The sequence below is a fragment of the Methylobacterium sp. genome, assembly GCF_019745455.1.
In the GTDB taxonomy this organism is placed as follows: Bacteria; Pseudomonadota; Alphaproteobacteria; order Rhizobiales; family Beijerinckiaceae; genus Methylobacterium.
The window spans coordinates 1-57,671 of record NZ_JAIETD010000054.1; the positions used below are offsets into that span (position 1 = coordinate 1).

47 protein-coding genes, 1 pseudogene and 1 riboswitch (1 of these 49 running past the window's edge) are annotated in these 57,671 nt (G+C 66.7%); of the genes and pseudogenes, 23 read left to right on the top strand and 25 right to left on the bottom strand.

Translation table 11 applies throughout. The features are described from left to right. Positions 1-442: 442 nt before the first annotated feature. Both pgeF and K2Y56_RS13415 read right to left on the bottom strand, forming a co-directional pair. Positions 443-1,201, bottom strand: a complete 759-nt coding sequence (gene pgeF / locus K2Y56_RS13410) for a peptidoglycan editing factor PgeF (protein ID WP_292508108.1) — start codon at positions 1,199-1,201, stop codon at positions 443-445. A 138-nt stretch (positions 1,202-1,339) separates the two neighbouring features. After that, positions 1,340-3,541 carry a 3-hydroxyacyl-CoA dehydrogenase NAD-binding domain-containing protein gene (locus K2Y56_RS13415; RefSeq protein ID WP_292508111.1) on the bottom strand — a complete coding sequence of 734 codons (2,202 nt, stop codon included), beginning with the start codon at positions 3,539-3,541 and terminating at the stop codon, positions 1,340-1,342. A 110-nt stretch (positions 3,542-3,651) separates the two neighbouring features. Here K2Y56_RS13415 and K2Y56_RS13420 point away from each other — a divergent pair, with 110 nt between their 5' ends. Continuing rightward, a complete protein-coding gene (locus K2Y56_RS13420) occupies positions 3,652-4,434 on the top strand; it encodes an EAL domain-containing protein (RefSeq protein ID WP_292508114.1) in 783 nt (260 codons plus the stop codon). Positions 4,435-4,469: 35 nt separating this feature from the next. Here K2Y56_RS13420 and K2Y56_RS13425 read toward each other — a convergent pair whose 3' ends face one another. The 3 genes from K2Y56_RS13425 to K2Y56_RS13435 all read right to left on the bottom strand — a co-directional run bounded on the left by K2Y56_RS13425 (position 4,470) and on the right by K2Y56_RS13435 (position 8,302). After that, a complete protein-coding gene (locus K2Y56_RS13425; RefSeq protein WP_292508117.1) occupies positions 4,470-4,955 on the bottom strand; it encodes a hypothetical protein in 486 nt (161 codons plus the stop codon). A gap of 135 nt (positions 4,956-5,090) precedes the next feature. After that, positions 5,091-6,299, bottom strand: coding sequence for an acetyl-CoA C-acetyltransferase (locus K2Y56_RS13430; RefSeq protein WP_292508120.1), 1,209 nt, complete (start codon positions 6,297-6,299; stop codon positions 5,091-5,093). Positions 6,300-6,508: 209 nt separating this feature from the next. Next, entirely contained in the window at positions 6,509-8,302 is a 1,794-nt protein-coding gene (locus K2Y56_RS13435; protein ID WP_292508122.1) for an acyl-CoA dehydrogenase C-terminal domain-containing protein, read from the bottom strand. A 279-nt stretch (positions 8,303-8,581) separates the two neighbouring features. On the opposite strand from K2Y56_RS13435, the gene K2Y56_RS13440 reads away from it, so the two are divergent. After that, entirely contained in the window at positions 8,582-11,881 is a 3,300-nt protein-coding gene (locus tag K2Y56_RS13440; protein ID WP_292508125.1) for a hypothetical protein, read from the top strand. Positions 11,882-12,054: 173 nt separating this feature from the next. Beyond that, a complete protein-coding gene (locus tag K2Y56_RS13445) occupies positions 12,055-12,492 on the top strand; it encodes a DUF3429 domain-containing protein (RefSeq protein WP_292508128.1) in 438 nt (145 codons plus the stop codon). 3 nt (positions 12,493-12,495) lie between these two features. Here K2Y56_RS13445 and pdeM read toward each other — a convergent pair whose 3' ends face one another. From pdeM to K2Y56_RS13460, 3 genes are read right to left on the bottom strand one after another with little or no spacing between them, the layout of a single operon-like run. Next, entirely contained in the window at positions 12,496-13,209 is a 714-nt protein-coding gene (gene pdeM / locus K2Y56_RS13450) for a ligase-associated DNA damage response endonuclease PdeM (protein WP_292508131.1), read from the bottom strand. 32 nt (positions 13,210-13,241) lie between these two features. Next, positions 13,242-15,899, bottom strand: coding sequence for a ligase-associated DNA damage response DEXH box helicase (locus K2Y56_RS13455; protein WP_292508134.1), 2,658 nt, complete (start codon positions 15,897-15,899; stop codon positions 13,242-13,244). Next, positions 15,892-16,854 (bottom strand): alpha/beta hydrolase, encoded by a 963-nt coding sequence (locus tag K2Y56_RS13460; protein ID WP_292508137.1) that lies wholly within the window; start codon positions 16,852-16,854, stop codon positions 15,892-15,894. Before K2Y56_RS13460 ends, K2Y56_RS13455 begins: the two co-directional genes overlap by 8 nt. A gap of 250 nt (positions 16,855-17,104) precedes the next feature. Here K2Y56_RS13460 and K2Y56_RS13465 point away from each other — a divergent pair, with 250 nt between their 5' ends. Further along, positions 17,105-17,458 carry a DUF6460 domain-containing protein gene (locus K2Y56_RS13465; protein ID WP_292508140.1) on the top strand — a complete coding sequence of 118 codons (354 nt, stop codon included), beginning with the start codon at positions 17,105-17,107 and terminating at the stop codon, positions 17,456-17,458. Between the two features lie 63 nt (positions 17,459-17,521). After that, positions 17,522-18,850: an MATE family efflux transporter gene (locus K2Y56_RS13470; RefSeq protein ID WP_292508262.1), complete on the top strand. Its 1,329-nt coding sequence runs from the start codon at positions 17,522-17,524 to the stop codon at positions 18,848-18,850. On the opposite strand, the gene K2Y56_RS13475 is transcribed toward K2Y56_RS13470, so the two are convergent. Both K2Y56_RS13475 and K2Y56_RS13480 read right to left on the bottom strand, forming a co-directional pair. After that, positions 18,788-19,810: a DUF2336 domain-containing protein gene (locus K2Y56_RS13475; protein WP_292508143.1), complete on the bottom strand. Its 1,023-nt coding sequence runs from the start codon at positions 19,808-19,810 to the stop codon at positions 18,788-18,790. The two genes, K2Y56_RS13470 and K2Y56_RS13475, sit on opposite strands and share 63 nt — an antisense overlap. A gap of 155 nt (positions 19,811-19,965) precedes the next feature. Further along, complete coding sequence (locus K2Y56_RS13480; protein ID WP_292508146.1) at positions 19,966-20,259, bottom strand: hypothetical protein; 294 nt, start codon at positions 20,257-20,259, stop codon at positions 19,966-19,968. Positions 20,260-20,595: 336 nt separating this feature from the next. Here K2Y56_RS13480 and K2Y56_RS13485 point away from each other — a divergent pair, with 336 nt between their 5' ends. Together K2Y56_RS13485 and K2Y56_RS13490 are read left to right on the top strand one after the other, a co-directional pair. Then, positions 20,596-21,480, top strand: a complete 885-nt coding sequence (locus K2Y56_RS13485; RefSeq protein WP_292508149.1) for a CoA ester lyase — start codon at positions 20,596-20,598, stop codon at positions 21,478-21,480. 38 nt (positions 21,481-21,518) lie between these two features. Beyond that, positions 21,519-21,968: pseudogene (locus K2Y56_RS13490) on the top strand (AAC(3)-I family aminoglycoside N-acetyltransferase); the annotation flags it as partial. A gap of 95 nt (positions 21,969-22,063) precedes the next feature. On the opposite strand, the gene K2Y56_RS13495 reads toward K2Y56_RS13490, so the two are convergent. After that, on the bottom strand, positions 22,064-23,143 hold the full coding sequence (locus K2Y56_RS13495) for a quinone-dependent dihydroorotate dehydrogenase (RefSeq protein WP_292508151.1): 1,080 nt from the start codon (positions 23,141-23,143) through the stop codon (positions 22,064-22,066). After that, positions 23,140-23,514, bottom strand: a complete 375-nt coding sequence (locus K2Y56_RS13500) for a DUF952 domain-containing protein (RefSeq protein WP_292508154.1) — start codon at positions 23,512-23,514, stop codon at positions 23,140-23,142. The genes K2Y56_RS13495 and K2Y56_RS13500 overlap by 4 nt, the downstream gene beginning before the upstream one ends. A 181-nt stretch (positions 23,515-23,695) precedes the next feature. Here K2Y56_RS13500 and K2Y56_RS13505 point away from each other — a divergent pair, with 181 nt between their 5' ends. From K2Y56_RS13505 to K2Y56_RS13515, 3 genes are all read left to right on the top strand, one after another. Beyond that, positions 23,696-24,328 carry a helix-turn-helix transcriptional regulator gene (locus K2Y56_RS13505; protein WP_292508157.1) on the top strand — a complete coding sequence of 211 codons (633 nt, stop codon included), beginning with the start codon at positions 23,696-23,698 and terminating at the stop codon, positions 24,326-24,328. A 73-nt stretch (positions 24,329-24,401) separates the two neighbouring features. Further along, complete coding sequence (locus K2Y56_RS13510) at positions 24,402-25,529, top strand: ATP-binding protein (protein ID WP_366848775.1); 1,128 nt, start codon at positions 24,402-24,404, stop codon at positions 25,527-25,529. Between the two features lie 129 nt (positions 25,530-25,658). Continuing rightward, a complete protein-coding gene (locus K2Y56_RS13515) occupies positions 25,659-26,663 on the top strand; it encodes a TIM44-like domain-containing protein (protein ID WP_292508160.1) in 1,005 nt (334 codons plus the stop codon). Positions 26,664-26,744: 81 nt separating this feature from the next. Here K2Y56_RS13515 and rsmA read toward each other — a convergent pair whose 3' ends face one another. The 5 genes from rsmA to lptF all read right to left on the bottom strand — a co-directional run bounded on the left by rsmA (position 26,745) and on the right by lptF (position 33,591). Further along, entirely contained in the window at positions 26,745-27,602 is an 858-nt protein-coding gene (rsmA, locus tag K2Y56_RS13520) for a 16S rRNA (adenine(1518)-N(6)/adenine(1519)-N(6))-dimethyltransferase RsmA (protein ID WP_292508164.1), read from the bottom strand. Continuing rightward, complete coding sequence (gene pdxA / locus K2Y56_RS13525; protein WP_292508167.1) at positions 27,599-28,618, bottom strand: 4-hydroxythreonine-4-phosphate dehydrogenase PdxA; 1,020 nt, start codon at positions 28,616-28,618, stop codon at positions 27,599-27,601. Before pdxA ends, rsmA begins: the two co-directional genes overlap by 4 nt. 41 nt (positions 28,619-28,659) lie before the next feature. Continuing rightward, positions 28,660-31,245: an LPS-assembly protein LptD gene (locus tag K2Y56_RS13530; RefSeq protein ID WP_292508170.1), complete on the bottom strand. Its 2,586-nt coding sequence runs from the start codon at positions 31,243-31,245 to the stop codon at positions 28,660-28,662. Positions 31,246-31,331: 86 nt separating this feature from the next. Then, positions 31,332-32,420, bottom strand: a complete 1,089-nt coding sequence (gene lptG / locus K2Y56_RS13535; protein WP_292508173.1) for an LPS export ABC transporter permease LptG — start codon at positions 32,418-32,420, stop codon at positions 31,332-31,334. Positions 32,421-32,433: 13 nt separating this feature from the next. After that, entirely contained in the window at positions 32,434-33,591 is a 1,158-nt protein-coding gene (gene lptF / locus K2Y56_RS13540; protein ID WP_292508176.1) for an LPS export ABC transporter permease LptF, read from the bottom strand. A 203-nt stretch (positions 33,592-33,794) separates the two neighbouring features. Between lptF and K2Y56_RS13545 the strand changes: the two genes are divergently transcribed. The 4 genes from K2Y56_RS13545 (at position 33,795) to msrP (ending at position 38,887) form a co-directional block, all read left to right on the top strand. Beyond that, positions 33,795-35,285, top strand: a complete 1,491-nt coding sequence (locus K2Y56_RS13545) for a leucyl aminopeptidase (RefSeq protein WP_292508178.1) — start codon at positions 33,795-33,797, stop codon at positions 35,283-35,285. Beyond that, positions 35,282-35,977 (top strand): hypothetical protein, encoded by a 696-nt coding sequence (locus K2Y56_RS13550; protein ID WP_292508181.1) that lies wholly within the window; start codon positions 35,282-35,284, stop codon positions 35,975-35,977. The genes K2Y56_RS13545 and K2Y56_RS13550 overlap by 4 nt, the downstream gene beginning before the upstream one ends. Positions 35,978-36,100: 123 nt before the next feature. After that, positions 36,101-37,795, top strand: coding sequence for an AMP-binding protein (locus K2Y56_RS13555; RefSeq protein ID WP_292508184.1), 1,695 nt, complete (start codon positions 36,101-36,103; stop codon positions 37,793-37,795). Between the two features lie 147 nt (positions 37,796-37,942). Then, the gene (gene msrP, locus K2Y56_RS13560; RefSeq protein WP_292508186.1) at positions 37,943-38,887 is read left to right on the top strand and encodes a protein-methionine-sulfoxide reductase catalytic subunit MsrP; all 945 of its coding nucleotides are present in this window, start codon (positions 37,943-37,945) and stop codon (positions 38,885-38,887) included. Between the two features lie 33 nt (positions 38,888-38,920). Here the strand turns inward: msrP and K2Y56_RS13565 are convergent, their stop codons facing one another. From K2Y56_RS13565 to carA, 8 genes are all read right to left on the bottom strand, one after another. Beyond that, positions 38,921-39,811 (bottom strand): LysR family transcriptional regulator, encoded by an 891-nt coding sequence (locus K2Y56_RS13565; protein WP_292508189.1) that lies wholly within the window; start codon positions 39,809-39,811, stop codon positions 38,921-38,923. Positions 39,812-39,985: 174 nt separating this feature from the next. Next, the gene (gene trxB / locus K2Y56_RS13570; protein WP_292508192.1) at positions 39,986-40,960 is read right to left on the bottom strand and encodes a thioredoxin-disulfide reductase; all 975 of its coding nucleotides are present in this window, start codon (positions 40,958-40,960) and stop codon (positions 39,986-39,988) included. A 22-nt stretch (positions 40,961-40,982) separates the two neighbouring features. After that, positions 40,983-42,017, bottom strand: coding sequence for a mitochondrial fission ELM1 family protein (locus K2Y56_RS13575; RefSeq protein ID WP_292508194.1), 1,035 nt, complete (start codon positions 42,015-42,017; stop codon positions 40,983-40,985). Then, positions 41,987-42,487, bottom strand: coding sequence for a hypothetical protein (locus K2Y56_RS13580; protein ID WP_292508197.1), 501 nt, complete (start codon positions 42,485-42,487; stop codon positions 41,987-41,989). The genes K2Y56_RS13575 and K2Y56_RS13580 overlap by 31 nt, the downstream gene beginning before the upstream one ends. A 13-nt stretch (positions 42,488-42,500) precedes the next feature. Beyond that, positions 42,501-42,977, bottom strand: a complete 477-nt coding sequence (greA, locus tag K2Y56_RS13585; protein ID WP_200938171.1) for a transcription elongation factor GreA — start codon at positions 42,975-42,977, stop codon at positions 42,501-42,503. Positions 42,978-43,104: 127 nt separating this feature from the next. Then, a complete protein-coding gene (gene carB / locus K2Y56_RS13590) occupies positions 43,105-46,590 on the bottom strand; it encodes a carbamoyl-phosphate synthase large subunit (RefSeq protein WP_292508200.1) in 3,486 nt (1,161 codons plus the stop codon). Between the two features lie 252 nt (positions 46,591-46,842). Next, positions 46,843-47,220, bottom strand: coding sequence for a hypothetical protein (locus tag K2Y56_RS13595; protein ID WP_292508203.1), 378 nt, complete (start codon positions 47,218-47,220; stop codon positions 46,843-46,845). Positions 47,221-47,343: 123 nt separating this feature from the next. After that, positions 47,344-48,576 carry a glutamine-hydrolyzing carbamoyl-phosphate synthase small subunit gene (gene carA / locus K2Y56_RS13600; RefSeq protein ID WP_292508205.1) on the bottom strand — a complete coding sequence of 411 codons (1,233 nt, stop codon included), beginning with the start codon at positions 48,574-48,576 and terminating at the stop codon, positions 47,344-47,346. 178 nt (positions 48,577-48,754) lie between these two features. Between carA and K2Y56_RS13605 the strand changes: the two genes are divergently transcribed. From K2Y56_RS13605 to K2Y56_RS13645, 9 genes are all read left to right on the top strand, one after another. Then, complete coding sequence (locus K2Y56_RS13605) at positions 48,755-49,216, top strand: GatB/YqeY domain-containing protein (RefSeq protein ID WP_292508208.1); 462 nt, start codon at positions 48,755-48,757, stop codon at positions 49,214-49,216. Between the two features lie 93 nt (positions 49,217-49,309). After that, on the top strand, positions 49,310-49,567 hold the full coding sequence (locus tag K2Y56_RS13610) for a type II toxin-antitoxin system Phd/YefM family antitoxin (protein ID WP_292508211.1): 258 nt from the start codon (positions 49,310-49,312) through the stop codon (positions 49,565-49,567). Then, positions 49,564-49,986, top strand: coding sequence for a type II toxin-antitoxin system VapC family toxin (locus tag K2Y56_RS13615; protein WP_292508213.1), 423 nt, complete (start codon positions 49,564-49,566; stop codon positions 49,984-49,986). The genes K2Y56_RS13610 and K2Y56_RS13615 overlap by 4 nt, the downstream gene beginning before the upstream one ends. A gap of 97 nt (positions 49,987-50,083) precedes the next feature. After that, on the top strand, positions 50,084-51,997 hold the full coding sequence (gene dnaG / locus K2Y56_RS13620; RefSeq protein WP_292508216.1) for a DNA primase: 1,914 nt from the start codon (positions 50,084-50,086) through the stop codon (positions 51,995-51,997). Between the two features lie 184 nt (positions 51,998-52,181). Further along, positions 52,182-54,182, top strand: coding sequence for an RNA polymerase sigma factor RpoD (gene rpoD / locus K2Y56_RS13625; RefSeq protein WP_292508219.1), 2,001 nt, complete (start codon positions 52,182-52,184; stop codon positions 54,180-54,182). A gap of 124 nt (positions 54,183-54,306) precedes the next feature. After that, the gene (locus tag K2Y56_RS13630) at positions 54,307-55,548 is read left to right on the top strand and encodes an adenylate/guanylate cyclase domain-containing protein (RefSeq protein WP_292508222.1); all 1,242 of its coding nucleotides are present in this window, start codon (positions 54,307-54,309) and stop codon (positions 55,546-55,548) included. 39 nt (positions 55,549-55,587) lie between these two features. Beyond that, positions 55,588-55,719, top strand: a riboswitch (TPP riboswitch). Positions 55,720-55,790: 71 nt separating this feature from the next. Continuing rightward, on the top strand, positions 55,791-57,008 hold the full coding sequence (gene thiO / locus K2Y56_RS13635; protein WP_292508224.1) for a glycine oxidase ThiO: 1,218 nt from the start codon (positions 55,791-55,793) through the stop codon (positions 57,006-57,008). Further along, positions 57,005-57,217 carry a sulfur carrier protein ThiS gene (gene thiS / locus K2Y56_RS13640; RefSeq protein WP_292508227.1) on the top strand — a complete coding sequence of 71 codons (213 nt, stop codon included), beginning with the start codon at positions 57,005-57,007 and terminating at the stop codon, positions 57,215-57,217. Before thiO ends, thiS begins: the two co-directional genes overlap by 4 nt. Before the next feature lie 4 nt (positions 57,218-57,221). Beyond that, positions 57,222-57,671 carry the 5' portion of a thiazole synthase gene (locus K2Y56_RS13645; RefSeq protein ID WP_292508230.1) on the top strand. 339 nt of this gene lie beyond the right edge of the window, so the window shows 450 of its 789 coding nt (coding positions 1-450); the start codon lies at positions 57,222-57,224; its stop codon lies beyond the right edge, outside the window.

Genomic DNA, 57,671 nt, shown 5'->3' on the forward strand with positions numbered 1-57,671 from the left:
TAGCCGGCATTGAAACCGGCGTAGAATCCCGTCCAGGTGAAGACCGGGACCGGAACGAAGACCGGCGGCGCGGCGCGGCGCGGAAGGTCGGCTGCGAAGGCGGAGCCTGCCAGAGCGATGCCGGCGAGGGCGCTGGCGCCCAGAAGGATCGATTTCATTATTTGGTCCTCATTCACATCGGTGAGGCCCGCCGGTGGGCGTCGCCTCACGAAGCCACGTCTGTAGTCCAGCAGCCTGGCAGAAGCTGTTGCGGACCGATCACGCCGACCGCGGCAAACGCGGCCCCTTTGTGGCGACAACCGATCTTGGATTCGTCGTTCTGCCTTCAGCTACGTGAGTGGAAAACACATCAGAACGGCTAAGGTTCACCTATGGCCACGCTTTTTTATAGCCTGTTCCTTGACAGATTGTCGCAGCCTTTCGTGAAGGATCATTTCTCCTATCATGCCAGTGCGATAGCGGAGATCAGTCTGCCGTAATCGGCCTCCCTGCGATGGGTCGTTCGCCTGAAACTGTAGAACCGGGTCTCGTCGGCATAGGTGCAGAGTCCAAGGGAGCTCGCATGACCGAGATCCTCCCGTTCAAGGCGCCAGAGGATCAAGCCAGGCAGATCGAACTGCATGTGACCTTCGCGCATCCCTCGATCGAAGAAACGGGCTGCGCCTGGCAGAGAGGCTTCGAACCGGTCGCGCAGATCGGACCCGACCTCGTAGGAGGGCTGATGAATGGTCGGGCCGAGCACGGCGACGATCGATCGGCGTTCGGCTCCAAGTGCCTCCATCGCCGCCACGGTGGCCGCCGCCACACCTCCTAGTGCCCCTTTCCACCCCGCATGGGCAGCACCGATGACACCGTTACGAGCATCGGCAAAAAGGATCGGACCGCAATCGGCTGTGGCGATGCCCAAACCGAGACCTTGCGTGCGGGTGACCATCGCGTCGGCCTTCGGCCGTTCGGCGTGGCTCGGCGCCTCCATCAGCACCACGACGTCGGCCGAATGGACTTGATAGAGGCTGGCGAGGTTCTCGACCTTCAGGGCCTCGCACATCCGACGCCTGTTCTCGCCGACCCTGGCAGGGTCGTCGTTCGAGCCGAGGCCGCCGTTCAGCGAGGCGTAGAGACCTTCGGAGACGCCGTCTTGCCGAGTGAAGAAGGCGTGCCGGATCCCTGGTACGGCGAGGGCGGGCGACGAGACGAACATGGCGGCTCCTGGCCGATCGGGATCAATCCCCGAGGCGTACGCGCGTTCATACCGGCCTCGTCGCAGCAGGTCACCGCATAAGAAAAGGGGCCGGCGCCGCCCCAAGCGCCGGCCCTCATCGGGGCATCCAGATGGGCGTCAGGCGGCCTTCTTGGCGGCATCGCCATAGAAGGTGCCGCCGGTCTCGGCCATCTGCACCAGGTTGTCCGGCACCGCGAAGCGCGGCCCGTGCTTGGCTTCGAGGCCCCTGGCCAGCGCTACGAACTCCTTGGCGCCCATGAAGTCAATGTAGGACAGCGCGCCACCGGTGAACGGCGCGAAGCCGAAGCCGAGGATCGAGCCGACATCCGCCTCGCGCGGATCGGTGACGACACCCTCGCCGACGGTGCGCGCCGCTTCCAGCGCCTGAACCACGAGGAAGCGGTGCTTCAGCTCGGCGACATCGACAGTGTCGGGATCGACGGTCTTCGGCTGCAGCGCCTTGAGGCCCGGCCACAGGCGCTTCGGAGCGCCCTCCGGGTAATCGTAGAAGCCCTTCTTGTTCTTGCGACCGAGGCGTCCCTCGGCTTCGACCAGGGTGACGAGGAGCTGCTTCTGGCCCGGATCGACCGCATCGGGGCCGAGCTGCGCCTCGGTGGCCTTGGCGATCTTGAGGCCGAGATCGAGGGCGACCTCGTCGTTGAGCGAGAGCGGGCCGACCGGCATGCCAGCCATCTTGCCGGCGTTCTCGATCATCGCCGCGGGGATGCCTTCGAGGAACATCTTGTGCCCTTCGAGGAGATAGGCGGTGACGCAGCGGTTTGCGAAGAAGCCGCGGCTGTCGTTGACCACGATCGGCGTCTTCTTGATCGCCCGCACGTAATCGAGGGCGGTCGCGACGGCGCGGTCGCCGGTCTGCTCCCCGCGGATGATCTCGACCAGCATCATCTTCTCGACCGGCGAGAAGAAGTGGATGCCGACGAACTGGTCCGGACGGCTCGACGAGGTGGCGAGACCGGAGATCGGCAGGGTCGAGGTGTTGGAGGCGAAGATCACGTCTTCGCCGATTGCGGCCTCGACCTTGGCGATGACGTCCGCCTTCACCTTCGGATCCTCGAACACCGCTTCGATGACGAGGTCGCAGCCCTTTAGGTCGGCATAGTCGGCGCTGGTCGTGATGCGCGCGAGGAGGGCGTCGCGATCGGCGGTCTTTGCACGGCCCTTATTGATCTGACCCGTCATGAGCTTGTGCGCGTAGGCCTTACCCTTCTCGGCGGCCTCCACGGACTGGTCGATCAGCACCACGTCCATGCCGGCATTGGCAGTGACGTAGGCGACGCCCGCGCCCATGAAGCCGGCGCCGATGACGCCGACACGTCTCACGCTCGTCGGCGCGACGTCCTTCGGCCGGCGCGCTCCCTTGTTGAGCTCGCCCATCGAAAGAAACAGCGTGCGGATCATCGCCGCGGCTTCCTTGGAGCGCAGGATCTTGGCGAAATACCGGCTCTCGACCTTGAGGGCGAGATCCATCGGCAGCTGCAGGCCTTCGTAGACCGCGCCGAGGATCGCCTTGGCGGCAGGGTAGTTGTCGTGGGTCTCGCGGCGGTAGATCGCATTGGCCGGGGGCCAGATCATCATGCCGGCCGGCGAGTAGACCTTGCCAGAGGGTGCCTTGAACTTCGGCACGTCCCAGGGTGCCACGGCCGAGCCGCCGCCCTTGATCCAGGCCTTGGCCTTCTCCACGATATCGGCCTTCGGGGCGACCTCGTGGACGAGGCCCATGTTCCTGGCCATGAGCGCGCGGATCTGCTCGCCCTTGAACAGCATCTGCAGGGCGTCTCCCGTCTGCATCAGGCGGGTCACGCGCTGCGTGCCGCCGGCGCCCGGGAACAGGCCGACCTTGATCTCGGGCAGGCCGACGCGGGTTTTGTCGTCATCTGAGACCACTCGGTGGTGGCAGGCGAGGGTGAGCTCGAAGGCGCCGCCGAGGCAGACGCCGTTGACCGCCGAGGCGAAGGGTTTGCCGCAGGTCTCGAGCTTGCGGAACAGGAGGGTGAGCCGGCGCGACTCCTCGAAGAAGTGGCGCATCGCCTCTTCCTCGTTGGTTTGCGCCTTCAGCTTCTCGTACTCGTTGCCGAGACCCTGCAGCATGGTCAGGTCGGCGCCGCCCGAGAAACTGTCCTTGCCCGAGGTGATGACGCAGCCCTTGATGCCGGCATCCGCGACGACAGCGTCCACGATCTGATCGAGCTCGGTCATCACGTCGGCGGTGATGACGTTCATCGAGCGGCCGGGCATGTCCCAGGTCGCCAGCGTGATGCCGTCGGCATCCGTCTCAAAGCGGAAGTTGGTAAGGTTCATGACAGTTCCCCGGAAGTCTGGCGAAGATGTAGGAGTGTTAATCGGTTAAAAACAATTTGGACTGACGTTATAGGAAAGACGCCGCATCGTTAACATAGGTAATAATGGTCATGTCGGATCGTGCGATTTGCCAGGGGTGCCGTAACGGAGCCGAACTCGACTTTGCGTTCACGATGGCTTTTCAACCGATCGTCGATCTCAAGCAGGGGCGCATCTGGGGCTACGAGGCTCTCGTGCGCGGGCCCGGTGGCGAGTCCGCCGCGTCCATTCTCGATCGCGTCACGCCGGAGACCATCTACCGGTTCGATCAGGCCGCCCGCGTCAAGGCGATCGAACTCGCCGGAAGGCTCTTCGTCGACGACCGAACGAAGCTGTCGATCAACTTCATGCCCAACGCGGTCTACGAGCCCGCAGCCTGTATCCGCGCTTCTCTCGAAGCGGCGCGCCGATGCGGTTTTGCGCACGATCGCATCATGTTCGAGTTCACCGAGAACGAGAAGTTTCGCGATATCGCTCATGTCCAGCGCATCGTGACCGAGTACCGCAAGCAGGGATTCCTGACCGCGCTCGACGATTTCGGTGCGGGCTTCGCCGGCATGAACCTTCTGGCCAACTTCCGGCCGGACCTGATCAAGATCGATATGGAACTGCTGCGCGGCATCGACGCCGACAGGGGCCGGCAGATCATCGTCGGCGGCATCATCTCTATCGCCCGCGCCCTCGACGTTGCGGTGATCGCCGAGGGCGTCGAGTCGAAGGAGGAATGCGAAACCCTGCGGGAGCTCGGCGCTCATCTGTTTCAGGGCTACCATTTCGCCAAACCTCGGTTGGAAGGGCTGCCGAAGGTCGCCGGCATCGAGGCGCAGGAACCGCGCCTCGTCCTCGTGTCGTAAGGCACGCATCCGCTGGTCGTCCCGACGGAGAACCCTCAGCGTGCCGTAGGCATCGGAGGCTGGCCCGGCGCGCCGGAGCCGTCGCCGGCAGCGGCGATGCTCAGCATGTTGACGAGCTTCGTCACAGCATTCTGCGAGATCAGCGTGATGGTGGAGGCCGGGTCGGCGTTCATGGTCTGGAACTTCTGATAGACCTTGTCGTCGTAGATTCCGGCGATCCGCTTGATCTCGTCGAGGGTGAATTTGTCGGCGTATTCCTTGGACAGACCCTCGACGAGGATGGTGCGCTGACGGTCGAACTCGGCGCGGACCTCGATGCGAACCTTGTCGGCCTTCTCCGCCGGCATCGTGGCGACTGTCTTCTCCAGGGCGCCGTTGAAGCCGGTCTCCAAGGTCTTGATCACAGTCTTCTGGACCAGGGCCTTGGCGGCCTCGACCCGGTCGGAGGCGTCGTCGGCGCGCGCGCCGAAGGGCATGCCGAGCACAAGGGCCAGGGCCAGGGCGGGTAGAGCTCTCGTCATCGTGGCGTTCCTCAAGGTTTCGTGTCGAACCGCGCCGGTCGCGGCGTCGGATGCGCCGCCTCTATCAGGGTTCGCTACGGTCCGGCAGGGCGAGGGATGTCGCTCCCCCGCCACCTCGTTGGCGTGCGGTCGGGATCAGACCCGCTCGATGATCGTCGCGGTGCCCATGCCGGCGCCGATGCAGAGCGTGACGAGCGCGCGCTCCTTGCCGGTGCGCTCCAGCTCGTCGAGCACCGTGCCGAGGATCATCGCCCCGGTGGCGCCGAGGGGGTGACCCATGGCGATGGCGCCGCCATTGACGTTCACCTTGGCCGGATCGACGTCGAAGGCCTGGATGAAGCGGAGAACCACGGCGGCGAAGGCCTCGTTGACCTCGAACAGGTCGATGTCGTCGAGGGTCATTCCGGCGCGCGCCAGCACCTTCTTCGTCACGTCGACGGGACCCGTGAGCATCAGGGCCGGATCGGAGCCGATATTGGCGAAGGCGCGGATGCGGGCGCGGGGCTTGAGCCCCGACTTCTCGCCCGCTTCCCGGGAGCCGATCAGCACGGCCGCGGCGCCGTCGACGATGCCCGACGAGTTGCCGGCGTGATGGACATGCTCGACCATCTCGACATCGGGATGGGCGTCGACGGCGACGGCATCGAATCCGCCCATCTGGCCCATCTGGATGAAGGAGGCCTTGAGCTGGCCGAGCGACTGCATGTCGGTCGAGGGCCGCATATGCTCGTCGGTGGCAAGCAGAGTGATGCCGTTGATGTCCCTCACCGGGACGACCGAGTTCTTGAACAGGCCCTCGGCCCAGGATTTGGCCGAGCGCTTCTGCGACTCGACGGCGTAGGCGTCGCAATCGTCCCGGGTGAAACCGTATTTCGTGGCGATGAGGTCGGCCGAGACGCCCTGCGGCATGAACCATGACTTGATCGCGATGTGCGGGTCGACCGGCCAGGCGCCGCCCGAGGCGCCGAGTCCGACGCGGCTCATCGATTCAACGCCGCCACCGACGGTGAGGTCGTGCTGGCCGGCCATCACCTGGGCCGCCGCGAAGTTGATGGCGTCGAGGCCGGAGGCGCAGAAGCGGTTGATCTGGATGCCGGGGACATGGTCGCCGTAATCGGCCACCAGCGCCGCCGCGCGGGCGATGTCACCGCCGGCCTCGCCGACCGGGTCGACGCAGCCGAGGACGACGTCGTCGACAAGGGTCGTGTCGAGGTCGTTGCGGTCCTTGAGCGCCCGCAGCGCGACCTCTGCCAGCCGCAGGGCAGTGACCTCGTGCAGCGAGCCATCGGGCTTGCCGCGGCCGCGGGGCGTGCGGACGTGATCGTAGATATAGGCCTCGGGCATGTGCGCTTCCCTTATTGACCGTTTCGCATTCAGGCCTCCGAACCGCAATCGGTCGGCGGGCTTCCATTTCTCATCACGACGCTTGTCATTCCGGGGCGCCGGAGACGAGCCCGGAAGCCATTGCCGCTGACAATGCTCCAGCTTGCCGCGTCGGCGGTTATGGGTTCCGCTTCGCAGCCCCGGAAAGACCGGCGTGGCGGATCGACCGATTAGAACGCCTCGACCGGCAACGCCATCGTCGTCTCTGCGCCCACCTTGATGCGGGTCAGCCGCATCGCGGTCTCGGGGAGCATCCGCTCCATGTAGAAGCGGCCGGTGACGAGCTTGCCGTCCATGCGCTCGGCGACGCCGTTGCCCTCAGCCTTCCGGACGATCGCCGCCTTGGCGATTCGGGCCCACATGTAGCCCATGGCGACGAGGCCGAGGAGGTGCATGTAGTCGGTGGCGCCGGCGCCGGCATTGTCGGGCTTCGAGAAAGCGTTCTGCATGAACCACATCGTGGCGGCCTGCAGGTCGTTGAGGCCGGCCTGGAGCGGCGCGGTGAAGGGCTTGAGGGCCTCGTCCTCGCCATGGTCCTTGATGAAGGTCTGGACCTCGCCGAGGAACGCCATCATCGCGCGGCCGCCATCCTTGGGCAGCTTGCGGCCGATGAGGTCCATGGCCTGAATGCCGTTGGCGCCCTCGTAGATCATGGCGATACGGGCATCGCGCACGAACTGCGACATGCCCCATTCCTCGATGTAGCCGTGGCCGCCGAACATCTGCTGGGCGGCGACGGCATTGTCGAAGCCCTTGTCGGTGAGCACGCCCTTCACCACCGGGGTCATGAGGCCCATGTGGTCCTCGGCCGCCTGGCGCTGGGCTGCGTCGTCCGAGCGATGGCCGATATCGGCCTGCAGTGCGGTCCAGAGGATCAGCGCCCGGCCGGCCTCGTTGAAGGCGCGGATCGTCATCAGGGTCCGGCGCACGTCGGGATGCACGATGATCGGGTCGGCGGCCTTGTCAGGCGCCTTGGCGCCGGTCAGCGAACGGCCCTGGAGCCGGTCCTTCGCGTAGGCGACCGCGTTCTGGTAGGCGACCTCCGATTGGCCGAGGCCCTGGATGCCGACGGCGAGGCGTGCCTCGTTCATCATCACGAACATGGCGTTGAGGCCGCGGTTCTCCTGGCCGACGAGCCAGCCCCTGGCCCCGTCATAGTTCATGACGCAGGTCGAGTTGCCGTGGATGCCCATCTTGTGCTCGAGCGAGCCGCAGGACACGCCGTTGCGCTCGCCGAGCGAACCGTCATCGTTGATCAGGAACTTCGGCACCACGAAAAGCGAGATGCCCTTCGTGCCGGCCGGCGCGCCCTCGATCCGGGCAATGACGAGATGGATGATGTTCTCGGCCATGTCGTGTTCGCCGGCCGAGATGAAGATCTTGGTGCCGGTGAGTCTGTAGGAGCCGTCGCCGTTGGGAACGGCTTTGGTCTTGAGGAGGCCGAGATCCGTGCCGCAATGGGGCTCGGTCAGGTTCATCGTACCCGTCCAGGCGCCTTCGGCCATCTTCGGCAGATAGGCCTTCTTCTGCTCCTCGGAGCCGTGGACCAGGAGCGCGGCCATCGCGCCCTGGGTCAGGCCCGGATACATGCCGAGCGCGAGATTCGCCGCCGAGGCGAATTCCTGGATCGCGCAGTTGAGGGTGTGCGGCAGGGCCTGGCCGCCATACTCTTCGGGCATCGAGAGCCCCATCCAGCCGCCCTGCGCGTAAGCGTCGTAGGCGGCCTTGAAACCGGTGGGCGTGGTGACGCTGCCGTCCGGGTTGCGCTTGCAGCCTTCCTTGTCGCCGACGGCATTCAGGGGGGCGAGCACCTCCTCGGCGAGCTTGGCGCCTTCGTTCAAGACCGCCTCTACCACGTCCGGTGACGCGTCCGAGAAACCCTGAAGATTGTCGTAGCGGTGGAAGCCGAAGACGTCGTTGAGCAGGAACAGGGTGTCTTCGACTGGAGCCCGGTAGCTCGGCATCTCGCATCCTCCAGGTGTCGGGGACGCCGTTCCAGCCCCTCGGCCGCCGGCTCCCTCTAATGGTTCACATGTAAACTATATTGCTGCCGAAACGCAAGGGCTGTCGTCATCCGAGAGCGTCGAACCGGCATGATTCCCATTCTGGCATAGTCCTTAACTCGGTGTTTACCAAGAATGCGAAATGTCGAGCGCAATCGAACCGTTGTACCCGGAATGCGCCACGAGGCTCAGGACGGGCACGGCGGGCTGGATACCGGACCACGCCGCTCAGGTTTGACGATGAAACGCAACGCGACGCTGAACCTCAAGGGCCTCGATCCAGACGTCGTCGAGGCGGCACGCGATGTCGCCCGCCGCGCCGGCGTCCCCCTCGAGACCTGGATCGCCTCGGTCGTGGGTGGCGAGGAGAAGCCGCTGCCGCAGCCGCGGCGCAAGCGACAGGTCGACGAGGCCGCTGCTTCGGCCCGTTCTCCTGAGCCGGTCTCCGCCGCCGGTCCGGAAACGCGCAAGGCAGCGAATGAGCCACGACGCGCGCGGGCTTCCGCTGCGGCAGCGCGTGTGACCGCGCCTGCCTCACCGGCGTCGGCGGATCCGTTCTCGGCTGCGATCAGCCAGATGCTGCGCCGGCTCGACGCCATCGACGAGAAGATCGACGAGACCCACAAGGTCGCTCAGGACGCGGCGGCACCGGTGCTGGAGGGCTCTGCTCCGCCGGTTGACGCCATGGCCGAGCGCTTGGCCCTCATCGAGCTCCGGATGACCGAGCTCGGCGAGCAACTCACGCAGACCCGTCCCCTCGGCCGCCGCGGCCGGCCGGCTGCGATCGAGATGGCCGACGCCGTCGACGAGATCCGCCAGCGCCAGCGCGAGCTCGATGAGCGCGAGGCGGGTCCGCGCGGTCCCAATGCCGTCGCAGCGATGCAGCAGAACGTCGCAGAAGGTCTCGGCCTTGCCCGGCCGCAGGAGCCATCACCCGCGATCCACGAATTGCAGCAGGAGACCACCCGGCTCCGCGAAGCCATCGGCGGCCTCGCTACAGGCCAAGACGTCAACGCCCTTGAACAGGCGATGCTGAGCCTCGCAACCGGGGTCCAGCAGGCCCAGAAGCCGGCCGACCTCGCCGCGATCGTCAAGCCGATCGAGATGATCCAGATCCAGGTCTCGCGACTTGCGGACGACGTGGCGGAGAACGTCCATGCCCGCGTTGCCGGGGAGGTCGAGCGCCTCGCTGTGAAGTTCGACCGCGCCCTGAGCGCCGGCCCATCCGGCAATGCCGACCGCGACGCCATGGGTGGGCTCTTCGCCGAGATCGAGGAGATTCGCCGGCTTATCGCAGCGCTTGCCGGTCCGGAGCGTATCCAGAGCCTGGCGCAGGGTCTCCAGGCTCTCAGCGGCCAGATCGCCAAGCTTCAGGGCGATACCGCCGAGGACGCCTCGCGCATGGCCGAGCTGCGGCCGCTGCTCGAGGAAATCCGCAGCGGCCTCAAGGCACCGAAGGCCGAGGGGATCGAGAAGCAGATCCAGGCGATGGGCAAGAAGCTCGACGCCCTGCGCGCACAGTCTCCGGTCGGCGGCGCCGGCTCGGAGGCGATCATCGATCGCATCGATGCGCTCTCCGACAAGGTCGACCGTGTCGGTGCGAGTCCGGTCGGGGACCTCCTCGGCCGGCTGGAGGATCTCGGCGAGACCCTTCGCCGCCCGGCCGTGCCCGGCGGTGACCTCGCCACGATCCACGCGATGCTGCACGACCTCGTCGACAAGGTCGACCGCGTCGGCGGAAGCAAGAACCCGGGCGAGGGCCTCGACGCCCTGGAGAAGCAGATCGTCGCCCTTTCGCAGCGGATCGATACCCGCGGCAACGATCCGGCGATCGCCAGCCTCGAACGGTCGATGAACGATCTCCTGACCCAGGTCGGGACGACGCCCTCCCGGCGCGAGGACGCCGAGATCGGTTCCCTGCGCGAGAGCCTTGCCGAACTCCGCAGCCAGCAGGCCCTGGCCGAGCAGCGGATGCAGGCGACCCTCAACGGCGTCCACGCTACCCTCGACCGCCTGACCGCTCATTTCGGCGGCACGCCGGCTGCCTCGATCCCGCTGGCCGAACCGGCGGCGGCGCAGCGCCAGCCCGCATCCAACCGTCGGCCGGAGATGCCGCGTCCGCCGACCCCGCCCCAGCCGGACACCCCGGCCGAGTGGTCGCGGCAGAAGGACGAGATCCTCGAGCCCGGCGCCGGCCGGCCGGGCCGCTCGCGCCCTGGTCCGAGCCTCGACGGCGCCGAGCCGGACGCGACGGCTCCCCAGAACAACGACATCAAGTCGAACTTTATCGCCGCCGCACGCCGCGCCGCTCTCGCGGCCCAGGCCGAGGCCGCCGAGATCACGCCTCGGGACCGCCTGCGCGGCGGCTCCGTCGATCCGCGCCAGTCCGCCGCGGAGGCTCCCGGACCCGAAGCCGGCGATCGGATGCCGACCCGCGCAGCTCAGCTTCGCGCCGGGATCGACAAGCGCCGCAAGCACCTTCTTCTCGGCCTCGCAGCCATCATCCTGGCCCTCGGGACCGTCCAGGCGGTTCGCATCTGGGCGCCCGCCGAAGCACCCGTGATCGAGGCCAAGTCCGAGATGCCGGGTCCCGATACCACCGCGTCGTCGCCCGAGCCGATGCCGTCGATGCCTTCCGCCGACCCGTCGCGCCTCGAGCCTTCGACCACCCAGTCGATCGCGCCGCCATCCGAAGCTGCCTCGGCACCGCCCGCGAACCACACCGTTCCCGATGAACCCTCGCGGGAGGGTGCGAAACCGGCTCTACCCGGCGCCCGCAAGATCGTGCCGCGGGTCGCCGATATGAGCGTTCTCGCCACCGACCTCGCAGGCGTGCCGACCGGCCTGGCAGCCGTGAGGAAGGCGGCCATCGAGGGCGATGGCGCAGCGATCTACGACCTCGCCTCGCGGCTGGCGGATGGCCGCGGCGTCACCCGAGACCTCGCCGTGGGCGCCAAGCTGTTCGAGAAGCTCGCCGCCGCCGGCTACGCTCCGGCCCAGTACAAGCTCGCCGGCCAATACGAGAAGGGGCTGGGCCTGACCCGCGATCTCGCCGTGGCAAAGCTCTGGTACGGGCGCGCGGCCGAGCAGGGCAACGTCCGCTCGATGCACAACCTTGCCGTGATCTACGCTGAGAATCCGAGCGCCTCGGGCAAGCCCGACTTCGCCACGGCGGCGCAGTGGTTCCGGCGCGGCGCCGAGAGCGGCGTCCGCGATAGCCAGTACAATCTCGCGGTCCTCAACGCCCGCGGCCTCGGCGTGCCGCAGGATCTCGTCCAATCCTATCTGTGGTTCTCCGCGGCAGCCGCGCAGGGTGACGACGACGCCGCCAAGAAGCGCGACGACGTGGCCGCCAAGCTCCCGGCCAAGGACTTCGCTACGGCGCGCGGTCTCGCCGAAGCATTCAAGGCCAAGCCCGTCGAGTCCTTCGCCAACGAGCCGCCGGCGGCGGCAGCGTCTCCGGCAATGACCTTGCTGGGTGCACCGACACCGGCGCCGACGACTACGCCGAAGGTCGCGCCGACGCCTCGTCGGATCTGAGGCGGGCGCTTCACGAGGCGGACGAATCGGTATCCTCCGCCTCGATGTCCGGCCGCACTGCGTCAAGCCGCCCCCGGCGTCGTCCTTGCGGGAACCTTGCGTTGCGATGCGAATAGACCGGTGGGCCGTTCCGGGAAGCCCGCCCCGGCGCGCAATCCCATCCGGAAGGTTCGATGGTGTCTTCAAGACCGGTTCCCATCCTCGCCGTGCTCCTCGGCCTCGGCGGATTGATCCCCTTCATCGGCTTCGCCGTCCTGGCGGTCAGCGGCAATGATGGCGGCCTCGGAACCATCGGATTGTCGCCGCGGCTCATCCTCTCGGCCTATGGCGCCGTCATCGCGTCGTTCCTCGGGGGGATACGCTGGGGCGCTGCAGCGGCTCGGGACGGCGGCAGCGCCGACTACCTGATCGCGATCGTGCCGTCCCTCGTCGCCTGGACGGCCTTGGCCCTCCCGACGCCTTGGGACCTGCGAGTTCTCGGCGTTCTTGTTCTGGGCTGGGGCCTCGTCGACCAGGATCTGCCCCGCCGCGGCCTCGTCCCGCGCTGGCTCGGGCACCTGAGACTCGCGCTGTCGGGCATTGCAGGAGCGGCGCTTCTGGTGGCGGCCTGATCCTCAATCCCGCGCCAGCATTGCCCTCTCGATGGCAAAGATGCGGCCATCGCCGAGGAGATGCGCGGTGAAGCCTTTGGGAAACAAGGGTTCGAAGGCGGTGTTGCGCACGTTGAGGCCGCCCGCGTAGGCGCCGAACGCCGGCATGACCAGGCGCCGCCCGTCCGTGACGAAGCAGCGCCGGCGTACCGCCCGGCCGCGCATGGCGACCTTGCCGCAGGGATGGAGATGGCCGGCGATCTCGCCCTCGGCAGCACCCGCGATGGGCTCGTGCCGCAGGGTCAGTCCGCCGATCGCCATCGTCTCGGCATAGCGGCCACCGACGCCCGAACTCACGGCGTGGTCGTGGTTGCCGGCGATCCAGACCCAGTCGCGGCCCTCCTGAAGGACCGAGACGAGGGCGCGGTCGCCGGGCTCCATGCGCTCCGGCCCGCTCGGATCATGGAAGGAATCGCCGAGTGCCACGACGCAGGCCGGGTCGAGCCGGGCAATGACCTCGTGGAGGCATGCCAGGGTCTCCCGGGTATCGTAGGGCGGCAGGAACTGACCCGAGCGGGCAGCGAAGGACGAGCCCTTCTCCAAATGCAGGTCGGAGACGACGAGCGTGCGGTGTTCTGGCAGCCATAGACCGCCGCAAAGATCGAGGCTGAGGGTTTCGCCGGCCAGATTCAGGCCGGGGGTCTTCGTGATTCGTTCGAGTCTCTGGCCGAGCGCCAAGATCGCATCCTCTTGTCCTGGGTTGGGGCGTCTCACCCGGCGAGCGCCTCTTCGAGAAGCTGCGCCTCGGCCTCGGCCAAGATCTCGTCGGCACCCTCGCCGTAGACCTTCTCCCGCCCGATCTCGAGCATGACGGAGACGGACAGGGGCGAGACGCGGTCGAGGGCCTTGTGGATGATTCGCCCCTGGATGCGCCTCAACATCATGCCGAGGCGCCCCACGTCCACGAGTCCGGTTGCCGCATCCTGGCGTGCTGCGCGCAGCAGCAGGTGATCGGGCTGGTGCTTGCGCAGCACGTCGTAGACGAGGTCGGTGGACATCGTGACCTGTCGGCCGGTCTTCTTCTGGCCGGGATGGCGCCGCTCGATCAGCCCTGCGATGACCGCGCATTGCCGGAAGGTGCGCTTCATGATCGAGCTCTCGTCGAGCCAGGCTTCGAGATCGTCGCCGAGCATGTCCTCGGCGAACAGACCATCGAGGAAATCCGGTTCGAGGCTGATGCGCTCGTTGATGTCCCGGGTCATCCAGATCGCGATGCCGTAGTCGTTCGCCGCAAAGCCCAGCGGCCGCAGCCTCGCCCGCTCTATGCGACGGGTCAGCAGCATCCCCAGGGTCTGGTGTGCGAGTCGCCCCTCGAATGGGAAGGCCGTGAGGTAGTGGCGCCCGCCGCGCGGGAAGGTCTCGACGAGAAGGTCGGCAGGCCCCGGCAGGACCGAGCGACGGCGCTGCTGCGCGAGGTAATCGCCGACCTGGTTCGGCAGCCGATCCCATTCGAACGGGTCGGCGATCAGCGCCCGCACCCGCGCGGCGAGAAAGGTCGAGAGGGGGAACTTCGCGCCGGCATAGGAAGGGATCGCCGGATCAGTACCGGGTCCGGCCCGCGTCGCCAGGGCCTCGTCCTCGTGGAGGCCCTCGAAGCGCAGAACTTCACCGGCGAAGAGAAACGTATCGCCGGGAGTCAGGGTGTCGGCGAAATCCTCCTCGATCTCCCCGAGCACCCGGCCGGTCTTCGGCAATACCGTTCCGGGCTTCCCCCGGAGCGAGCGACCGAGGCGGACCTTCACCTTCGTCGCCTCGATGATCGTGCCGATATTCATCCGGTATTGCTGCGCTACTCGCCCGTCGCGCACCCGCCACAGCCCGTCCGGCCCGCGCAGGATCTTGGCGAAACGCTCGTAGGCGCGAAGGGCGTAGCCGCCGGTGGCGACGTAATCGACGGTCCCCTCAAACTCCTCCCAGCTCAAATCCGCATAGGGGGCGGCCGAAACGATCTCGTCGTAGAGCTGGAGCGGATCGAAGGCATCGGCGCATGCCATGCCGAGGACGTGCTGGGCGAGGACGTCGGGTGCGCCGATACGGGCGTCTGGCGTGTCCTGAGCCGCCTCCTCGACGGCATCGAGGGCGGCCTGGCATTCGAGGACCTCGAAGCGGTTGGCCGGCACCAGATAGGCCTTCGAAGGTTCGTCCATGCGGTGGTTGGCCCGCCCGATCCGCTGCATGATCCGGCTCGCGCCCTTGGGCGCGCCGATATTGATCACGAGGTCGACATCGCCCCAGTCGATGCCGAGGTCGAGAGTGGCGGTGCAAACGATGGCCCTGAGCTGACCCGCCGCCATCGCGGCTTCCACCCGCCGTCTCTGGGTCACGTCGAGGGAGCCGTGATGGAGCGCGATGGGAAGCGAGTCGTCGTTGATGCGCCAGAGTTCCTGGAAGGTGTACTCGGCCTGGAGGCGCGTGTTCACGAAGACCAGCACGGTGCGGTGCTGCCGGATCAGGTCGTAGATCGCCGGCATCGCCTGCAGGGCGGTATGGCCCGCGAGCGGGAGCTTGGCGCCGGTCACGAGCATGTGGAGGTCGGGCCGAGCCCCGCCTTCGACGACGACGAGGTCGGCCATGCCCAGCTCCAGACCCCTCCCCCCTCCGCGGGGGAGGGTGCCTCGCGGGTGCGAGGCGGGAGAGGGGATCGCGACCTCTCCGGACAGACCCGTGCTCCCCTCTTGCGGGACTTCGTCCCGACCCGACCCGCTTCGCGGGCCACCCTCCCCCGCAGAGGGGAGAGGGAAGGGCCGTTGCGGCACCAGATACCGGCGCAGGTCGTCCGGCTCCCGCACCGTCGCCGACAGGCCGATCGCGGCAAGTCCTGGGCTGAGCCGATGCAGCCGCGCCAGGCCCAGCGACAGCAAATCCCCGCGCTTCGATGTGACCAGCGCATGCAACTCGTCGAGGATGACGCAGCGCAGCTCCGAAAACAGCTCCGCCGCCTCGCGATGGGCGATCAGGAGGGCGAGCTGCTCGGGCGTGGTGAGCAGAATGTCGGGCGGGCGCTCGATCTGGCGGGTGCGCTTGTGCGAGGGCGTATCCCCGGTGCGGGTCTCGACACGGATCGACAGGCCCATCTCGGCGACCGGCTGGTCGAGGTTGCGGGCGATATCGACGGCCAGTGCCTTGAGCGGAGAGATGTAGAGCGTGTGCAGGCCGCGTCCCTTCTGGCGGGCCGGCCGCTCCGAGAGGGCGACGAGGCTCGGCAGGAAGCCCGCCAGCGTCTTGCCGGCCCCGGTGGGCGCCACAAGCAGGGCCGAGCGGCCGGCGCGGCCAAGTGCCAGCAGTTCGAGCTGGTGCGATCGCGGTTCCCATCCGCGCGAGGCGAACCAGGCGGCGAAGCGCTCCGGCAGCGCCTCCCGATCAGGCAAGGGCGGAGAGGAAGCGGTCGATGAGTTCGAGCGCCCGTTCGCTCAATGCGCCGGGATAGCGGACGAAGACGTGGCAGCCGCCCGGGTAGATCGCCGTATGGCCGCCATTCCCGGCCGCGGCCCAGCGCGAGGACATGTAGAGCGTGTCGTCGAGGAGCGGGTCATGGGTGCCCACCGAGAACAGGGCCGGCGGCAGTCCCTTGAGGTCGGCATAGAGCGGCGAGACGTCGGGGCGGCGGCGATCGATGCCTTCGCGGACGTAGTCGTTGGCGAACGTGGTGAGGTCGCGGGTGTTCACCACCAGCCGCTCCTCACCCCAGTTGCGCACGCTCGGGGTCAGGCCAAGATCGAAGAACCCGGCATTGAGGTTGGCGCCGCGGAACGCACGGGGCTTGCCGTGGATGTCGCGCAGTCGAAGCAGGGTCATCACGGCAAGATGCGCGCCGACGGATTCGCCGCCGATGGTGAGAGCCGACACGCCGAATTCCGCCTTGCCAGGTCCATCGAGCCAGAGAGCCGCTGCCTCGCAATCCTCCAAGGCCGCCGGGTAAGGGTGCTCAGGGGCGAGCCGATATTCGACCGAGAAGCAGACGAAGCCGCAATTGTCGGCGATCCGCTCCAGCCAGGGATCCTGCTCGTCGGCCGCCCCCCAAACCCAGCCTCCCCGGTGGATGTGCAGGTAGGCGCCGCGCGGCTTCTGCCACTTGGTGGCTTTCGGGCGAATCATTCGCAGCAGTAGGGGGCCGCCTGGACCGTCGATGGTGATGGTTTCGGCACGGGCGCTTCGCGGCATCGCCGGAGAAGCCTGGGTGCCGCGGCGGCGGCGGGCGCGGACCTCCGCGATCGGCAGCGACCACGGGTCTTCCTGCGCCGCATGGGCGGCGATGATCTCGGCGTTGAGGCGTTTCGTCTCCGGATCGATCGTCGCCGGGTCGAACAGGGCGTGGTCGATCATGGAAATGCTCGTCTCGTCTTCGGGAAGCCGCCCGCAATCTTCGTTCGATCGAGGCGTGCCGCCTCAAATCTAGCGGCCCGGCTCGGATGATGGATATCAGCACGGAGCCGCAGCGATGCCACCGCCTCGTACGGCATGGAACCGCGTAACGTTTCATGGCGAGCGCAGTTTCATCAAACTGTGTCGCACGTGCCACGCTTCCGCCGGGTTCTAACGGCTTCAGAGGAGTCCGCCCAAAGGACCCGACACGATGATCCTCGATCACGACCCGCGCCGCCAAGGTACCTCGCAAGATACCTCGCAAGGCACACCATACGTCGACCCTTCGCGGGTTCGGAGCCGGTCTGCCCTCCACCGCTTCCTCGGCGGATCGCCGGCGACGGTCCTGATCAAGCTCCTGCTGCTGTCGATCCTCGTCGGCGCCGGCATGGCGATGCTCGGCCTCACCCCCGGCCGATTGTTCTGGCACGCCTACGACACGCTACGGGACCTGATCGATCTCGGCCTCGTGACCTTTCGGGACTTCGGCGGCTGGATCCTTGCCGGCGCCGTCGTGGTGGTGCCGCTCTGGCTGATCTCGCGGCTCCTCGCCGTCTCGAAGTAGCCCGTTGTCGTGAGCCATCAGGCACCCGCGACCAGCCGCAGCGTCCTCGCCCTCGCGCTGCCGATGACGCTCGCCCATGTGACGACGCCGCTTCTCGGCCTCGTCGGGGCGACGGTGATCGGACGTCTCGGGGATGCCGCTCTCCTCGGCGCGATGGCACTCGGCGCCGTCATCTTCGATGCGATCTTCTGGTCGTTCGGCTCGTTGCGCATGGCGACCGCCGGGCTGACGGCCCAGGCCGTCGGAGCCCGCGATAACGCCGAGGTCGACCGCACCCTCGCCCGGGCCCTGGCGGCGGCCTGCCTCGTGGGCCTCGTCATGGTCCTGGCGCAGGTCCCGCTCGCCTCGGCGGCCTTCAGGCTGAGCGGGGCGAGCCCGGAGGTCATCGCCGGGCTCTCCACCTATTTCCATATCCGGATCTTCGCGGCGCCTTTCACCCTGGCGAACTATTCGATCCTCGGCTCGGTGCTCGGGCGCGGCCGGACCGATCTCGGCCTGCTGATTCAGGTCGCGATCAACCTCGTCAACATCGCCCTGACGTTGCTCCTCGTCCTCGGCGCGGACATGAGCGTGGCCGGAGCCGGCCTCGCGACCCTGATCGCCGAGGCTGCCGGGACCGGTTTCGGCCTCCTCGTCCTGGCGCGGCTCGGCTCGCACCCGTTCCGCGTGCCGCTCGCGGCGGTGCGCGACCCGCTCGCGCTGGCGCGGATGCTCAGCGTCAACGCCGACGTCATGATCCGCACCCTGCTCCTTGTCGCCTCCATCGTGATCTTCTCGGTGCTCGGCGCCCGCTCCGGAGACGTGACGCTCGCCGCCAATGCCGTTCTGTGGAATCTCTTCCTCGTCGGCGGCTTCTTCCTAGACGGCTTCGCCACCGCCGCCGAAACGCTATGCGGCCAGGCTGTCGGTGCCCGCGACGAGGCGCGGTTCCGCCGGGCGGTGGCATTGAGCCTCGCCTGGTGCCTCGCCTTCGGGGGCGCCATCTCCGGTGTGTTCCTGATCGGTGGCGACCATTTCATCGATACGGTGACGACGAATTCCGAGGTGCGGGAGATGGCCCGGCAGTTCCTGGTGCCGGCGGCCCTCGCGCCGCTCATTGCGGCACTGCCCTTCGCCTTCGATGGAATCTATATCGGCGCGACGTGGACTCGCGCGATGCGCAACCTGATGCTCGCCGCGACGCTGGCGTACGGCGCCGTGCTCCTCGCCGGGCAGGGGGCGGGCTGGGGCAATGGCGGCCTCTGGTTCGCCTTCCTCGGCTTGCTCGGCGCCCGCGGCCTCGGGCAGGCGCTGGCCTATCCCGGCCTCGTCAGGCGGACCTTCGCGGGCTCACGCCCGCTTGTAGCGGCCGGCGGAGGCGCGGACCTTCGCCTGGGCGGACACGACGCTTAGGCTCTGGAACGCCCGCATGACGTCGTGCATCATCTCGGGCGGCGGCTCGCGCCCGGTCTTCGCCACCACGAAGCTCGACAGAATGCGCCAGCCGAAACGGACCGACCGGACGATGGGCAGGAGTGCCTCGAAGCTTCCGGCCTCATAGGCTTCGATCGTCATCTCGCTCGGGATTCCGGCGAGACGGGACAAGGCCACCAAGCCTTCCATGGTCCGCCCCGTCTTGACCCAGCCGATGATGACGCCCTCGTCGATGTCGACCCGTCGCGCCTGATTGCTGACGAAGACCTCCGCGGCCAGCATGGCGTCGCTGCGCGCAGCCACGGGCTTCGTCGGCAGCGGCTCGGCCGCGTGGGCACGTGCGAAGGTGGCGAGCCGCGCGCGCAACTCCGGCGGCAGGTCGGCTCGTTTGGCGAGAACCGGTCCGAGGGTGGCATCGGAGAAGGCTCTTTCGCCGAGGGCCAGGAAACCTTGCGGGGAGAACCGGGCGCCGGCATTCGCCGCCAGCTGTTTGACGACCTCGCCATCACCGCGCTTCGCGAGAAGGTCGGAGACCTTCGGACTAAGGACCTTGCGCCGTGCCACGGCGAGGAGGTGACCTTGACCGCGCTCCGCCGCGACGATGGCGAGATCACCTTCGACGAGCCGTCCTGAACGCGAGAGGACCGGCCGTGCGACCGACAAGACGGTATCGAGGGCGAGATCGCGCACGACGCTGCGCGGAGCGTTGGGAATGTCGGCGAGCCGCTCGGAGAGATCTGCGCGCGCGCTGTCCTCCATGGTTCGTGCGAGATGGAGGATCACGACATCGAAGGCATCGACCTGCTCGTCGCCCAGGCGCGCGGCTTCGTCGGTGAAGAGGTTCGTCAGGCCGCGCAGCATCTCCTCGCGCCGGCCGAGCCCGCCGCGGATGGCCGAAGCCTCGAGGTCCGTGAGAAGCGAAGCGAACGGGGCCGCCATGGGCTCAGGATTCTCCCATCTGGGGGTAATGCCTCGGCTCCCCGTCATCGATCTTCACCGTGAAGGACAACGTTTAAGGGACCCTCACGAAACGCGGATCGCGGCTGCCGATGCGACGCGAGTGACGAGGCGGCAGGCGGAGCGAAAGCTCGCCGTCACAGGGGAGATCCCGCGAGAGCAATCCCGACCCGGTCTGCGTCGGAGCTGGCGCGGCCATGGGCATAGATGGTTGCTTCGAGGTCTGCGAGGGCAGCCAGCAGGTGTGTCCGACCCACTTTGTTGGGGCCGGCGCTTGTCCGCTGCTCGACTGCAATGAGCTTGTCGGCTCCCTCATAGATCGTGCGCCGAGCCCCCACGATTGTAGGATGCGGCTCGACGAAGCGTGTCGCGCCATCGAGCCATCGCATCAGGGCGTCGGCGAGGCCTTCCTCGCCGGGAGGGTGGCTCACGATAAGATCGCGCACGCTCTGAAACGTTCTGAAAATGTCTTTGCGGAGCTGTGTCATCATCAGTCGCCCATCCGGATATGCCGCCCGCTGTCAGTGGCGAGGCATCCCTTTTGGACCACGCTCTCGCAACGCCATCTCTCTGGCGCCGACCCGCTCATCGTCGCATGTCTTGATTAAGTTCCAGTTTGCGTCGCCGGCGGCAGGGGAGGGCCCTGGTTTCGCGAACCGATGACGACCTGGTTGCAGACCGGCTGGATCGATACCGTTTTCGGCGTTCCGCAGGTGCCTCGGCAGGCTCGTTGCTTTAGGTTCCCACCGCCATACAGGAAATTGCCAATGTCCGACCTGCGCCTTCGCCGAAGCGTCCTCTACATGCCCGGTTCCAATGCACGGGCGCTGGAGAAGGCGAAGACGCTGCAGGCGGATTCGCTGATCCTCGACCTTGAGGACGCGGTCGGGCCGGACGAGAAGGTCCTCGCCCGCGAGCAGGTCTGCGCCGCCTGCAAGGAAGGCGGTTATGGAAACCGTGAGCTCGTGATCCGAGTCAACGCTCCGCAGACGCCCTGGGGCGAGGCCGACCTCAAGGCGGCCATCGAAGCGCGACCAGACGCCATCCTGATGCCGAAGGTCTCCTCGCCGGCGGTGCTAGAGAGCATCGCCAATCATCTCGAAGCCCTCGATGCTCCCGAGACCATCGCGATCTGGGCGATGATCGAGACGCCGGCCGCCATCCTCAACATCCAGGAGATCGCCAAGGCACGGCGGGACCGGCGCACGCGGCTGACCTGCTTCGTCCTCGGGACCAACGATCTCGCCAAGGATACCTGGGCGCAGCTCGTCCCGGGCCGCGTGCCGATGCTCCCCTGGATGATGTTCACTCTAGCCGCCGCCCGCGCCGAGGGCCTGACCATCTTGGACGGTGTCTGGAACGACATCGCCGACGTCGAGGGCTGCCGCATCGAGTGCCGCCAGGCGCGCGACCTCGGCTTCGACGGAAAGACCCTGATCCATCCCAACCAGCTCGAGCCCGCCAACACCTCCTTCGCCCCGACCGAGGAAGAGGTCCGCCGCGCCACTCTCGTCATCGAGGCCTTCGACAAGCCCGAGAACGCCAAGCGCGGCGCCATCAAGGTCGAGGGCCGCATGTACGAGCGCCAGCATATCGGCATGGCGCGCCGCGCCGTGAACTGGCACGAGGCGATCGCCGCGAAGGGGTATTAGCGAATTCCGCCTCTCCCGCGCCCGGTCGAGGTTTGCCGATGACTATTCCATCCTTCACGATCCGCCGTCTCGGACCGGCTGACCTCACCGAGATCCGCGCCCTGAACGCCATGTTCGGCGAGGCGTTTTCCGATCCGGCGACCTATGGGGATGCTCCCCCCGACGATGCCTATTTCCAAGGCCTGCTCGCCAAGGACCATATCGCGGTTCTCGTGGCGCTGGCGGAGGGCCGGATCGTCGGCGGGCTCGTCGCCTACGAGTTCGACAAGTTCGAGCGGGCGAGGCGGGAGGTCTACATCTACGATCTGGCCGTCGCGGCCGGATATCGGCGTCAGGGTATCGCCACGGCCCTGATCGCGCGGCTAGGCGAACTCGCAGCGAGCAGGGGGGCCTGGGTCATGTCCGTCCAGGCCGATCACGGCGACGAGCCAGCGATCGCCCTCTATGGCAAACTCGGCGAGCGCGAAGATGTGCTGCATTTCGACATCGCGGTGGGAACGTGGGGTCGCGCGCTGACCCCGGCAGATGGTCGAGCAGGGCCAGACCAGGTGCACTCTGCTCACGGTCCGTGCCGAGAGCCTGATCAGACAGGCAGCTTGGCGAGTTCCGCCGCGTCGCGGCCGACGACCGCCCTCAGGCTTGCGGCGCCTTCCGCACGGAGGCGCGCGACGAGTCCGGCCTTGATCGAACCGACGAGGCCCGGCCCGGAATAGACCAGCGCTGAGTACAGCTGCAGCAACGAGGCACCGGCGCGGATCTTGGTCCAGGCGGCCTCGGCCGAGTCGATGCCGCCGACGCCGACCAGGGGGATCGTGTCGCCGACACGCAGATAGGTCTCGGCCAGAAGCCTGGTTGCAGCGCCGAAGAGAGGACGACCGGAGAGCCCTCCAGTCTCCCTCGCCAGATCGGCCTCTGAGAGGCTTGCTGGGCGCGCGATCGTCGTATTCGAGACGACGAGGCCCTGAATGCCGCGCCGCAAGGCCGTAGCCGTCATCGCGTCGAGGGCGTCGAGGGTGATGTCCGGGGCGATCTTGAGGAGGATGGCGGTAGCCGGCTGGACGTCGTCGCGGGCAGCCACGACGCGAGCCAACAATTCGTCGAGGAAGGCCTCGCCCTGAAGGTCGCGCAGTCCTGGCGTGTTGGGCGAGGAAACGTTGACGGTGATGAAATCCACGAGGGGCGCCAGCGTGGTCGTGCAGGCGACGTAGTCGGCGAGACGATCCGTCGATTCCTTGTTGGCACCGATATTGACGCCGACGAGGCCGGGCCGTCCGCGTCGGACGGCGAGGCGCCGGGACACGACGTCGAGGCCCTCGCTGTTGAGTCCGAAACGGTTGATGACGGCGCCGTCCCGGGCGAGGCGGAAGACCCGCGGGCGCGGGTTGCCGGGCTGAGGCTTCGGGACCACGCCGCCGACCTCGACGAAGCCGAAGCCGAGCCCGAGCAGGGCGTCGGGAACTTCCGCCCCCTTGTCGAAGCCCGCCGCGAGGCCGACCGGGTTGGGGAAGCTGCGTCCGATGCACTCGACAGCGAGTGAGGCATGGTCCGGCGCCGTCGCGAGCGGCGGCATCAGCTTGAGAGCGCGCAGTGTCAGGTTATGCGCGGTCTCGGCATCCAGGCCGTGGAGGATGGGCTTGGCGAAGGGGAAGAGCGCGCCGATCATGCCTTCGCGCCTTCTTCGATGGAGGCAGGGAAGACAGTGACGGGGAAGACATGGCGGCCATCCGGTCCGATTGGCAACGGGTCTACCGACCGCACCGCCGAGAGCGGCAGGGTGCCGTAGAGATGCGGGAACAGGTCGCCCCCGCGCGATGGCTCGTAGCGGAGTGCGGGTCCGAGCGAATCGGCATCCACGGCGACGAGCAGCAGGTCGTCGATGCCTGCGAAATGTCGCGCTGCGGTCTCGATGGCCTGAGCGGCGGTCGAGAAATGAATGTAGCCGTCCGAGAGATCGATCGCCGCCCCACGGAAGATCCCCTCGGCTTCGGCCTCTTGCCACGGCGCACGCGGGCAGATCTTGTAGATGAGGGGCATTGCAGATCCTCGCGGAGACACGCCGAAAGCCGATTCTTCAGCCCGCGATAGTGTGGGTCGTCGCAGCCTGCAACATCAGGAACAGGGGGCGGTAAAGAGCGGTTGCCTTTCGAACCGCCTAGTTCTAATTTCCTACATCTAGGCTGTGTGTCTCAACGTCATCCGTATCCCTGAGCCCGCCATGCTGTCCCATGAGCAGATCTGGACCGCGATCGACAGGTTGGCCGAGCGCTACGGGCTCTCCGCCTCTGGCCTCGCCCGTCGCGCTGGTCTCGATGCAACGAGTTTCAACCGCTCCAAGCGGATCGGGCCGGACGGCCGCAAACGCTGGCCCTCCACCGAATCGGTGTCCAAGGTTCTGGCCGCGACCGGCGCCACTCTCGATGACTTCCTGCGCCTGATCGAAGTGCGGGTCGGGCCGCAGCGCACCACAGTCCCGCTGGTCGGCATGACGCAGGCCGGCTCGGGCCGGCTCTTCACCGACGAGGGCATGCCGACGGGCGGTCCGGGCTGGGAGGAGATCGACTTTCCCGATCTGGGCGAGGACCGCGCCTTCGCCCTCGAAGTCCAGGGAGACTCGATGGAGCCGCTCTACCGCGACGGCGACGTGCTCATCGTCTCGCCCACCGCCAGCATCCGCAAGGGCGACCGGATCGTGGTCAGGCTCGAAGCGGGCGAGGTGCTCGCCAAGGAGCTCAAGCGGAAGACTGCCCGCACCATCGAGCTCGCCTCGCTCAACAACGACCATCCGGATCGGGTCGTGGCGGTGGGCGAGATCGCCTGGATGGCGAGGGTGATGTGGGTGCGCCAGTAGGGAATTTGGCCGGCACCGGCATTCGGTTTATCGATGCGCCGTTGAGGGGCGTCCCTGGGATGTCGGATCGATCATGGCCTTGCGCGCTGCCGAAGAGACGCCGGGGGGCCGCCGCGAGGCGGTCATGGGCCCTGACCTCGCCGCCCTCCTTGCTGCTTCGGCGGTGCCAGCGCTTCTGGTCGACCCGGCTGCCGGCGACATGCCGGTCCGTCTCGCCAACCCGGCCTTCCTTGCGCTCACCGGCTACGCCGCCGCCGATGTCCTCGATCATCCCATCCGGTTTCTGGTCGGCTCCCAGGCCGAACGCGACGCGCGCGGGGGTCTCGTAGCCCTCCTGAGCGAAGGCAGATCGACGGAGATCCTGGCCGCCCGCAAGGACGGCTCGACCTTCTGGGCCGAGCTCCTGCCGGCCGCTTCCGGGGGAGTGGAGGCGGGAACTCTTCATCTCATCCAGATCGTCGACATCACCCGCCGCCGCGACGCGGAGGCCGCACTGGCCCTATCGCGGCAGCGCGAGGCACTGGGGCTCCTTACCAACAGCGTCGCCCACGAGTTCAACAACTTCCTTCAGATCCTGATCGGCTATATCGACGGCCTGAAGCGACGGCTCGGCGAACAGCCCGAACCCTTCATCCAGCGGGCGATCCTGCGCTCCACGGATGCGGCCGAGCGAGCAACGATCCTGACCCGGCAATTGCTGGCCTATTCCCGCCGCATCGCACCGGACGTGCGGCCGATCGATCTCGGCGCCGTTGTCACGGAGTTCGCCGACACGGTTCGGCCGACGCTTCCGGAGCGGATCACCCTCGTGGTCGAGACTTCGCCCGACTTGCCCGCCGCGATGAGCAACCCCACCCAGATCGAGTTCGCCCTCGCCCAGATCCTCGCCAACGCCTGCGAGGCGATGCCGCGCGGAGGAACCGTCACGGTCTCGACCTTTAAGACGGCGCCCATCGATTACGGCATGGCAAGGCCCGGTGACGGCACCGTCGGCATCGCTGTCGCCGATACCGGGCATGGCATGACGCCAGAGATGACAGGGCGGGCGCTGGCTCCCTTCGCCACCAGCCGCGAGGCAGGGCGCGGGACAGGCCTCGCCATCGTGCATGGATTGATGAAACGTCAGGGCGGGACCGTGGCGGTGGAAAGCCATCCCGACGAGGGAACGGTGGTCCGGCTCGTCTTTCCCGCGGTGCGCTGACGCCGCGACGAACGATTAGCCATGCTACGGTGCAAACGTCCTTGCATGGACTAAAAACCGGCCTGGCACGTCACCATCTATGTATCGGCACTTCCGCCGGCACCGTTCGATCTTCGCAGAGGCGAAATCATGCTCATGTCCACCTCGCGCTTCAAGCGCGCGGCCACCCTTCTGACCCTCGCAGCGTCGCTGGCTCTTGCCGCGCCGATCGTCGAGGCCCGTCCGGGCAGCAGCGGCGGAATGGGTTCGCGCGGTTCCAAGACCTACACCGCGCCGTCCGCGACCCCGACCGCGCCCGGTGCGGCGGCGCCGATCCAGCGCACGCAGACGCAGCCCGGCCCCGCCATGGGAAATCCCGGCATGAATCCGGCCGCGGCCCAGCGTCCGCGCTTCGGCGGCGGCTTCATGGCCGGCCTCCTCGGCGCCGGTCTGCTCGGTGCGCTCCTGGGTAGCGGCTTCCTCGGTGGGTTGGGCGGTATCGCCTCCTTCATAGGCCTGCTCCTCCAGGTCGGCCTCCTGGTGCTGATCGTCACCTTCGCGGTGCGCTGGTTCCGTCGCCGTCAGGCCGGTCCGGCTCCCGCCGCTTATGCCCGCGACTCCGCCGGCTCCGGCATGAATCCAGGTGGCATGAATCCAGGTGGCATGAATCCCGGCGGTATGAATCCCGGCGGCCTCAATGCCGGCGGGATGTCACCTCGCGGTCCCGGCATGGGCGCGGCTCCCGTGGCGGTCGGCAAGGTCGCCATCGGCCCCGGCGATTTCGAGAGCTTCGAGCTCGCCCTCAACGACGTTCAGGAGGCCTATGGCCGCGAGGATGTCGCCCGGCTCCGCACGCTCGCGACGCCGGAAATGGCCGGCTACTTCGAGGAGGAGCTTCGGGCGAATGAGCAGCGCGGCGTCGTCAACCGGATCTCAGGCGTAAAGCTCAACCAGGGCGACCTTTCGGAAGCCTGGAGCGAGGGTCAGACCGAGTACGCGACGGTCGCCATGCGTTACGCCATCACCGACGTCACCGTCGATCGTCGCACCAACGCGGTGGTGGAGACCGGCGAGCCGGAAGCGGTGGAGCTCTGGACCTTCGTCCGCCAGCGCGGCGGCCGCTGGCTGGTCTCGGCGATCCAGCAGGGACGCTGAGACTTAGCAATAGCGTGAGATCGAAGGCCGTCGGGGAAACCCGGCGGCCTTTCTCATGTCAGGCCGCCCTGATGGAAGCCTCTACCCCGCGAGCGCCCGCGCCATGGCGACGAAGCCCGCCATCGGTACTTCCTCGGCCCGTGCGGTTTCCGGGATGCCAGCGGCGGAGAGAAGGACCGAAGGGTCCGGCGTTGCCGCCTTCAGGCTTTGGCGCAGCATCTTGCGGCGCTGGCCGAAGGCGGCCCGCGTCACCGCCTCCAAGGAACGCACCGAGCAGGTCAGCGGCTCTGCCCTGGGCTTAAGCTGAACGATGCTGGAGGTCACCTTGGGCGGCGGCACGAAAGCACCCGGTGCCACGTCGAACAGGATCGAGGCCTGCGTGCGCCAACCGCAGAGGACGCCCAGACGCCCGTAATTCGCCCGGTCGTCCTCGTCCGCCACGATGCGTTCGGCGACCTCACGCTGAAACATCAGCGTCATCGAGTCCCACCATGGCGGCCAGGCTTCCTGCGTGAGCCAGCCGGTCAGGAGCGGCGTCCCGACATTGTAGGGGAGGTTGGCGACGATCCTCACCAGGCCCGTTCCGACGATCTCGCGCGGATCGAACCGGAGGGCATCCGCCTCCACCACATCGAGGCGTCCGGGATAACGCGCGGCGATCTCGGCGAGGGCCGGCAGGGCGCGCGGATCGCGTTCGATGGCGACGACCCGTGCCGCCCCCTCTCTCAGGAGGGCCCGCGTCAATCCACCCGGTCCTGGGCCGATCTCGACGACGGTGACACCTTCCAGGGGCCCTGCCGACCTGGCGATCCGGCCGGTGAGATTGAGGTCGAACAGGAAGTTCTGGCCCAGCGCCTTCTTCGGTTCCAATCCGTGCCGGCGCACCACCTCCCTGAGTGGCGGAAGGCCATCCCCGCTCAATGCACCGTCCTCGCTCAACGAACAGTCCTGCCGAGGCGCGCGGCGAGGCGCAGGGCCGCCATCAGGCTGTCGGGCCGAGCGACCCCGCGGCCGGCGATGTCGAAGGCCGTGCCGTGGTCGGGGGAGGTCCGCACGAAGGGCAGCCCGAAGGTGACGTTGACGCCATCGTCGAAGGCGATGGTCTTGATCGGGATCAGAGCTTGGTCGTGGGTCGGCGTCAGCGCGACGTCGTAGGCCGCCCTGGCGCGCGGATGGAACAGGGTGTCGGCCGGGAGCGGTCCTCTGATGTCGATCCCCTCGGCTTGGAGCGTCGCGACGGCGGGCTCCAGGACGTCGCGATCCTCGGTGCCCATCGTCCCGGCCTCGCCGGCATGCGGATTGAGGCCCGAGAGCACGAGGCGCGGCTTGGCGATGCCGAAGCGGCGCGTGAGATCGGCGGCGACGACCCGGGCGGTGCGTACGACGAGATCCTCGGTCAGGAGGTCGGGCACCCGGCGGAGCGCCACGTGGATCGTCACGGGCACGACCGCCAGCGTCTCGCTCCACAGCATCATGACCGGCAGCGGCTGAGTCTCGCCGGGCTCGACACAGAGCGCGGCGAGGAATTCGGTATGGCCCGGATAGGCGAAGCCGACCTGTGTCAGCACATATTTGGCGATCGGATTGGTGACGAGCGCTGCGGCCATGCCGGTGCGGACGAAGCCTAGAGCGGCCGTGATGGACTCGAGGGTCGCGCCTGCATTGGCGGGGTCCGGGCGGCCGGCTACCGCGTGGATGCGGGTGCCGCTCGGCAGCGGCACGACGGGAAGCGCTCGGGGAAACACCTCGACTGCCCAATCGGCCCCGACCTCCGCGATCGGGACCTGAAGGCCGATCTCGCTGGCGCGGCGCTCGACGAAGTCCGGGTCACCGACGAGGAAGAACGGCGGCAGGCCCGGTCCGTCATCCCGCGCGCGCCATGCAGCGAGCGCGATCTCGGGGCCGATCCCGGCGGGATCGCCGAGGGTCAGGGCGAGGGGAGCGTGAGCGGTCATATCCGATCCGGTAAATCGCTGAAGAGCGACCACCGGTAGCCCTAACGCACGGCGGCGATGCCGTCAGCCGCCGTCACCGAACTTACGTTCTGACGCAGGTCCGCCTCGCCGAGGGTCTTCAACTCGATGCGTAGCAGGACCGTCTGGTTTCTCTCGCGGGTGCCGAGCGCCGTCGCGGTGGGGGCGACGATGTAGTTGAGCGAGACGGTGGTGCACTCATCCTGGTAGCCGCCGCCGACACTCATGCCGGACACGAAGAACCTGTCCGAACGGTCGTAGATCGGCGCCGTGCCGATCGGGTTGGCAAGGTAGCTGTTGAGCGCATCCGCATAGGTGTCGCGCACGTCGAGATAATGAGTGAGGTCGACCAGCGCCGAGCCGGTGACGAACCAGTTCGGCGTGACGTGGTAGGTCGCGGATGCTGAGACGCCCTCGCGGCGGTGGCTGAAGCCGAGCGCCGGCTGCGCCTCGTAGTAGGAATAGAACAGCGAGAGGTCGATCGGCGCGAACGGCGCCAGCCGCGCAATGGCGCCGGTTTCGAAGCGGTTTACCTTGAAGTCGCGCTGGTCGAAGCGGGCGCGGGCGATCAGGCTGATGTTCTGGTTGGGCGAAACCTGGAAGCGTCCGACATAGTCGGAGGCGCGCCGCTCGAGCCCCGAATCGAGGCCGACATTGGCGATGTCGCCGCGTCGGAAGGAGTTGACGCCCGCGACCTGGATCGACTCTCCGAAGAGCAGGTTGGCGTACCATCCGGACGGGGTCACCACCGAGTACTGCGCACCGAGATTCGCGCGCACGCCGCCCTCGACCCGGTCGTAGCCGGAGAATTTGTCCCACTCGAACAGCGAGGTGTCGTCGAAGACGAGGCTCTGCGCATCCTCGTTCGGCAGGCGGCCGATGCGGGTCTCGCTCGGGCGGGCGATGAGCTGTGCGATCGGCTCGATCGTATGGACGCCGAACGCGCCGAAATTCCCGACGAACGGATAGCGGTAGTCGATGCCGATCGCCGGCATCACGCGGCCGGAGAAATCCTGGTCCTGCGAGGTGATGTTCTGGACGAGGTTGTTCTGGAAGCCGGTCCGGCTCGGGTCGACGAAGAAGGCGTCGGTGCGCAGATAGGCGAAGGGCGTGATCGCCTGGCCGAGATCGTCGATGAAGGTCCGGCGCCACGAAGCCTGAGCCGACACCCGCGTCTGCTCGCCCGCCAGACCGCGGATCAGGCAATTGGCGCGGTTGAAGGTCGTGCAGGTCTCGTAGAGCGGGTAGCTGATCCCGTTGGCGCTGGGGCTGAACAGGTAGCTGCCGGTGCGAGGGATACCCTGGAAATCCGTCGCCTCGCGGCTGAGATGGGTGATGTTGCTCTCGAAACGGACCTCGCCGCCGAGCGGCTGCGGACCGTTGATGCGCTTGTCGTAATCGATCACCGGCGCGACGATCGGCTGTTCCTTCTGCCAGTCGAAGCTCGACAGGCCCTTGAAGTAATAGGCCCGCGCCTCGAACCAGGAGCGGTCGCCCTGGCCGATCAGGTAGGCGGTGGAAACCGCCTCGCGGAAATAATCGGTCGTGATGCTCTGGTTGCGGATGCGGTAATTGTCGAGGAACCACTTGTCGGTGACTCCGACGAGCTCCCAGCCCGTCCGCCAGCGGTCGTTGATGTAGAACTGGCCCTTGGATTCGATCGAGCCGCGGAAATCGCGGTCGCCCGCACCGAGCGGTCCGGGCAGGAAGGCGCTCGGCGTCGTCTGGAAGATGCCGCTGAGCCGCAGGTTATAGGAGCCGCTGTCGAGGCGGTGGCGGAACTCGCCCTGGCCGAGGACGCCCTGGTTGCTGAGGAAGGCGGGCGAGAGCGTGAGGTCGTAGTTCGGCGCGAGATTGAAGAAGTACGGCACCGCGATGCCGCTGCCGAGCGCCGTCGACGAAATGAAGCGCGGCGCCAGGAACCCCGACTTGCGCCTCACCGTGGGATCGGCCGCCTCGAAATACGGCAGGTAGGCCACCGGAATTCCGGCGATCTCGAGGGTCGATTCCTCGAAGGCGATCGTGTGCGTCTCGTTGTTGTGGACGATCCTGGTGGCGCGGACCTGCCACAGTGGCGGCGTCTCGGGTCTCGCCTTGCACGGTTCGCAGGCGGTGTAGGTGCCGTATTCGAAGCTCGTCTGCTCGCCCTCGATCCGCTCGGCGCGCGGGGCGGAGAAGCGGGCCCGCACGACCTCGCCCTTGGTCTCGACGTTCTGCTGGATGCGCAGGGCATCGATGAAGCCGTTCTTGAAATCGTCCGTCAGCTCCATCCGGTCGCCGGTGAGTACCGCGCCGGTCTCGTCGGTGAGCCGGACGTTGCCCTCCGCGAAGACGCGTGAGGTGGCGCGATCGTATCGCACGCGGTCGGCGAGCAGGGTGCGCGGCCCGTAGTGCAACTCCGCATTGCCGCGGGCGGTGACGGTGTTGTTGTCGTTGTCGTAGATGAGCTCCGCGGCCTCGACGAGCAGGCGGTCGCCCGGCTTGTCCGATTTCGGCTTGGGCGCAGCCCTCGTCTGGGCAGCCGCAGGGGTCACCGCTGCCAGCGGCAGGGCGACGACCAGCAGCGCCGGTAATCCGGCTGCGATCGCGATGGTGGCGACCTTACGCAACGCTTGTCCCAACCTCTGCCGCAACCCGGTGTGCCGCAACGCCCGATACCAAACGAATCTCCTGTTCCGTCCACGCTGTGCCGGCATCAGCCGTCCTCCTGATGGAGAAGCGTGAGCGTACCCAGAAGACTCCCTACCACGGCGGGGAACCACGCCGCCACCGTCGGCGCGACGATCCCCGACGCGCCGAGCCCCTCCATCACCTGCCTGGCGACGTAGAGCAGGAAGCCGGCCGCCACACCGCCGAGTACAAGACGGCCCACTCCACCAAAGCGGAAGAACCTTAAGGAAACGCTGGCGGCCACCAGCACCATGGCTATGAAGAGGAGCGGTCTCGCCATCAGGACACCGTACTGGAGTCGGTAACGGGTCGCATCCAGCCCGGCCCGCTCGGTGCGTGAGATGGTCTCTGGAAGTTGCCAGAAAGGCACAGATTCCGCAGGGGTGAAGCGCTGGCGGATCTGTGCCTGGTCGAGGTTCGAGGCGATGAGATAGGTGCCGAAGCTCTCTGGCGGCGCGCCCTCGCCCATCAGTCGCGCTTCGGTCAGCTCCCAGTAGCCGTCGTGAAGGTTCGCCCTCGCCGCCTCGATCTGGGAGACGAAACGCCCGTCCTCGTCGAAGTTGAACACCGAAACCCCGGCGAGCGAGGTCGTTCCCTCCACAGCCGTCTCAGCCCGGATGATGGCCTGCCCGTCGAGACTGCGCTGGCGGATCCAGAGATCCTTGCCCGAATTGGCCTTGGTCGAGCGGGCGAAGATCTTCGCCTCGATCTCGGTGGAGCGCTGCTTCATCAGCGCGGAGGCCGGATTGTAGATCGCTACCGTGAACACGCCGATACCCAGCGCCACGAACAGTCCCGGCTGCAGGAACTGCCAGGCCGAGATGCCGGCAGCGCGGGCGACCACGAGTTCGAGCTTACGCGAGAGCTGGAGCAGGGCCGCCATCGAGCCGAACAGGATGGCGAATGGCAGCACGCCCTCTGCCACCGCCGGGGTGCGGTAGAGGGAGAGCTGCGCCATCAGCCCCGTCGAAGCGCCGGCCGTGTCGCCTGCACGCCGCAGCAATTCGATGAAATCGAGGGTGTAGACCAGGGCGAAGACAGTGAGGAACACGCCCAGGATCGTGCGCAGGAAGCGCGCCGCGAAGTAGCGGCCGAGGGTGGCGCCGATCAGCATGACAGCGGGACCCTCAACCGAGCCTCGTCCGGCGGGGCGCAATCATTCCCTGCAGGCCGCGCGACAGGCGCTCGGCGGCCGCGCGCAGGGCCGTCCCGCGGAAGATCATCAGCGATGAGAGGACGATCGCAAGGAGCGGTACCGCGTAGATGGCGAAGACCGCACCCTGGCTCCGGACCGCTGCGCTGCTTGCCGTGAAGCCCGCGATGCGCAGGAGTACGACGGCGATCACCGCCCCGGCCACCGCCATGCCGCGGCCCTGGCGTGTCGTGCGGGGGTCGCCGAGTGCCGCGAAGGCGATGAAGGCGATAGCCAGGGGGTAGAGCCAGGCCGAAAGCCGGTCGTGGAGCTCGGCCCGGAAGCGGCCCTTCTGGAGCGTGTAGTAGAATTCGGACCGGTCCGGGAACAGCAACTGGCTCGTCGAGCGCTCGCGCGGCTTGAAGACCACCTCGCCGTCTGGCGGCGTGAAGGCTGCGAGATCCACCGTGTAGCGCTCGAAGGTGATGATCGAGGCCTCGCGCGTGTCCTTCTGCTGCCTATGGATGCTGCCCTTCTCGAGAGCGAGATAGCTTTGGCCGTCATAATCCACCGCCTGGCCGCGCTCAGCGAGGTAGACCACCGTCTTTCCCGCCTCCCGCTTATCCTGGATGAAGAGGCCAAGCAGCGTGCCGCCAGGGCCGCGCTCGCGGAAATGGAAGGTGATGCCGTTGTCGAGGCTGGTGAACTGGCCTTCCTTGACGACGTTGGCAATGAAATCGCCGCGCACGCGTGTCACCACGTCGCGCAGTTCCTGGAAGCTCGACGGCATCACCTGAATCGTCAGGAAAGCGACGGCGAGGCTCACCGCGAGTCCGAGAGTCAGGAACGGGCGCAGGATGCGCCGCGGCTCCATGCCGGCGGCTGACATCACGATCAGCTCGGAATCGCCGTTGAGCTTGTTCAGGGCGTAGACGATGGCGATGAACAGCGCGACCGGGGCGATCACGGTGATCAGGGTCGGCAGCGACAGACCGGTGATCAAGAAGAAGATCACCAGGGTCTGGCCCTTGGCGGTGATGAGGTCGAGTTCGCGCAGGGCCTGCGTCACCCAGATCGTGCCGGTGAGGCCGATCAGGCAGGCAAAGAACGCCGAGAGTGCGATCCGGAAGATGTATCGCTGGATCTGCGTCATCGGCTCTCGCGGTCGCGCCACATCGTCTGTGTGTCCAGGGCGGCCGGCCTCCTGCCGGACGAGGATGCGCCCCTGAACCGAGGCCTTTTCGCGGCGCCGTCCCCGCGTTGCGTTCTCGGCCTCAATCGGTACACAGGATGCGCGAACCCGCCCCTGATGGTGGGTGCCGAAGCACACATCGGATAGAGTGGAAAGCGAAGGTCATGGCGGACGGTATCACGATCGCATTCGGGCCGCTCGGCCCCGTGGACCACGGCGATCTGGTGGTTTTCGTCGGAGACGACCTCACCCTTGCTCCCAGCGTCCTCGAAGTGCTCGGACGCAACGTCGCCGACCTGATCGCGCGCGCCGCGCCGAGCGAGCGGTTCAAGGGCAAATCGCTCTCCGCGCTCAGCCTTCCGGCTCCCGCCGGCCTGAAGGCGGACCGCCTCGTGGTGGTCGGCCTCGGCTCCGAGGCCGATCGGGCCAAGACCGACTGGTTGGCCCTCGGAGGATTCACGGCGAGCAAGCTCTCCGGCCGTACTGCGCATCTGGCCCTCGCTGTTCCGGGCATGACCGCTGCCAACGTCGCAGACGTCGCCCTCGGGGCGCGCCTGCGGCATTACAGCTTCGACCGGTACAAGACCAAGAAGAAGCCCGATGCCGAGGACACCAAGCTCACTGCGCTGACGCTCATGACGTCGGACCCGGCCGCCGCCGCCGCCGCCGCCAGGACCACCGACGCCGTGGCGGACGGCGTCATGCTCGCCCGCGAGCTCGTGAACGAGCCGCCGAACGTCCTCTATCCGGAGGAGTTCGCCCGTCGTGCACAGGCACTCACCGAACTCGGCGTGAGCGTCGAGGTGCTGGGGCCGAAGGAGCTGTCCGAACTCGGCATGCGCGCCCTGCTCGCCGTCGCCCAGGGCTCGACCAAGGAAGCCCGCGTCGTGATCATGCGCTGGAATGGGGCTTCCGATCCGAACGAGACGCCGATCGCCTTCATCGGCAAGGGCGTGTGCTTCGACTCGGGCGGCATCTCGATCAAGTCGGCCGGCGGCATGGAGGACATGAAGGGTGACATGGGCGGGGCCGCCTGCGTCGTCGGCACCATGCATGCGCTGGCCGCCCGGAAGGCTAAGGTCAACGTCATCGGCGCCATCGGGATCGTCGAGAACATGCCCGACGGCAACGCCCAGCGCCCCGGCGACATCGTCACCTCTATGTCAGGCCAGACCATCGAGATCATCAACACCGATGCCGAAGGCCGCCTCGTCCTCGCCGACGTCATCTGGCACATTCAGGGCGCCTACAAGCCGAAGCTCATGGTCGATCTCGCGACCCTCACCGGCGCCATCATCGTCGCACTCGGGCAGGACATCGCGGGCCTGTACTCGAACGACGACGAACTCGCCGCCAAGCTCTCCGCAGCGGGCGAGGCCACCGGCGAGGCGGTGTGGCGGATGCCGCTCATTCCCGCCTACGACAAGGCGATCGATTCGAAGTTCGCCGACATGAAGAACTCGGGCGGCCGCCATGGCGGGGCGGCTACCGCGGCCTCGTTCATCAAGCGCTACGTCAACGACGTGCCTTGGGCGCATCTCGACATCGCGGGTGTCGCAATGTCGTCCAATGCCAGCGAGATCAACCGGTCCTGGGGCGCTGGCTGGGGCGTGCGCCTCCTCGACCGTCTTGTCCGGGACAACTACGAGTCATGAGCTCGATCGCCGCCGCCGGGCTCCCCCTAGCGGCGGTCGTCATCGCGATCCTGGCGGCGTGGGCGGCCGGGTTCGATCATCGCAGCGCGCTGCCGCCGGGTCTCTCGGCGTCATTCTACGGCTTCTTCCTCGATCGATACCCGCTCTTTGCTGCCGCCATCGTCTATGGCCTCGCCAGGCTCGTCGTAGCCGCAACGGCGCCCGGCCCCTCCGGCACGATTCGGCGAGCGGTCGGACTCGGTATCGGCGCCGTCCTTCTCCTCGGCCTCAGTCTCTATCCGACCTTTGGCGGTCTCGTCCTTCGCGGGGCCTTCGCGACCGGCGGCATGGCGTTCCTCAATCAGCAGCCGATGATCGTCGCCTACGGCCTCGGTGCCGCGACCGCAGCGTTTCTCTTCGCGATCGCTCTTGGGCTCGGGGGCCTCGCTGCGGGCGCCGAAAGAGGGCCTCGTGGCTTCAGGAGCATCGCCGTTGCGACCATCATCGGCTTCCTCTTCCTATGGTTCGCTTTCGCTGTCCTCGGAATCGCTCGGGAGGCCGGTTTTGGTAACTGGCCACGCGGTCCCCTTCGCTCCGGCGACGCTTTCGTAGCGATAGGCTTGGCGCTGGTGGCTTTCCTGCCGCACGCCCTGCTCGTTGCCTTCCGCCGATCAAGGCAATTCGGGCATACAGAACGGCTGGTTAGTGCCTAAGATCCTGTCGACGACACCGTGAACGCATCTACGCTGGGTTGATCGCTATGGCAGGATATCGATAAATGGTTCAGATATGAACTAAGGCGAAAAATCGCCATTTCGAACAACAGGGAGAACGCCATGCTCACGAACCAGAAAGCTGCGCGACCGTGGCTGTCTGCTTATCCGCCAGGCGTTCCCGCCGAGATCGAAGCCGATCGTCTCGGCACCCTCGTCGACCTGTTCGAGACCAGCGTGTCCCAGTTCGCGGACAAACCTGCCGTCCAGTGCTTCGGCGCGACACTGACCTATTCTTCCGTGGCCGCTTCGGCACGAGACATGGCGGCTTGGCTCGCCTCGCAGGGACTGGGCAAGGGCGACCGCGTCGCCCTGATGATGCCGAATGTCCCAGCCTATCCGATCGCGATCATGGGCGTGCTGCTCGCTGGCTGCACTGTCGTGAACATCAATCCGCTCTACACGCCGCGCGAACTCACCGCCCAGCTCAATGATTCTGGCTCCCGCATCATCGTGGTGCTCGAAAATTTCGCTCGAACGGTCGCCGAGTCGCTGCCCGATGTCAGGCTCGACCGCGTCGTGGTGTCCGGCCCCGGAGACGCCCTCGGCCTACGCGGCCGCGTCATCGGCCTCGCCTCCCGCTACATCAAGAAGGCCGTGCCGGCCTACACCTTACCGGCCGGCCTGAAGATCGGCTTCGAGGCGATGCTGAAGGACGGCCGCTCTCGCAAGCGCGCCGCCGCCGCGATCTCGCCGGACGACATCGCGTTCCTCCAATATACCGGCGGCACCACGGGCGTCGCAAAGGCGGCGATGCTGACCCATCGCAACATCATGGCGAACGTCACCCAATCCGATGCTTGGTTCGGCCTCAGCCGCGCCGGCACGAATGGCTCGGGCAAGGTGATGGTGACGGCGCTGCCCCTCTATCATATCTTCGCGCTGACCTGCTGCTTCTTCTTCTTCTTCAAGGTGGGCGGCTGCTGCCTCCTGATCCCGAACCCTCGCGACGCGGCCGGATTCATCAAGACCCTGAAGTCGAATCGCTTCACGCATCTGTCGGGCGTGAACACGCTCTTCAACCTGCTGCTCAACCAGCCCGGCTTCGACACGGTCGACTTCTCCAAGGTCGAGTTCACCATCGCGGGCGGCATGGCGGTTCAATCCGCCGTGGCCACGAGATGGCAGGCGCTGACCGGACATGCGATCATCGAAGGCTATGGCCTGTCGGAAACCTCTCCGGTGGTGTGCGTCAACCCGCCGGGATTGAAGCAGTGGTCGGGTACGATCGGGTTTCCGCTCCCCTCGACGGACGTCGCGGTCCGCGGACTTGACGGTTACGAGGTGGCGCCGGGTGAGGCGGGCGAGCTCTGTGTTCGCGGACCGCAGGTGATGGCAGGCTACTGGAACCGTCCCGACGAGACTGCGCGCGCCACGACCCCGGACGGATATTTCCGAACCGGCGACGTGGCGGTTCTGCTGCCTGATGGCCAACTTCGGATCGTCGACCGGATGAAGGACATGATCCTGGTTTCGGGCTTCAACGTCTATCCCAATGAGATCGAGGACGTGATCGCCGGCCATCCCGGCGTGCTCGAATGCGCCGTGGTCGGCGCGGCCTTCGAGGAAACCGGCGAGATGGTCGTGGCCCATGTGGTCCGCAGGGACGAGGCGCTCACGACCGAAATCCTGCGCAGCTACGCCCGGTCGCAACTCACCGGATACAAGGTGCCGCGGCGGATCGTCTTCCACGACAGCCTGCCGAAGACGAATGTCGGCAAGGTCCTGCGCCGGGCTTTGCGCGACGACGCGGCCTGAAAACTCGGACGATCCGCATTCCGACGTAACCGCCGCACGATCCTCGCCGAAAGGTGAGGGTCGTTGCGCTTGCCTCCAGGAGGCGGCGTACCGATGTGAGGGAAGGGTGCCGGCTGCACCTCCGTTGCGGAAGACCGAGGAACCACGATGTACATCAAGCGCCAGCGCGGATGGGAAATCTCAGAACGGGAAGCGACTCCCGAGAGCGTCTTTCTCAATCGCCGTGTGTTGCTCGGAAGTGCCGCTGGCCTCGTGGCCGCCTCTGCTTTCGAAGGACGGGCTGTCTACGCCGCGGGCGACCTCTATCCTGCGACCCGCAACGGGGCCTACACCCTCGACCGGGCGGTTACGCCCGAGAAATACAGCGCCAATTACAACAACTTCTATGAGTTCAGCCTTTCGAAGACGGTTCTTCCCGAGGCTAACGCCTTGAAGACCAAGCCCTGGACGATCAAGGTCGACGGCCTCGTCGAGAAGCCGTTCGAGATCGACGTCGAAGAGCTCGTGCGCAAGGTCGGGTTGGAGGAAAGGCTGTACCGCCACCGCTGCGTCGAGGCGTGGTCGATGTCGGTGCCGTGGACCGGCTTCCCGCTCGCCAAGCTTGTGGCTCTCGCGAAGCCCCTATCGGGGGCCAAGTACCTGCAGATGCAGACCTTCATGGACAAGGCCGTGGCGCCGGTGCAACGCCAGTTCATCTATCCGTGGCCCTATACCGAGGGGCTGACCATGGCCGAGGCCGGCAACGACCTGGCCTTCTTGGCGACCGGCATCTACGGCAAGCCCCTGCCCAATCAATTCGGTGCCCCGATCCGGCTGGCAGTGCCGTGGAAATACGGCTTCAAGTCGATCAAGTCGATCAACAAGATCTCGTTCGTGGAGGCTCGGCCCAAGACTTTCTGGGAGGGCCTGCAAGCGGCCGAGTACGGCTTCTGGGCCAACGTCAACCCGGCGGTGTCGCACCCGCGCTGGAGCCAGGCCAGCGAGCGGGTGCTCGGCACCGATCAGCGGGTGCCGACACTGATCTATAACGGCTATGGCGATCAGGTCGCCGATCTCTACAAGGGTCTCGAGAAAGAGCGGCTGTTCGTGTGACGGCACCCTCCCGCCAGGGGAAGGAAGCACCGTTCAATACGTCCAGCGCTGAGCCTTCGCGACCAGAAAATCGCGGAACGCCTGGACGCGTGCCACGGTCCTCATCTCCTCCGCGTAGACGAGATAGCTCTCCATGTGCGGCATCTCGCTGTCGCGCATGACCTGCACGATGCCGTCGCGCCCGTCTGCAGCGTAATCCGGCAGGATACCGATGCCGGCGCCCGTCTCGATCGCATTCTGGAGGGCAGCGATGTTGTTGACGGTGAAGTGAATGGTGCGCCGTTCCTGCCCCTCACGCCCGACCGTCGCGAGCCAATGGGTGGCTAGAAGGTAAGAAGGCTCGTTTCCGCCGAACGACACCAGGCGATGCTCATCGAGGTCCGCGATGGATTTGGGCTCGCCGAAACGCTTGACGTAATCCTGGCTGGCGAAGGCATGATAATGCACGGTGAAGAGCCGGCGCTGGATCAAGTCGGGCTGGGCTGGCCGTCGCATCCGGATCGCCACGTCGGCCTCGCGCATGGCGAGGTCGAGCTCCTCGTTGGTCAGGATGAGTTCGACCCGAACGTCCGGGTATAGGTCGAGGAACTCGGCGATCCGGTGAGACAGCCACGAAGTGCCGAGGCCCGTCGTCGTCGTCACCTTGAGGTCGCCGCTGGGCCGCTCGCTGGTCTCCACGAGCCGCGCACGGGTGTTCTCGAGCCGCATCTTCATGTCGCGGGCGGCACGAAACAGCAGGTCGCCCTGCTCGGTCAGAATCAGCCCGCGCGCATGGCGGTGGAATAGGGGCGCCTTGAGCTCGCGTTCAAGCGCACTGATCTGGCGGCTCACCGCCGATTGGCTCAACCCGATATCGTCACCGGCCTTGGTGAAACTGCCGGCCTCCGCGACGTTGAGGAAGATGCGGATCTTATCCCAGTCCAAGGCCGAACAACTCCCCAACGCAACGTCTTACAACCGTTTCGCGCGAGAGAACGATGCGGCCCCTCGCAGTCCGTGACAAGAATAAATCAACGGCGTTGCGAATGTGTTGAGGTCATTGCCGGACGATTTCACAGTGTTTTGCGTGCGGATGACGTCGGACGGCCCGTGCCGCCACTACTCCGCAGCTGCCTGTTGCGGGGTTTCCCCGACATCGAGTGCGGCGAGATACTTTTCCGCTTCGAGCGCGGCCATGCAGCCCATGCCCGCCGCAGTGATGGCTTGGCGATAGACGTCGTCGGTGACGTCGCCGGCGGCATAGACGCCGGGAATCGCCGTGGCGGTCGTGCCCTTCTCGGTCTCGATATAACCGCCGTGGCGCATGGCGAGCTGGCCCTCGAAGATGCCGGTCGCGGGCTGGTGACCGATCGCGATGAATACGCCGTCGGCCTTGCGCTCGACGATCTCGCCGCTGCGCACGTCCTTGAGACGCAGATGGGTGACCGAGGGCGGCTTGTCGCCGCCGCAGATTTCCTCGACCGCATGATGCCAGAGCACCTCGACATTGGGGTGCTTGAACAGGCGCTCCTGAAGGATGCGCTCGGCCCGGAATTCGCCGCGGCGGTGAATCACCGTCACCTTGGCGGCGAGGTTGGCGAGGTACAGCGCCTCCTCCACGGCGGTGTTGCCGCCGCCGACAACGGCGACTTCCTTGCCGCGGAAAAAAAACCCGTCGCAGGTTGCGCAGGCCGAGACGCCGAAGCCCTGGAATTTGGCCTCGGAGGGCAGCCCGAGCCACTTCGCCTGGGCGCCTGTCGCGATGATCAGGGCGTCGCAGGAATAGGTCTCACCCGAATCGGCTTCGAGCTGGAACGGCCGGCTCTTGAGGTCGACCTTCGTGATGTATTCCGACACGATGTCGGTGCCGACATGCTCGGCCTGGAGCCGCATCTGCTCCATCAGCCAGGGACCCTGGATCGCGTCCGCGAAGCCCGGATAGTTCTCGACCTCTGTGGTGATCATGAGCTGCCCGCCGGGCTGGAAGCCGGAGATCATCAGCGGTTTCACCATGGCGCGGGCGGCGTAGATGGCCGCCGTATAGCCGGCCGGGCCCGAGCCGATGATGACGAGGCGGGCGTGTCGGTGGGCCATGGTCGGGGAACTCCTTGGGCGGTCAGAGCGCGGATGCGATCCGTGCCTGATGCGCAATGTAGGCATCGCGAAGGCTTTGCGCGATCCCGGGTGTGGCGTCGATCGGTGCGTAATGCACCGTTTCGAGCCGGCCGGTGAACGGCACGAGGGCGCCGGCCTGCGCCAGCCCCGCAAAGAAGCGCTGGTGCCGGCCATACGTCCCAGGCAGGTCGAAAAGCAGGACCGGTGCCCCCGTGCAGACCGACTCGCCGACCATGTTGGCGGAATCCGAGGTGACAACGACGGCGTCGGCGAGCGCCAGCATCGCGACATAGGGATTGTCGCCTCTGCCGTCCCACAGGAAGCCCTGCCTCTCTACCGCCAGTGCCTGTAGGGCGCTTCGCAGGGCGGGAGTGGTGCGGCGGGAGACCGTGAGCATCAGAGAGGCGCCGTCCTCGCTCAAGCGGCGCAGATTCGCGAGGAGGCGCGCGACATCGTCTTTCCCGAACCGCAGGTGGCGGCTGTCGCCACCGACGAGAACCGCCACACGTGGCTGAGGTAGCGCGGCTAGGCGCCGGTCCGGTTCCGCTCGCGCGGCTGCGAGGCGCTCGGGCGTCACCCGATGCGGCGGCGTCGGCGTCGTCAGGACATTCGGGCCGCGGAGATCGTCGTAATCCGGCAACCAAATGAAGTCGGCGCTGCGGGCACCTGTCCGCGGGTCCTTCATGAAGGCTGTGAAGGTCCGGCCGCCGCTCGCTCGTCGCACCGCCCGCAGAGCCGGTACGGCTCGGCGCCCGGAGGCAATCAGGAGATCGGGGAGGGGGCCGGCCAAAGCACCGCCTGGGCGGCCTGGCGCGTCACGGGGATCTACCGGTCCCCAAGGCGAGAGCCAGGCGAAAGGCGCTCTCCCGGCGACGTGCCGTAGTTCGAAGGACAGCCCGAGGGTCTCGGCGATGCCGATGCACTGGTTCTCGTCGCCGGCCTTGCCGTCCGTGACGATCCAGGCTCGGGCATCGCGAAGATCGGGCAGAGGCCCGGCCGAAGCGGTCACTCTGCCGGCAGGGCGCGGCGGAGCCATTGCGCGTAGTGCTCGGCCAGGGCCGTTAGCCGGCGCCGCTCGGAATCCGGATCATACCAGGCTCCGCCGGAACTCGCCGGAAGGGCCGAGAGCTGCGGGTGGCGCGCTAGGATCTCGCCGCGACGTCCGACAAGGAGAGCCTCGCCGTCGAGGTAATCGCTCTGACTGCCACCGCCGAAGCCGTGACGGCCGCCCTGTGAGCCCGCATAGGCGGCGAGCGTCAGACCGGTGATCCGGACGACGAGAGAGGGTCCGCGGCCATTGAGGCGATCCGCAAAGCTGCGTTGCAGCGCCTCGGTCAGGTCGGAGCGTAACGCTTCGGCCGGCAGGCCGCCGCCCTCTGCCAGCAGCGGGCGAACATCGACCCGAACCGTCGAAAACCCGGCCTTTCCGGCGACCTCAAAGCTCTCGGCGTAAGACGAGACCGCGAAGGCGAGCAGGCCCGCGAACGCGGCCGCGAGACGGGGCATTCGGCGAGGCCGCTCAACCGCCGTACTGGACGGCGACGACCTCGTAGGACTTGCCGCCGCCAGGCGTCGTCACCTCGACGGTGTCGCCCACGCCCTTGCCGATCAGCGCGCGTGCAATAGGCGAGGTGATCGAGACGAGTCCCGAGCGAACGTCCGCCTCGGGCTCTCCGACCAGCTGGTAGGTCTTCTCTTCCTCGGTATCCTCGTCGACGAGCTTCACGGTCGCGCCGAACTTGATCTTGGTGCCCGACAGCTTCGTCACGTCGATGACCTCGGCCCGCGAGATCATGCTCTCCAGCTCGAGAACGCGCCCCTCGTTATGGGACTGCGCCTCCTTGGCAGCATGATACTCGGCGTTCTCCGACAGATCGCCGAGGGCGCGCGCCTCGGAGATGGCCTGGATGATGCGCTGCCGCTCCACCTGCTGGCGATGCTTCAGCTCGGCTTCCAGAGCCGCGAAGCCCCGCACCGTCATCGGAACCTTGTCTATCGTCATGGTCTCGCGCCACAATGAATAGGCCCGGCCGGGAACGTCTCCGTTCCCTCCGGGCCAAATGAAGAAAGCCTTGGATCACCCGCTTTCCTGCGGCCGTCCAAGACGGTCTCCGCGGAATGATTCAAGCCGCGAAGTATTCCTGCAAGGCGCGGACCTGAAGGTCGCCCTCAAGGTAGGCCTTGATGCCCTCAGCCGCCGCCATCGCTCCGGCTAGAGTGGTGTAGTACGGCACTTTATGCAAGAGGGCCGCACGGCGGAGCGAGCGCGAGTCCGAGAGCGCACCCGCCCCCTCGGTGGTGTTGAGGACGAGTTGGATATCGCCGTTCTTGATCGAGTCGACCACGTGCGGCCGGCCCTCCAGCACCTTGTTGATGCGATCGCAGGCGACCCCGTTCTCGACGAGGAAACGCTGGGTGCCGCTCGTCGCCACGATCTCGAAACCGAGCTCGGAGAGCAGCCGCATCGTCGGCAGGATGCGCGCCTTGTCGGCGTCGCGCACCGAGACGAAGACCCGCCCGCTCTTCGGCACGGTCGTGCCTGAGCCGAGCTGGCTCTTGGCGAAGGCGACACCGAAGCTGGCATCGAGGCCGATGACCTCGCCGGTCGAGCGCATTTCCGGCCCGAGCAGCACGTCGACGCCGGGGAAGCGCGCGAAGGGGAAGACCGCCTCCTTGACCGCGATGTGGTCGAGGACTTTCGGCTTCAGGCCGAACCCGGCCAGGGCTTCGCCGGCCATCACCCGGGCGGCGATCTTGGCGATGGGCTCGCCGATCACCTTGGCGACGAAGGGCACGGTGCGCGAGGCGCGCGGGTTCACTTCGAGCACGTAGATCGCGCCGTCCTTGATCGCGTACTGGACGTTCATCAGGCCGCCGACTTTGAGGGCCAGCGCCATCGCCTTCGTCTGGCGCTCCAGTTCGGCGATGATCTCGGGCGAGAGCGAGCGGGATGGCAGCGAGCAGGCGGAATCGCCCGAATGGATGCCCGCCTCCTCGATGTGCTCCATGATGCCGGCGATGAAGACGTCGGTCCCGTCGCAGATCGCGTCGACATCGATCTCGGTTGCGTCCGAAAGGTAGCGGTCGAACAGGAGCGGGTTCTTGCCCAGGACCGTGTTGATCTGCCCCGTCTTATCGTTGGGATAGCGCGACTTGACGTCGGACGGGATCAGGCTCGGCAGGGTGTCGAGGAGATAATCGGCGAACTGCGCCTCGTCGCGGATGATCGCCATGGCGCGGCCGCCCAGCACGTAGCTCGGGCGCACCACGAAGGGCAGGCCGAGATCCGAGGCGACGAGCCGGCTCTGTTCCACCGAATAGGCGATGCCGTTCTTCGGCTGCTTCATTCCGAGCTTGTCGAGCAGCCGCTTGAACTGGTCGCGGTCCTCGGCGAGGTCGATGGCGTCGGGCGAGGTCCCGAGGATCGGTACGCCGGCGGCTTCGAGGGCGCGAGCGAGCTTGAGCGGGGTCTGGCCGCCGAACTGGACGATGATGCCGTGGAGCGTACCGGCCTGGCGCTCTGTCTCGATGATCTCCAAGACGTCCTCCGTCGTCAGCGGCTCGAAATAAAGCCGGTCGGAGGTGTCGTAGTCGGTCGAGACCGTCTCGGGATTGCAGTTGACCATGATGGTCTCGTACCCGGCTTCGGTCAGCGCGAAGCAGGCGTGGCAGCAGCAATAGTCGAACTCGATGCCCTGGCCGATCCGGTTCGGGCCGCCGCCGAGGATGATGACCTTCTTCGCATCGGTCGGGCGCGCTTCGTCGACGACGGTGCCGGCGAAGGGCGCGACATAGGTCGAATACATGTAGGCGGTGGGAGCCTGGAACTCTGCCGCACAGGTATCGATGCGCTTGAATACGGGGCGGACGGCCAGAGCGCGGCGCTGGCGCCGAACCTCGTCCTCATCCATCCCGGCGAGGACGGCGAGGCGGGCATCGGAGAAGCCGGCCGCCTTGAGCTGGCGCAGGGCACCGGGCGTCGTGGGGATCCCGTGGGCCCTGACGCGGTTCTCGAGGTCGATGATGCCCTGAAGCTGCTCCAGGAACCACGGGTCGATCTTGCAGGAGGCGTAGACCTCTTCGTGGCTCACCCCGAGGCGAAGCGCCTGGGCCACCTTGAGCAGCCGGTCCGGCGTCGGCGTGCCGAGCGCGGCCTTGATCGCGTTGTGGTCGTCCCCCTTGCCGAGGCCCTCGATCTCGATGTCGTCGAGACCGGTCAGGCCGGTCTCGAGCGAGCGCAAAGCCTTCTGCAGAGATTCAGCGAAGCAGCGGCCGATCGCCATGGCCTCACCCACCGACTTCATCGCGGTGGTCAGGGTCGGTTCGGCGCCGGGGAATTTCTCAAAGGCGAAACGCGGGATCTTGGTGACGACGTAGTCGATCGTCGGCTCGAAGGAGGCCGGTGTCGCACCGCCGGTGATGTCGTTGGCGATCTCGTCGAGGGTGTAGCCGACGGCGAGCTTGGCCGCGACCTTTGCGATGGGGAAGCCCGTCGCCTTCGAGGCGAGCGCCGAGGAGCGCGAGACGCGCGGGTTCATCTCGATGACGATCATCCGGCCGGTGGCCGGATCGATGGCGAACTGCACGTTCGAGCCGCCCGTCTCGACGCCGATCTCCCGGAGCACCGCGAGCGATGCGTCGCGCATCACCTGGTATTCCTTGTCGGTCAGCGTCAGGGCCGGGGCGACCGTTATCGAATCGCCGGTATGGACGCCCATCGGGTCGATGTTCTCGATGGAGCAGACGATGATGCAGTTGTCGTTCCTGTCGCGGACGACCTCCATCTCGTACTCTTTCCAGCCGAGCACGCTCTCCTCGATTAGAACCTCGTTCGTCGGCGAGGCGTCGATGCCGCGCTCGACGATGTCCAAGAACTCTTCCCGGTTGTAGGCGATGCCGCCGCCGGTGCCGCCCATGGTGAAGGAGGGGCGGATGATCGCCGGCAGCCCGACCTCGGCCAGCGCGATGAGCGCCTGCCCGATGGCGTGTTCGCCGTAGCGCTTGCGCCGCTCCGATTCGCCTGATTGCCACTTCTTCTCGAAGGCCTTGAGCGCAGCGGGGCGCTCTTCCTCGTCGGTGGAGGCCTCGATCCGGGCCATCTCGGCGAGGTACTTCTCGCGGTCGGCCTTCTTGGCGGCCGAGGCGTTGGCGAGAGCGGATTTCGGCGTCTCCAACCCGATCTTGGTCATGGCGTCGCGGAACAGGTGCCGGTCCTCGGCCTTGTCGATCGCCTCAGCCGTCGCGCCGATCATCTGGACGTCGTATTTTTCCAGCGTGCCCATCTTCTTGAGCGAGAGGGCACAGTTCAGCGCGGTCTGGCCGCCCATGGTCGGCAGCAGGGCGAAGCCACCGGGAAGGACGTTCCGCTCCTTCTCGATGATCTTGGCGACGATCTCGGGCGTGATCGGCTCGACATAGGTCGCGTCGGCCATGTCCGGGTCGGTCATGATCGTCGCCGGGTTCGAGTTCACCAGGACGATGCGATAGCCTTCCTCGCGCAGGGCCTTGCAGGCCTGGGTGCCGGAGTAATCGAACTCGCACGCCTGCCCGATGACGATCGGGCCGGCGCCGATGATGAGGATGGTGGAGAGATCGGTGCGCTTCGGCATCGGACGCCTTCGATGCGGCCGCGCGCACCCGTCCTCGCCGGGCGCCGGGAGGCGGCACGGGCGAAGGGGCGCTGGTGGCCGGGATGATCGTTAGACCCGGGCCTTACACGGCGAGACAGCGGTTTGGAAGGGTGTGCAGCGCGCGGTCAGGGATGCCGCCATCGCGATCATGCGCGAGCCGCGACAATCCAGGGCCAAGACAGAGGAGCTTGAGCCGAGCGGATAGCGCGCGTCGGCCGCTCCTGTCCGGTCTCACATCCCGATGTAGAGCGCCGCCACCGCGCGGTCGATGGACAGGTAGAATACGCCGAAGGCGACGAGGGCAGCCGCTGCGAACTCGACGGCGAGGTTCGGAAGTGTCTGCGAGCGGCGCATGATCTCGCGTCCGAAATGGAAGGTGACCCAGGCGATGGTCAGAATCACCGGCATGGCGAAGAGGAACGACCAAGTGCTCTCGATTCGATCGAGGCCCGTGGTCGGGTCGATCAGGGCCCGGATGTTGCGAACCCACGGCGCGTAACAGGCCGAGTAGAGCGACGTCATCCACGACAGGCCGACGGCGACGCCGAAATGGAAGGTGAAGATCCCATGCAGACGCGTGAAGTCGTCGCGCGTGTCGTCAGCCGTCATCTTCAACCCCTTGTCAGCACCGTTGGGACCGTACGACGAATCTTTGGCCGTCTTGGTTAGCGATCCGTTAACGAGGCGTCTGGTGGGGGCGAAACCTGTGTTTTTTGTGACGCCGGCCGTGGCTCATTCCGCAGAGGTCGTGATCTCCGGCTTGCCCGAGCGCATCAATGCGACGAACCGCTCGAACAGGTAGTGGCTGTCGCGCGGTCCCGGCGAGGCCTCAGGGTGGTGCTGCACCGAGAAGGCTGGGCGATCCGTGAGGGTGAGCCCGCAATTCGAGCCGTCGAACAGCGAGACGTGAGTCTCCACCGCATTCGCCGGCAGGCTCGCCGGATCGACGGCGAAGCCGTGATTCATCGAGACGATCTCGACCTTGCCGGTGGTCTTGTCCTTCACCGGATGGTTCGCGCCATGGTGGCCCTGCGCCATCTTCATCGTGCGCCCGCCGAGCGCCAGGCCCATGAGCTGATGGCCGAGACAGATGCCGAAGGTCGGCACATGTCCGTCGAGCAGTTCGCGGATCACCGGCACGGCGTATTCGCCGGTCGCCGCCGGGTCGCCGGGGCCGTTGGAGAGGAAGACGCCATCGGGCTTCATCGCCATGATTTCCTGCGCCGTGGTGGTGGCCGGTACGATGGTGACGTCGCAGCCGGCTTCGGCCAGCAGCCGAAGGATGTTGCGCTTCACGCCGTAATCGATGGCGACGACCTTGAGGCCCTCGCCGATCTTGCGGCTGCCGTATCCGCCCTGCACCGCCCAAGTGGTCTGGGACCATTCGGACGCGGCCTTGCTGGTCACCGGCGGCACGAGATCGAGGCCTTCCATCGGTGCCAGGGCCGCGGCACGGGCTTTGAGGGCATCGCGATCGAAGCGGCCTTCCGGATCGTTGGCGATGATGGCGTTCGGCATGCCGTTGTCGCGGATGAGCGCCGTGAGCGCTCGCGTGTCGACGCCCGTGATGCCGACGATGCCACGGGCCTTCAGCCAGGCGTCGAGATGGCTCGACGAGCGCCAGTTCGACGGATTCGTGACGGCTGAGGCGACGACCGCACCGCGCACGCCAGAGGCGGGAGCGTCGGCGAGGCTCTCGAGGTCCTCGTCGTTGGTGCCGGTATTGCCGATATGCGGGAAGGTGAAGGTGACGATCTGCCCGGCATAGGATGGGTCCGTCAGGATCTCCTGATACCCCGTCATGGCCGTGTTGAAGCAGACCTCACCGTCGGCGGCACCGGTCTGGCCGATGCCGAAGCCTTCGAGGATGGTCCCGTCCGCCAGGACGAGGAGGGCGGTGGCCACCGGCTCGGCCCAGGGTGCAGGCGCAGGGGAGCGCGCTTGATCGGCAGCGTCTTGCAGCATCGGCGTGATCTCGCTTATGTCCGCCCGATCCCGGCGCCGCATGAGACGGCGCGTGCGGGTGGCTCATTGTGCAGCGCTCATACCGAGTGGCCCGCGACGGGGTCAATGTGGCCCTTGTTCCGGCGCGGCTCAACCGCCGCAAATCGCAGACCACCCCCGAATTTCCAGGAGTCGACCCATGCTTCGCGCCCGCCTCACCACCGAGATGAAAGAAGCCATGAAGGCCGGCGAGAAGGCGAAGCTCGCCACCGTGCGGATGATCCAGGTCGCCCTGAAGGACAAGGACATCGAGGCGCGCGGGCTGGGCAAGGAGCCGGCGAGCGACGAGGAAATCCTCGCGCTCCTCCAGAAGATGATCAAGCAGCGCAACGAATCGGCCAGCGTCTACGATCAAGGCGGCCGGCCCGAGCTCGCCGAGAACGAGCGCGCCGAAGTCGCCATCATCGCGAGCTTCCTGCCTCAGCAGATGGACGAGGGCGAGACCAAGGCGGCGATCGAGTCCGCCATCGCCGAGACCGGCGCGGCGGGGCCGAAGGACATGGGCAAGGTCATCGGTGCGCTCAAAGGCCAGTATGCAGGCCGGATGGATTTCGGGAAGGCGAGCGGTCTGGTGAAGGAGGCGCTGAACGCGAAGGGGTGACAGGAGCTGGTCTTTACTGTCGCGCGCGCCCGGCTCCTCGGGCTCCATTTCCTTGGTACTATGACCACCCTGACCATCAGAGGGTTGGGATTGATGTCTGAGAACGCGAACTGGACCGTCGCAGAAGCGAAGGCCAAATTCAGTCAGGTTGTCGAGAACGCCCGGACCACCGGACCGCAGACGATCACGCGTAACGGGCGTCGGGCGGTCGTCGTGGTCTCCGTCGAAGAATGGGACCGCAAGGTTCGCCGGCAGGGAAACCTGGCGGAGCTTCTTGCCGCCTCGCCGCTGACGGGCTCAGATCTCGACCTCTCGCGTGTCGGCACCGGTTCGCGCCCGCCCGACCTGTGACTTTTCTCCTCGATACCAACGTCCTGTCCGAATGGGTGAAGCCGAGCCCGCACATCCGCGTCGCGGCGTGGCTCGCTGGCATCGATGAGGATATCGTTTTCCTCAGCGTGATGACCCTCGGCGAGATCAGGCATGGCATCGAGCGACTGCCGCCCAGTGCGAGGCGATCACGGCTTGAAGCCTGGCTGACGGTGGATCTGCCGCTCCGCTTCGAAGGCCGCCTGCTTCAAATCGACGAGGCGACAGCCGATCGTTGGGGGCGTCTGATGGCGGCAGGGCAGGACTGCGGTCGTCCGATGAGCGCGGTCGACGGCCTGATCGCCGCCATCGCCTGCCGTCATGACCTCACGCTCGTCACGCGCAACATCCGCGATTCCGAGGCACTGGAGATCAGGCTGCTGAATCCTTGGGAGGCTTGAACGCCTGAACATATGAGGATTTTGAAAGCATCGGGACTCGGTAAGGCCTGCTGCGCTATGAGTCGGGGTCCCTCGAACCCGATCGCCTGAAAGCACCGTGCGCTACCCGCCCCACATCCTCGAAGAGATCAGAGCGCGGCTTCCCGCCTCCGACGTGGTCGGGCGGCGGGTGCGGCTGAAGAAGGCGGGGCGGGAGTGGCGCGGGCTCTCGCCGTTCAACGCCGAGAAGACGCCTTCGTTCTACGTGAACGACCAGAAGCAGTTCTACCACTGTTTCTCCTCCGGTAAGCACGGCGACGTCTTCACCTTCCTGATGGAGACGGAAGGCTTGAGCTTTCCCGAGGCGGTGGAGCGCCTGGCGGGCGAAGCCGGCGTCGCACTACCGGCGCCGAGCGCCGACACCCGCGAGATGGAGACGAAGCGCAAGAGCGCCTTCGAGGTGATGGAGCTTGCCGCCGCTTTCTTCGAAGAGCAGCTGCGCGGCCGCCTCGGCACTCAGGCCCGGGCCTATCTCGACGGACGCGGTCTCGGCCCAGAGATCCGCGCCCGGTTCCGCCTCGGTTACGCGACGAGCGACCGCTACGGGCTCCGCGATCACCTCGCGGCCAAGGACGTCGAGAAGGAGCTGATGGCCGAACTCGGCCTCCTCGTAACCGGTGATGACGTCGCCGTACCATTCGACAAGTTCCGCGACCGCATCATCTTCCCGATCACCGACACGCGCGGCCGGGTGATCGCCTTCGGCGGTCGGGCGATGCAGGCCGATGCCAAGGCGAAGTACCTGAACTCGCCGGAGACCCCGCTCTTCCACAAAGGCCAAGTGCTCTACAACCTGCACGGCGCCCGCAAGGCCGCCCATGACCGCGGCACCATCGTCGCCGTGGAGGGTTATGTCGACGTCATCGCCATGACCATGGCGGGACACGCCAACGCGGTGGCGCCGATGGGCACGGCGCTCACCGAGGAGCAACTCGCGCTGCTCTGGCGCCATGCCGACGAGCCGATCCTGTGCTTCGACGGCGATTCCGCCGGGCAGCGGGCGGCGCTGAGGGCGATCGAGACGGCACTGCCATCGCTCGAACCCGGCAAGTCGCTTCGCTTCGCGCTCCTCCCCGAGGGCCAGGATCCCGACGACCTCCTGCGCTCGAACGGCCCTGCGGCCATCGACAAGGTGCTGGAGGGCGCACGTCCGCTTGTCGATGTGCTCTGGTCGCGGGCGGTCGAGGCGGCGCCCGTCGATACGCCCGAGCGCCGGGCTGGTCTCGCCAAATCGGTTCGGGCGATGGTGGCGGGCATCCGCGACGAGACCGTGCGGCGATTTTATCGCGATGAGATCGAAGGCAGACTACGCAGTCTCTCGCCTCAAAGCGACGGCGCATTGCGGCAGCGCTATCAGCGGCCGTCGTATCAGGGTGGATCCCGCCGCGGGCGAATGGACGATCCGGCACCCTCGCCCCGGATCACGACGACCTTCAACCCGCTCTTTGCCGGAGCCACGGGCGCATCGGGCCACGCCGCCTTCCGTGACAGGGAGGCGATGATCGTCGGAAGCCTCCTCGTCCACCCGGAACTCCTCGGGATCGAGGCGGAAGATCTCGCCGCCCTGTCCCTTGACGACCCGGATGCGCAGGCCCTGCGTTCGCTTCTTCTCGACGTTCATGCCGAGACGGAACGCCTCGACGTCGAAGTTCTCGGGAGCCGCATCGCGCGAGCGGGTTTGCAGATGGCTGCCGAACGACTATCTTCACACGTACGTCCCGGCGACCGCTGGGTCCTCGATCCGCACGCTGACGCGTTGCGGCTTGAAGACGCATTGCGTCAGGCCGTGATCTTGCACTGCAAGTCAGGCGCGCTAAATAGCGAGCTCCGCCAAGCCGAGCGGGCCCTGGTCGATGATCCGACCGAGGCCAATTTCGCTTGGCTGTGCGACGTGAAGGAACGTCTGGCCGTGATCGCCGGCGCCGAGGCGGAGGTGGATGCGCCCGACCCTGGTGGACCGCCGACGCTGTGAGACCGGAGGTTTTCGCGTCGGACGCGAGCCATAGTTAACAATCGGTCAAGCGTCTTGCTTGCATACCGGAATCTGAGATCGACGCGGTCGCGCCTGAGCCTCCGCAGACCCATATGAGTGTACGGCGGCGTACGTTGGGGCAAGGGCTCCCGTTCGCCGAACGTGCGGCAACGATAGGCTGATCATGGCAACCAAGGCAACGGAACGGGACGAGGCGGATGCTGCCCCCGAGCAACAGACTGACGGACCGCTCCTCGACCTGACCGATGCTTCCGTCAAGCGGATGGTGAAGCTCGCGAAGAAACGCGGTTACATCACCTACGAGGAGATCAACGAGGTCCTGCCCGACGGTCAATCCGATCCGGACCAGATCGAAGACGTGCTGTCCCAACTCTCGGAGATGGGCATCAACGTCGTCGAAGCCGAGGAGACCGAGGACGCGACGAGCGAGAAGCCCGCCAACGGTGAGGCCTCCGACGACGAGGACGCAGCCGAAGGTACGGAAGTTGCCGAGATTGCGCCCGCCAAGGCGGTCGCCCTGCGCGAGACCACCGCCAAGGAGCCCACCGACCGCACCGACGATCCGGTGCGGATGTATCTGCGCGAGATGGGCTCGGTGGAGTTGCTGTCTCGCGAAGGCGAGATCGCGATCGCCAAGCGCATCGAAGCAGGCCGGGAGGCGATGATCGCTGGGCTTTGCGAAAGCCCTCTGACCTTCCAGGCTATCATCATCTGGCGCGACGAGCTCATCGACGGCCGCGTTCTCCTGCGCGACATCATCGATCTCGAAGCCACTTATGCCGGCCCGGACGCCAAGAATGCGCCGCAGATTGCCGAGGGCGAGGAAGGCGACGATGCCGAGGCCGACGCGCCGGTGCCGCCCGAGGGCGGCGACGACGACGACGACATGGAGAACAACGTCTCGCTTGCGGCAATGGAAGCCGAGATCAAGCCGCGCGTGCTCGAGACGTTCGACAACATCGCCAACAACTACAAGAAGCTGCGCAAGCTCCAGAACGAGCATACCGATTTCAAGGCCGGCGGCGGCACCCAGACGGCGGCGCAGGGCAAGAAGCAGTCCGAGTTGAAGGATACCGTCGTCGCCGACGTGAAGTCGCTGTCGCTCAACGCCAACCGCATCGAAGCGCTGGTCGAGCAACTCTACGACATCAACAAGCGCCTCATCAGCCACGAGGGGCGCCTGATGCGCGTGGCCGAGAGCCATGGCGTCGCTCGCGACGAGTTCCTGCGTCACTACCAGGGCTGGGAGCTCGACCCGAACTGGATGAACCGCGTCGGCACGCTCGGCGGCAAGGGCTGGAAGAACCTCGTCGAGAAGGGCTCGAAGCAGGTCGCCGACCTGCGCGAGCAGATCCTGACCCTCGCCTCCGAGACCGGCCTCGAGATCGGCGAGTACCGCAAGATCGTCAACATGGTCCAGAAGGGCGAGCGCGAAGCCCGTCAAGCCAAGAAGGAGATGATCGAGGCCAACCTGCGCCTCGTGATCTCGATCGCCAAGAAGCACACGAACCGCGGCCTGCAGTTCCTGGACCTGATCCAGGAGGGCAATATCGGCCTGATGAAGGCGGTCGATAAGTTCGAGTACCGCCGCGGCTACAAGTTCTCGACCTACGCCACCTGGTGGATCCGGCAGGCGATCACCCGCTCGATCGCCGACCAGGCCCGCACCATCCGTATCCCGGTTCACATGATCGAGACGATTAACAAGATCGTCCGGACATCTCGCCAGATGCTGCACGAGATCGGCCGCGAGCCGACCCCGGAGGAGCTCGCCGAGAAGCTGGCGATGCCGCTGGAGAAGGTGCGCAAGGTCCTCAAGATCGCCAAGGAGCCGATCTCCCTCGAGACGCCCATCGGCGACGAGGAGGATTCGCATCTCGGCGACTTCATCGAGGACAAGAACGTCGTCCTGCCGATCGACGCAGCGATCCAATCGAACCTGCGCGAGACCACGACCCGCGTCCTCGCGTCGTTGACCCCGAGAGAAGAACGCGTGTTGCGCATGCGCTTCGGCATCGGCATGAATACCGACCACACCCTCGAAGAGGTCGGCCAGCAGTTCAGCGTCACTCGCGAGCGCATCCGCCAGATCGAGGCGAAGGCCCTTCGCAAGCTGAAGCACCCCAGCCGGTCGCGCAAGCTTCGAAGCTTCCTCGACAACTGACCTGACCTTACAGGGGCAGGCGGGTTCCTCGATCGATTATACTGATGCTTCGGCGTGCGGCTTAGCGATGACGATCGGATCTCTACCGGTTGTCGTTGAGGGACACACGACCCACCTAGGCCGTATGCTCGACCGCGCTCCGCCACAGCCGACCGCCGACGCCGATGGATCGGAGGCCAACGACGTCCCGTTTGGCTCGCTTCAGGCTTGCGTTGCCGTACGCGACTGGCTTCTCAGCGAGGGCGCCCGGCTACCCAAGGCCGATGACCTCGTCGCAGGTCTGTCGGAACGCTTGATCAAACTCGGCGTGCCCATCGAACGCGCCACGACCGCGATCGATACCCTGCACTCGGAATATTCCGGCGTCGGCCGCTACTGGACGCCTGAGGAGGGGTCGTCGGTGCGGCTTTTCCCGCACGGTGAGGCCTCCGACAAGGCCTATCGCGAGAGCCCATTCTTCACCGTCCACGAGACCGGCGAATGGCTGATCCTTGATCTCGCCGATACGCCCGACGGCCTCTACTCGGTGCTGCCAGAGCTGAAGGCGGCCGGCTACACCCATTACGTGGTGGCGCCGTTGTTCTTCACCAACGGCACCCGCAACGGCATCACCTTCGCCACGCGCTCCCCGGACGGGTTCCGCGACGACGATATCGCAATCCTTCGCTTCGTCATGCCGACGCTGGCGGCCGTGATGGAGATGCGGATCGTCAACAAGACCCTCGACCAGGTCTTGCGGATCTATGTCGGCGACGAGCCGCATACGGCGATCCTGGCCGGCGACATCCGCCGCGGACAGGTCCGCCGCATCCGGTCGGCCATCCTGTTCGCCGATATGCGCGACTACACCCGGATTTCCGCCGACCTGACGCCCGAGGAGGCTGTTTCGCTCCTCAACGTGTTCTTCGACTGCCTCGTGCCCGCGATCGAGCGGGAGGGTGGCGAGGTGCTGAAATACCTCGGCGACGGGTTGCTGGCGATCTTTCGCGAGCGCGGCGACGACCTCGGCACGGCGGCCAAGGGCGCCCTCACCGCAGCGCAGAACGCTTTGAAGGCTCTCGACGATGCGAATGCGCATGACCGATTCGCCAATCCGGTTGAGGCTGGCATCGCCCTCCATCACGGGGAGGCGGCCTATGGCAATGTCGGTTCAGGCGCTCGCCTCGACTTCACCGTGATCGGCCGCGACGTGAATCTCGCGAGCCGGCTGGCGCAGCTCAACAAGCAGCTCGGCGAGCCGCTGCTGATGTCCAAACCCTTCGTCGATTTTCTCTGGGGCCATCCCGAACCGCTCGGCGAGCACCAACTCGACGGCTTCCGCGAAGCCATGATGGTGTATCGGCCCTCCCGCCCTGCTTCGTCCTGAGTGAGGGATTGACCGCGGCACCTGTTGAGACCACATCAGGGATGTTCCAGGGAGATCCCCGACAAGGGGCTGAGAAACCGATGAGCCGGCTCGCATGAGGCCCGGCGGCGCGGAAATCCTTCGAACCTGAACCGGCTCATACCGGCGTAGGGATTGGACCGCGGGTCTTGATCGAGGCCCGGCTTGCTCCTCGAAACGGGGCGAATGGACTCCTTTCTCTGCGGCCAGACGCGGAGAGACTCGTGGCGGATCAGCCAACCACCATCGGAGCGCGACGCCAGCTAGGCGAAGCCTGGACGTCGGCGAGCTTGCCGGCACGGGCCGACGTCGCCGTCGTCGGGGCCGGCATCATCGGTCTGTCGATCGCATGGCGCCTGGCGCAAACTGGTCGCTCGGTGACGGTGCTGGAGCGCGCCAGAATCGGCGCCGGGGCAAGTCTCGCCGCCACCGGCATGCTGGCTCCTGCAGCAGAGCACGAACCCGGCTCCGATCCGCTCCTGCCGCTCGCTCTCGACAGCCTCGCCCGCTGGCCGGGTTTCCGCGATGATCTCCAGGCGGCATCCGGCCTCGACATCGACTATCGCACCCACGGGACTCTCGTCCTCGCCATCGGGCGCGACGAAGTCGAGCGCCTGCGCTTCCGTCATAGCCTGCAGACCCGCTCCGGCATCCGCACGCGCTGGCTCTCGGGACCGGATGCACGCGAGCGCGAGCCGATGCTTCGCCCTTCCGTCAGTGCCGGCATCCTGTGCGAGGACGACCATCAGGTCGATCCGCGCAGGGTCATGGCCGCCCTCACCAGGGCTTGCCGCAGAGCGGGTGTCACCCTGGTAGCGCCCTGTACGGTCGAGGCCCTCGATTGGGCAGCAGGCCGGGTTCGCGGCGTGAGGACACCGGAGGGTCACGTCCAGGCCGAGACCGTCATTCTCGCTTCCGGCGCCTGGAGCGGCGCGGAAGGCCTGCTGCCTGCCGAACTCGCCCTGCCGGTCCGACCAATCAAGGGTCAGGCTCTGGCCGTGAAGACCACCCCTCGTACCGGCACGCTGACCCACATGGTCTGGACCGAGCAGGTCCACATGGCGCCGAAGGGCGACGGCGATCTCATCGTCGGAGCGACGGTCGAGGATTGCGGTTTCCGCTCCGGCCTCACCGCAGGAGGCCTCTACGCCGTGCTGGAAGGCGCCCGGCGCGTCCTTCCGGGCATCGAGGAGATGGAGGTCACCGCCATGTGGAGCGGCTATCGCCCGACCTCGGACGACGACGCGCCGATCGTCGACGAATTGGCACCGGGCCTCGTCGTCGCCACGGGGCACCATCGTAACGGATACCTCCTGACACCGGCGACTGCCGACGCGGTGACGGCGCTGATCGCGACCGGAGAACTGCCGGCCTTTGCCAGGAATTTCGGCGTTGCCCGCTTCAGGCTGCCCGTCAGGGAGCCCGAGAGGCAATCGGCATGAAGCTCACCGTCAACGGAACACCGCGCGAGTACGAGGTGCGCGACATCGAGACCCTGTTCCGGATCGAGGCCGAAGAGACCGGCATCGAGAGCCCGCAGGGCATCGCCATCGCACTCAACGGCCGCGTCGTGCGCCGCCGTGACTGGGCGGAGACAACGCTCGTCGATGGCGATCGGGTCGAGATCGTGCGCGCCATGCAGGGGGGATGACAGGATGACTGCAACGACGAATACCGCCGACGCGCCGCTCGTCATCGCCGGGATCAGACTCGCCTCGCGGCTGTTCATCGGCACGGCGGGATACCCGACGCAGAGCATCATGGTCGATGCGGTCGAAGCGTCGGGAGCCGAGGTGGTGACCGCCTCGATCCGTAGGGTCTCGCTGGCCGGGCACGGCTCGGACACGGTCAAGCGGCTGAAGGGCTTTCGCTTCCTGCCCAATACCGCCGGCTGCGAGACCGCTCGCGACGCGATCATGACGGCGGAGCTCGCCCGCGAGGCCCTCGACACTACCTGGATCAAGGTCGAGGTCATCGGAGACCGCGAGACGCTTTATCCGGATGTCGCCGAACTCATCGCCGCCTGCCGGCATCTCGTCGATGACGGCTTCACGGTGCTGCCCTATTGCAACGACGATCCCGTCACCTGCCAGCGCCTCGAAGAT

Bases quoted from the DNA above. Each gene is read 5' to 3' on its own strand.
- thiS (WP_292508227.1), top strand. From the start codon at position 57,005: ATGAAGCTCACCGTCAACGGAACACCGCGCGAGTACGAGGTGCGCGAC.
- K2Y56_RS13510 (WP_366848775.1), top strand. From the start codon at position 24,402: ATGGCCTTGCGCGCTGCCGAAGAGACGCCGGGGGGCCGCCGCGAGGCG.
- K2Y56_RS13435 (WP_292508122.1), bottom strand. From the start codon at position 8,302: ATGCCGAGCTACCGGGCTCCAGTCGAAGACACCCTGTTCCTGCTCAAC.
- K2Y56_RS13505 (WP_292508157.1), top strand. From the start codon at position 23,696: ATGCTGTCCCATGAGCAGATCTGGACCGCGATCGACAGGTTGGCCGAG.
- K2Y56_RS13575 (WP_292508194.1), bottom strand. From the start codon at position 42,017: ATGGCTCCGCCGCGCCCTGCCGGCAGAGTGACCGCTTCGGCCGGGCCT.
- K2Y56_RS13440 (WP_292508125.1), top strand. From the start codon at position 8,582: ATGAAACGCAACGCGACGCTGAACCTCAAGGGCCTCGATCCAGACGTC.
- K2Y56_RS13610 (WP_292508211.1), top strand. From the start codon at position 49,310: ATGTCTGAGAACGCGAACTGGACCGTCGCAGAAGCGAAGGCCAAATTC.
- K2Y56_RS13500 (WP_292508154.1), bottom strand. From the start codon at position 23,514: ATGCCCCTCATCTACAAGATCTGCCCGCGTGCGCCGTGGCAAGAGGCC.
- lptF (WP_292508176.1), bottom strand. From the start codon at position 33,591: ATGACGCAGATCCAGCGATACATCTTCCGGATCGCACTCTCGGCGTTC.
- K2Y56_RS13550 (WP_292508181.1), top strand. From the start codon at position 35,282: ATGAGCTCGATCGCCGCCGCCGGGCTCCCCCTAGCGGCGGTCGTCATC.
- K2Y56_RS13415 (WP_292508111.1), bottom strand. From the start codon at position 3,541: ATGAACCTTACCAACTTCCGCTTTGAGACGGATGCCGACGGCATCACG.
- K2Y56_RS13595 (WP_292508203.1), bottom strand. From the start codon at position 47,220: ATGACGGCTGACGACACGCGCGACGACTTCACGCGTCTGCATGGGATC.
- lptG (WP_292508173.1), bottom strand. From the start codon at position 32,420: ATGCTGATCGGCGCCACCCTCGGCCGCTACTTCGCGGCGCGCTTCCTG.
- K2Y56_RS13430 (WP_292508120.1), bottom strand. From the start codon at position 6,299: ATGCCCGAGGCCTATATCTACGATCACGTCCGCACGCCCCGCGGCCGC.
- K2Y56_RS13420 (WP_292508114.1), top strand. From the start codon at position 3,652: ATGTCGGATCGTGCGATTTGCCAGGGGTGCCGTAACGGAGCCGAACTC.
- K2Y56_RS13475 (WP_292508143.1), bottom strand. From the start codon at position 19,810: ATGGCGGCCCCGTTCGCTTCGCTTCTCACGGACCTCGAGGCTTCGGCC.
- K2Y56_RS13465 (WP_292508140.1), top strand. From the start codon at position 17,105: ATGATCCTCGATCACGACCCGCGCCGCCAAGGTACCTCGCAAGATACC.
- K2Y56_RS13445 (WP_292508128.1), top strand. From the start codon at position 12,055: ATGGTGTCTTCAAGACCGGTTCCCATCCTCGCCGTGCTCCTCGGCCTC.
- K2Y56_RS13460 (WP_292508137.1), bottom strand. From the start codon at position 16,854: ATGATCGACCACGCCCTGTTCGACCCGGCGACGATCGATCCGGAGACG.
- K2Y56_RS13495 (WP_292508151.1), bottom strand. From the start codon at position 23,143: ATGATCGGCGCGCTCTTCCCCTTCGCCAAGCCCATCCTCCACGGCCTG.
- pgeF (WP_292508108.1), bottom strand. From the start codon at position 1,201: ATGTTCGTCTCGTCGCCCGCCCTCGCCGTACCAGGGATCCGGCACGCC.
- carA (WP_292508205.1), bottom strand. From the start codon at position 48,576: ATGCTGCAAGACGCTGCCGATCAAGCGCGCTCCCCTGCGCCTGCACCC.
- msrP (WP_292508186.1), top strand. From the start codon at position 37,943: ATGTACATCAAGCGCCAGCGCGGATGGGAAATCTCAGAACGGGAAGCG.
- K2Y56_RS13485 (WP_292508149.1), top strand. From the start codon at position 20,596: ATGTCCGACCTGCGCCTTCGCCGAAGCGTCCTCTACATGCCCGGTTCC.
- K2Y56_RS13630 (WP_292508222.1), top strand. From the start codon at position 54,307: ATGCTCGACCGCGCTCCGCCACAGCCGACCGCCGACGCCGATGGATCG.
- K2Y56_RS13470 (WP_292508262.1), top strand. From the start codon at position 17,522: ATGACGCTCGCCCATGTGACGACGCCGCTTCTCGGCCTCGTCGGGGCG.
- K2Y56_RS13425 (WP_292508117.1), bottom strand. From the start codon at position 4,955: ATGACGAGAGCTCTACCCGCCCTGGCCCTGGCCCTTGTGCTCGGCATG.
- K2Y56_RS13605 (WP_292508208.1), top strand. From the start codon at position 48,755: ATGCTTCGCGCCCGCCTCACCACCGAGATGAAAGAAGCCATGAAGGCC.
- K2Y56_RS13555 (WP_292508184.1), top strand. From the start codon at position 36,101: ATGCTCACGAACCAGAAAGCTGCGCGACCGTGGCTGTCTGCTTATCCG.
- K2Y56_RS13545 (WP_292508178.1), top strand. From the start codon at position 33,795: ATGGCGGACGGTATCACGATCGCATTCGGGCCGCTCGGCCCCGTGGAC.
- rpoD (WP_292508219.1), top strand. From the start codon at position 52,182: ATGGCAACCAAGGCAACGGAACGGGACGAGGCGGATGCTGCCCCCGAG.
- K2Y56_RS13515 (WP_292508160.1), top strand. From the start codon at position 25,659: ATGCTCATGTCCACCTCGCGCTTCAAGCGCGCGGCCACCCTTCTGACC.
- pdxA (WP_292508167.1), bottom strand. From the start codon at position 28,618: ATGACCGCTCACGCTCCCCTCGCCCTGACCCTCGGCGATCCCGCCGGG.
- K2Y56_RS13580 (WP_292508197.1), bottom strand. From the start codon at position 42,487: ATGCCCCGTCTCGCGGCCGCGTTCGCGGGCCTGCTCGCCTTCGCGGTC.
- carB (WP_292508200.1), bottom strand. From the start codon at position 46,590: ATGCCGAAGCGCACCGATCTCTCCACCATCCTCATCATCGGCGCCGGC.
- trxB (WP_292508192.1), bottom strand. From the start codon at position 40,960: ATGGCCCACCGACACGCCCGCCTCGTCATCATCGGCTCGGGCCCGGCC.